The sequence below is a fragment of the Enterococcus sp. AZ156 genome (genome assembly GCF_051714165.1).
Classification (GTDB): domain Bacteria; phylum Bacillota; class Bacilli; order Lactobacillales; family Enterococcaceae; genus Enterococcus_B; species Enterococcus_B pernyi.
This window is the reverse complement of the sequence record NZ_JBIORI010000001.1, coordinates 229,784-285,626: the sequence shown is the minus strand read 5'-3', so window position 1 is coordinate 285,626 and position 55,843 is coordinate 229,784. Positions and strand designations below refer to the sequence as shown.

The following is a 55,843-nucleotide window of genomic DNA, read 5'->3' as shown; positions in this document are numbered from 1 at the left end:
TTACAATTGTTGGCATGTTTTGTGCGATCACTTGTGCAAAATTCAAAATGATATTTAATGCCTGTTGCGTGACTTGGCCTATATTATTGGCAATACCTTGTAAAAAATTAATTAATAAAGAAAAACCAGCTTGTAATACCATTGGTAAATACGAATTTAATGAAGCTAACCACGTGGCAATTAAAACCGCCATATTCCGCACAAGAACTGGTGATTGTTGCGTAATACCTTGGAGTAAAACATTAATCAAATTAGCTCCTGCAACTACAACTTGAGGAAGTGCTATCGTCAATGCTCCTAAAAATGCTGTAATAATTGAGGTAGCGGATTGAACAATTGTTGGTATTAATAGTAATAGTGAACTAGTGAAAGTCATTATTAATTGAGCTACGGATAACGAAAGCTGTGGTAGACCTTGCACAATTCCTGTGATAAATCCACCAATTACCGCCAATCCACCAGAAATAATACTTGGCAAAGTTGCACCTATGGCTGTTAGAATGCCATTTAAAGCTGTACCGAATACATAACCTAGTTTGGGAGTATTTTGAGCAATACCAGAAGCCAATTCTTCAAATGATTGAGAAATCTGACTCATTCCACCTTTTATCCCTTTGTTTTGAAATGCATCAGCAATCATACCCACTACTTTTAACACTAGCCCTGCTGGACCTAGCAACGCACTAAAAGATATTTGAAGAATTTTCAAACCGGTTGCTGGCAAATCAATTTTTGAACTTAGATTTGAAAAAGTATCCCCTAATTCATCAAATCCTTTAAATGAACCCGTAATCTTTTCCCCAATATCCTGAAATGGCTCTAAAACTGATCCTAATAGATTTCTTATTCCTTCTTTCATATATGGAATGGCCGCTTTGATAAATGTGACAATCGCTCCAGGAAGAGCCTTTAAAATATTGCCGACCATCGGAATAAAGTTTCCAAAAAGAAATGTTGAGGTGGTTTCTGCCAACTGATTTAGTGAAGGTTTGATATCTTGCCCTAATGCCATTTTCCCTAAGACATTAGAAAGCGACGACTTCATCGCAGCAAATGAACCACTAAACGTTTCAGCAGCTTCTTTTGCGGTTGTGCCAGTAATATCTAGATTTTCTTGAATAGCATGAATGGCATTATATACATCGCTTAAATTACTGATATCATACTTCACACCAGTAAGTTTTTCTGCATCAGCTAGAAGACGTTGCATTTCTTCTTTAGTTCCGCCGTACCCTAGTTTTAAGTTATCTAACCATTTACACCCCCGTTTTCACGGTATTTAAAAAGGCTTATGATTTCTCATAAACCTTAAGGGATTAGACTATATCTTCAACTTTTTAAAAGAGCCAACCTTTCCATAGGTTTTCATTCTCCTTTAAAGTTGGTGTGCGCTTCCCATATCGTACTAATAGATACAGTACTGAGTAACAAACTCATAGTCGTTTAACTTTCTTTATACTGTTATTTTTCTCAACTGTCATTTATCAGTCTATATAATTTGGATAAATCGTATAAAGCTTAGCACAGGATAATCATGACGTAAGCTATAATCGTTTTAGACTTCCCCTGTTAGCAAAGTTATCTCAATAGCCATTTCCTGCTATATTCTAACTTCACACCCTTAGTAAGGTTCACACACTTTCATCTGCATAGTCACCTAAGCAGCGGACATCAATTCTATCGTGTAATTTTGTTTGGCAAAACCTTGATAGGCATTTTGGATATCACCCATGTTCGTACCCATTTTGTTCGCGTTATCAGACATATCGATCATGGCCATGTTTGCGACATCCGCAGCTTTTTCAGTATCTCCACTAACCGATTGCAATAGACTAGCGCTAAAACTGGTAACATTTTCCATGTAGGCATTCGCGGACAATCCAGAAGTTTTATACGCCTCATCGGCATATTTTTTTACTTTATCTGCACTGCCTTTGAACAAAGTTTCGATCCCACCAAGCGATTGTTGGAGATTGGCGCCTTCGGTTAAAGTAGCACCAATCGTTTTCCCAATGGCGGCAGCAGCAATAATACCTTTCACAACACCAACAAGCTTGCTTCCTAAACTATTACCAGCACTGATACCTGCTGATGAAGCTTCTGGATCAAGTTGGCTTTTTATTGCTCCACTAATACCTTTTGCTGATGGAATGATCTGTACATAAGCTTGACCTAGTTCTGTTGCCACTACATACCACCTCCATCAAATTGCTTAATTAGTTCATTTCTTCTTCGCTCAAAATCCTCACTAGAATCAAATATAGATGTATCTGCTGTACTCATTTCCTTCTTGTAAGGAAGAAGCCCATCCATAATCATTTTTGGTAAATTTTTACCTTTCTCTGCATCTTTCGTTTTAGTCCAAAGAAGAACACTTAATTTATCTGAGATACCTGCTAATAAAAGTGTTTCAAACGATACAGTTTGATTACTCATTTTCATTTTGATTCTGGAATCTTCTCTTAAACCACAAGAAAAAACAGCTACCTTTAAAAGTGGTAACTGTTTATAGTCATATATTTGATAAGTCTCAGCTAAATCGCAAATTAATGCTTCTTCATCTATATAAATCATCCTAGCAAGGACTAAGAGTTTTTTGTATTTGAATGACTTTGGAAAATTTCAGTAATTTCTTCTGACATTTTTTCTGCCGGAACAATACCAGCCTTTGTCCGTAAATGATCTTTTAATTTTTCAGTTTGTTCTTTACCTAAAAGCATAATAACTACTTTAGAAAGAGTTAATGGATTGGTTTCTAGCTCAATGATAGCTTCTAATAATTCATAGTTATCTAAACGTTCTTTCGAAATTTTATACTCAAATCCTGATTTAGTTTTCCCCTTCATTATTTTACAACTCCTTCATTTAATATATTAGTTGAATTGGTAGGTTTTTGGATATATTCGGTATGAGTATCACCATTTTCATCTGGCATAGCCGTTAAAGTAGTTTCGTATCCAATGGCATCTTCATCTGCATAGTTAATTTCTCCAATCTCTGAAATCGTAGCATTTGGGATAACAATACGTTTTAATATACCCGCTTTTAAAACCATATCTACAACTAAACTATGTGCTTCTAATGGTGTAGAATTTGCCTTAATAGTAATCATTGTTTCTAGACTACCTGAAACATTATTTCCCCCATATACTTCCTTTAATACATCGACATTCAACGCTTCAATCAATGTATAACTAAAAGTATCTGCTTTTTCATTTTGCACAACATCAACTGTATCACCACCCCACGCTTTGATTGCGTCTGTTTCAGGTGTATTATTATTCTTTAACCCATCTTCTGAGATATATCCCAAACTTTTGAATGCTTCATTTAATTCTGCAATAGCATTAGTAGGTAAAGTAGTTCCCAATGGCGCAGAATAAATTGCGCCACCAATTTTGGGTTTTGCCGTAGATACATTTTCTGTTTTTGACATCTGTTTCCCTCCTAATAATGATTGATATCAAAGACTGCTTGATATCGATATTTTTTCGTTGTCGTATCTGTAAAAGGGTAATCGCTGTTTAATTGAACATTGCTGATTTCATCAAGTTCAATCATGTTTTCAACTACTTCTTTCAGTTCTTCATTTAATTTTGCGGCATTATACATCGATTCCGCATAACTTTGAAAAGCAAATGTAGACGAAGGAAGATAATTACGTTTTGAGCTTCCTGTTTTCTCGAATAAAACATAACTATCTGGCATTTTCCCTGTTTGTTCTAAAAAAGACGGTACAGATAAATGACTATCGAGATATTGCTTAATAACGATCTCAATCATTTAACGCACCGCCTTCAGTAACGTATTATTTTTCATGTTGTCTCTTTTTGCTTTGTAAGAATCAGCATAGACCATCGCATTTGCACGAGTTTTCCCGACATATACATCTTGTGCGTATCCTTCTCCCGCACGATTCTTAATGGCGGTTGCCTTTTCAGTCAATACACCTTGCATTTCAGCCGATTTCAATAATTGACCGACTCCGGAATAATTGAGCTTGAATTTATTTTTAGCCATAACGCTCCACCATCACTTTCTTGTTCCAATCAAGCGGAATGAGTTCTTCAATCCCTTCGAGCGGTATTCCAAATACACGCCATCGTTTACCAAAGAATTTGACTTCCTTGTCTTCCCATTCGTGTGTATCTCCTTTAGGAATAGCTAACGTATAAACGGCTTTTTTACCGGTTAGTGTCAATTGGTTAACAATATCATCAGACGAAGTAGGACTGACTAGGACATTTTCAATTTCGATTTCTCGGTCCTCATAAACAGGATTGCCAAATGGATCTGTTCCTGTTTCAGTTTTATCGACAAGAATAATAGTCATCCCTTTAATCTTGGACATAAAAATCAACCACCCCATATCGCTGGCGTCGCAAGCCTAAACGGCTTAGTTCTGTGTTCTTGATAAACAAGCCACCACCAGGTACTAAATAAGAGCCAGACCAGGAATAGCCCAATGCACTTTCTGTCGTTTGGGTCATCGGTTCCTGGTCAGTTGACGTCATAAGTGTTCGCGCAACGATGTCAACCGTCACTGACTTCACTACATTGGTGAAATAAGGTGGCTTTTCATTGATCATCGTGTCTAATTCTTTACCCACTCGTCCGGCTTCTTCACGTAGCGAGTCAGAAACAATGACAAGTAGTTGCTTGGCACGTTCGATTTCATCAGGCTTTAATACACGCCATAGATTTTCTAGATCCTCAATTGTTGCAAAAGGTTGCATTTGATCACTTCCCTTGCGCCATCATTAAGTCATACAACTCTTGTTTTTTAGCAGTGGCACTGTACTTAATACCAAAAGCATCTAGTTCTTGCTTGATTTGAGGAACAGTGATTGAGTCAAAAGCTGGATCGCCTGTTTTGTCTTCTTCGACTTGCTTTTCAGCAACTTCTCTCACTTTGTCTTCTGGTGGATCTTGCTTTTCTTGTTTTTCCATTTCTTTTTTAGACTGTTCTGTCTTTTTGCTATCTTCAACAAGAACCCAGTCGCCACCAGAAATGACACAAGGGCTACTGAACGTAGCCCCTGTTTTCGTATTCTTATATTCCATTATTCTCCGCCTCCACTTTCGACTGGTTTAATAACACGAGCAAAGCTATTACCATCCATAATCCCCCAACCTAAGTAAGTTTCAGAACGTAAGTATACTTGGTTATAATTTTTCAAGTCTTTTCCACTACCGTCAGGATCGCCATATTTGATAACTTCCAGCGGAATTTCTTTTGCATATCCCCATTGGAACATTGAAGCAAAGTCACCAATTACTACTAAATCATCTTTACCATTTGATACAGTCCGATTGATATCAGTAGGAATACCACGTACAGTTCCTGGGTTTGCTCCCCATGCTAATTCTGGGAATTGTTTGACGCCATTCACTTTATAAGCCGCTAAAGCAGATGAAAATTGAGGGTCCATCGCCATACCAGAGATCACACCTTCTGCACCTTGAATTAATGAAGCAGCAGCCTCAACATTTGCATCTGGATCCGCAGCATTAAAATCAACGGTTTGAGTTACTTTGCTATCAAAATGATTGTCGCCAATAATAGCTGATGCCGTACCGGAACGAGGGTTAATTCCATGAAATGCCATTAAATCTAGCCCACGTGCAAGCTTGCGAGCATACCCATCATTGAATGCTTTGACAATATCAATTTGTTCTTCTTCTGAAGCATAAATAAATTCATCAGAAATACGAGCGCCATATTCAACTTTGATTGGAACAATAGTTACTGGTGCAAGCGAAACACCACCATGGCTTTTTTGTCCATTTTCTGCCACGATATCAATTTCAGAATCCATCGTAAAAGTGAATTCTTTTTGACCATTAAATGGGATTGGTTTTTGTTGAGAAAGCGTAGCTAACGAGCTCTTTCCTTTTACTTTGTTGATTAAGTCTGATACTAATTCTGGATCAAATAAACTTCCTTTTGATAAAGTTGCCATAATATTATTCTCCTTCTAAATTAAGATTTTCAATTAAGTTTTTGTATGATACATCTTTTCCTTCTTCCAAAGGTTTTTCAGTGCTTTTCATAGGTGGAGGTGTTTGTTGCTTTTTGCCGACAAATCCAGCCAAACGTTCTGCATCAGCTTTGATACTTTCTTCATCATCTCCGACCAATCGATCCGCTAAATCAATGGGCAATCCGTTTTGCAATGCGATTCTAGTTCGCAAGCTTGCCGTTTCATATTCAGCAATTTTTTTATTTAGATCAGCCACTGTTTGCTCATGAGTCTTTGTAGCAGCGTTTGTTTCTTCGATGGTTGATTTCAAAGTACCGATTTCATTTTCTAATTCCGCATTGTGTGTCTTAATTGCATCGTAATCTGCAAATTTCTCTTTCTCACGATTCAATCGCTCCTGGATAATTCGGTCCAGTTCCTCTTGTGTTTCAATTATTTTAAATGTCATGATAAAAATCCTTTCTCCTGCTTGCCCGGCAGTTCGGTAATTTTGTGTATTAAAAAAACGACTATCAAAATTGATAATCGTTTAATACCTAATTTGTTGTTTTTTCTTAGGTTTGTTGATACTACAAGCCCAATGTGCTAAAAGCGCACTATCCATAAGACTGATATCCATATCTTCAAATTGCGATTTATAACCAAACCCACCGTTTGAACCAATATTTCTTTTCTCACTGTTCGTAACGACTTGTGTCAGCGATGGTTGATCGCAGTGACAGATTCCTTTTTGAAAAATCCCCTGCTCCCAAAGTGAATTGGCAGTGATGATTTCTGATACTTTTGGTAAAATGGGCTCTTTTAGTTTGAAATCCTTCATTTCTTCAGCAAGGATATTTTGACTACCTGCTCCATCGATCACCACTTTCTCTACATTGGCTTTTTTAAGAAAATTGATGATCCATTGATTTCCATTTCTGACTGATTGACAGTCGATAGCTTCAACGAATATTTTTCCGGACAAAGTTCGCACAGCAATACTCATCGAGACATTCGCTCCATCGTTTCCGTATTTAATTCCAACGTATAACGGACCTTTCAATACAGGCAAAGCATTCACTTTTAGTGCTTGCCAGTCAGCTTCTGATATGGCTGATTTTTGGTTGTATTTTGGCCAGTATCCAAGTCGCTGAACATTATGATCTAACTTATCTTCACCGAGTTCGGCTTCAATTTTTCGTTCATTCAAATGATATCCCATTGAAGGGTTGGAATTATACCAAGCTTCCACGTCATGAATATCTTTGATTTCATCAACCGACCATTCTGCCCAGCCTGAATACTTTGATTTCCCAAATAACGTGTTCTCGCGATAATTAGTGAACACTGTACCACTTGAAACGGGTGTTGGCGGAGTTCCGCACATAATAGTCAACGGGTTTTCGCTGTCAGTAACGGTATATTTCAAGGCTGACTCTTGTTCAGTTGTGTATTCTTGGGCTTCGTCAATAACCAGAAAATCAAAGCCTTCACCAAGCCCACCGCTAGATGTTCTAGTCCGAAATTGGATCACACCACCTGTTTCATATAACTCTAGCCGTTCCTGTCCTTTAGCTTTAATCGAATTGAAATCTGTTCCTTCCACATAACCACATTCTTCAAGATATTTTTTGAGTTTTTCAAATGAAGAATGAGACGTGCTGATTCGATGAGCCGTGTGCAAGACGTTTAGTCCATTTTCCAACGCCCATATTTCGAGATCGTAAACAATTTCCGTTTTACCATTCCGACGAGGTATAGAAAATCCAAATTTTTGGTGAACCCATAATCCATCATCATCAATAGCCATGATCGCCTTTAGCATATTTACTTGCCATTCGTAGCATTTACGACCCGTCCGCTGATAATAATCAACCGCTTCTTGATATAGAGATTTGTCATATGGCAATATTACCGATTGAGTAGGATGCTGATTACCAAGTCGTGCTTTAGTAGTCATAAATATCCCCCTTCAATCTCAATCATGCATGATAACCCTGTCGCTGGGATGATAAAAAGCCTAGTAATTATGCCTAATATTGCATATCTGTCAATATTTGTTGTTTTCCAACTTCTAACATTCCAACCAACGATAAACTTTCTTCTTGACTAAAAAAGGTTTCTATCGAACCAGAAGGATATTCAACTGTGATAGAGATTTGTTCAAAATCTTTTACTTCTTCGAACACCCATTTCAAGAATTCTTCATTAGTTTGACCACGTTCTTTTTTTCGTTTTGCTTGTTGAAAATCCAATGCTTATCCCTCTTTTCTTATATTCAACATTTTTCGTACACTAATTTTCTCTTGTTTTTTAGGGTCTTTCCATCGTTTAGACCAAACATCTTGCTGCCTTCCGTCCCCTGGTTTGTAATCTACTGTGCACCTACAACGCTCGTGTCGTCTGTAAATATCGTCTGGCACTTCATAATAATCATAAGTCCCAGATAAGTTCTGACACCACTCACAAGCATGTCCTGAAACTCTACGAGTAATTTGAGGTTGTAGGCCTGCTTTTGCATGAAACCCCGCATTGGTTTTGATTCCGTCATCTACAATGCTTTGACTAAAATTTATAATCGGCTCATCTAAAAGCCATTTGATTGATTCAAAATCTTCCTCGTTTGAAATTCGATTGATTATCCCATCAATACGATCTTGATTAAATTCTGGAATTTGTCCTTTTAATCTTAGTTTCGCCGTACGATTCAGTTCTGTTTGTACATCAACGATAAAATTAGAAATCAAATCGTAATTTTTTTTCATTGTTGGATTTAAAATTCTATCAGCGATATTGAAGTACATTTTGCCATCTGGAAGAACTTCCGTAGTGATTTTGGTTCTTAAAACATCGGACAAAATTTCACCTATTTCTATTGCAAAATGGTTCGCATCCAGATAGGTAGCTCTTTTGTTCTTTAAACGCTTCACTATTTTTTTCAATTTCTTACTTGCATAAGTACGCTCATTAAACGCCTCCTGAATGTCTTCAAGTAAAGCTGGTACAATATCACTATCCATTGCTTTCAGCTCCCTTAATTCCCGTCAAATCTCTTAGAACTTCACTATCCACATATCCTTCAATCGCTTGATTTAATTTAATTACCCCATCACCAATCAATGAAAGTGAATTGGCATCCGCTTCAAACAGCGGTTCCCATTTAGGAATAGTTTTATTAAATTGATAGCGATAATAAGGATACTCATCACGTAAACAAGCAGCGACATAAGCAACATTCAACAAGCCTGAGCCAAGCGAACGCTGTGCTTTTCGACCAGCCAAACGTAAATTTTCATGACTCGCTTTAATTGCTTCCACACTAGATGGATTATCAGAAACAAACCCTAAATCATCCATCGTCAGACCCATTTCCCCAGCAAAGCCAGCAGCTGCTGTTTTCAGTTGTTCGGTGAAAGGTGTCATGCTTGATGTCGTGAATTGCCCAAGCGTTGGTTTCTCGCCGTCTTCACCTTTTGTAAATTCAAGCATCGCTGATACAGTGGCTTTCCAACTATCAAGCGGTTCAGAATCAGGATCTGTACCCACAACATATTTTTGTGGAAACGAATAAAATTCAGCAGTCACATCAGCTCGTTCAAGTGTTCGTTTAGCATAGCGCTGATAATACATTCCTGAACGAGTAATGCGTGAACGCCCAAAGGGACGAACAGGATCCGGTCGATGAATAACCGGAACCAATAACGGATAGTTAAAATTATGTTCAATTCGATTATCTTCAATACTGCTATCAGCATAATAATAATCTGTATATCCGGGACCAAAATACGCCTCGATGGTCGGGCTATTGTACTTATCTCTTTCAAGCACCGCATATCCTTCTATCAACAAACCAGTAATCGGATCAATGACACCAGTTGCATTGATCGCCTCAATAACTTGTAAACGTGGCATATCATCCTCACCTTTTGAGACATAAACAAAAGCGCAAGATGCAATCAAAGCTGAAAGCACTGCGCTATCGAAAAACACATCTGGGTTATTGGCTTGAAAAATTTCATTTACTTCAAAATCATCATTAGCAAATTCACGAAAAACTAGACGATCAGCGAGGGCATCCACGCCTTTTGAACACCACCCCAAAACTGATCGATATTTTGATCTGATAGCTGGCGGAATTGTTATTCCAATAGGTGGATCATAATGTTTCATCGCATATTGCTTATAACGCATATCCACACGACTTTTGTGCGTGTTTAACTTATTTCGCAAGTATTCAATGCCTTGCAATTCCATTTAATCAACTCCTTTCAAAGTTCGCGCGAGAAAAAATGTACAGTGACTGCGTGAAGTACGAATCAACCACCGGAGGGGGTGGTATGCCCCCATATTCTCTCACTCACGGCTTTTGATTTTGTTTTTAATAACTTTTATACATATTTGCTTTTAATCTCTATATAAAGCCCAATCAAGGCTTTGAGGAAGGTTCCTGTTCCCTATTACTTTTTGTTCTTCTTTTTTATTATTGAATAGTTTGTCTGACTTCTGTCTGTTACAAGTCCAATGCGCCAGCTGTAAGTTTTCAATCGCTGAAGGATGACCGCCTTTGCTTATAGGAATAATATGATCAATAACTGGACTCATTGGATCAGGAGCTTTCAAATTCTTATTGATTGGTTTTCCACAAATCCCACAAACATTCTCAGTCTTAAGCAGTCTCTTTCTATTCTTATCGAATGCAACACGGTGAGCGCCATGTTTATCAGCTCTAAGAGTCATAGAACAATTCTCCTAACCATTACTAGCATTAAATGATGAAAATAAATGTCCATAATATAATTTTTTTATCAGCAAGTGATCCGCTGAAATAATTATACAAAGGTGAATAATATGCAGTTTTATTTTTTCAACGATAATGTTGATGAACACAATCGTCATGAAGTCCATACAGATGATTGTAAATTTCTTCCCGATATTTATAATCGGACATATATTGGATTAGAAGATAGTTGTAGAGATGCTATCGCTACAGCTAAACAAGAATACCCCGAAAAGTCCTTTGATGGTTGCTATTATTGCTGTAGGCCATGCCACAAAGGTTAATTGCCATGAGGAGCAGTTTTATCTGCTTCTCTATTTTTTTGTACAACTGATCTATAATGTTCTACTGAGCGACACTCAATCACTTTCTCTAAATGATTTTGATAAACTTTTAAAGTCTCTTTCAAATGTTTATTTTCCTCTAACAAAAATTGTTTTTCTTTTTCTAAATCCATATGATTACCTCCGATACATCAATTAAACAGACAGCAACCAGTTGAAACAAATAGAGAAACACATAGTAAGGAGCGTTTCCACTTCCTTTACTGTATTTTTGTTTGGTTGCTGTCTGTCAAAGCTTAATTACAACGATGAGGGAGATTTCCTCCCTTCAAATTGTTTTTGTCGAAGTCCTGTTTCCTAATCTTTCGACACTATCATAATATCACGTTAAATCGTTCAAAAACCCTACACTTTCCCTACAAAATCCCTATAAAAATCCTACAAAATTATAGATAAGCAATCAACGATCCTTTTTTATACGCTTCTGCAAATTCAATTAGTGCATTGGATTTTAATTTCTCTACATTTTTCTCTCCGTAACCGCAAATCAATTGACCGATTTCATAATTTGAATGCTTTTCAACGTCGCAGAAACTATAATAAAGTATCTGTCGGCTAATCAAACTAAGTGCCATTAAAGCTCCTAGAATCGCATTTCGTTCTGTTTCAGCATCTGCTAATTGGATCATGGCATCTTCTGCTCTGTTTCCATGACTAGGAACTTTGGGCATATCTGTTATAACTGGTGATTTAATATCTACCAAAGAGCGACCTGCTATGCGCTCTAAACGTCTAAAATTCTTTAAAACACTTCTAGCATTATCCCTTGTTTGTTTGAAATTGACTTCTCGTAATAAATTCATCAAGCAAAAACGCTCCTTTTGTGTTATAATTAGAGAAGCTTCTAAACAATTACCCTTTTATGTAATGACAGCCAATTACTGGCTGTCTATTTTTATGTTCTTTTTAGGAAACGTTATCCCATAAATCCATTTGGGGATAATGTCCTTCATCTTTCAATAAATTGTAAATAAATAATCTACCTTTTTGTGTCCACTTCGTACTCATAACTATTTTAACCGTACCGTCAGATTGCTTGATTTCGCTTGTATGTGATTTTGTATAACCGCAATTCATATGCTTTTTATAAAGTAACCATTGACCACTAACTTTTCGTTGTACGCTTAATTGATGTAATAGTTTATTTAATTGGATGGCAGACATACCATAATCTGCCGCAATCTGAGTGGTACTTACGGTATCTTTTGAAGCTAGAATTGTATCAAGGTAAGTGATTTTAGGCTCATACTCCGCTACTTTTTGTTCGGCTATCAATCGCTTAGTTCGTTCTTCTTTTAGCTTAGTTGCTACCTCAATCAATAAATCAGGATTGTCTAGTAGTTCGTCTGTGGCATACATACCGTGTTTTCTAATTTGTGGTAGGACTTCTGTTGCTAACCAGTCTTGGAATTTTTGAGCTAAAGCATTATTTGCTTTGAATGCTAGTTTATACACCATTGGTTCACTGATAAAGTCGTTTTTCCCAACTTCTTGGGAAAGATATTTCCTCAAATATTTATTTACTGTTTCCCATCGGATATATTCTTTTCTGCTTTTTATTTGAGTAAATCCCAAACTTCTTGCGACTGTTTCTACATCAAATAATGTTTCTCCATTTTCAGTTTTAACTGCTAATTTAAATAAGTTATTTTCAAATTTTTGTAGATTCACTCTGTTTTTCTCCCTTCTTCAAATGCTTTGCATTAGCCATCCCATTCTGAATGGCCTTTTGTTCCAAACGGCGCTTTTTCTTTTTGATCTTTGATTTTGTTTTACCCATTAATTTTTATTCTCCTCTTGGATAATTACTAACATGACAATGAAAAGTACAATAAAGATAAAAGGATAAATTATTCTGCTTCCTCTTCCACCGGCACGGCAAATGCCCAGTATCTTTCATCGATTGCTTTGATTTCGCGTTCTGTAAACTTCATATCGTCGAAGTCATTATTATCGGCTAATTCAACTCCATTACGAGTTTTCATTAGATAAGCTTCTTCAATGCCTGCTGACACAGTTATCTCTGGAAAATAAACATAATACAACGGCTCTTTCTGGACCTCGTAGCCGTCTTTCATACGGATATAGCCATGGTGTCTCACGCTTTGAATCACAACAAAAGCATTCGACTTCTTGATCAACTTCTGGAATAAATTTCTTTTTTTTACTCATTTTTTATTTACCTATTTTTCATCCAAGCTTGATTAGCTTTACTTCTTTTTGTTTTGATAATCTTCTTTTGATTATTTGGGGGAGTAATCACCTCAACTACTTCACCACCGCAAACATATGCTGCTAGTTCAGCTAATTCCTTTGTTTCATAGCGCTTAGCATGCGACAATCTAGTTTTCCCATTATTCTCTTCATCCATGTAACACATGGCTTTTACGACGTATGTCATAGCTCTCTCTCCTTCACTTTGTTTACTTCACGCCATTTTGACCAGGTTGTGTTTCCAATTCCTCCGAGCGCTTCACGGATAGCTTTGACAGAGTAACCAACTTCTCTTAGGCTTCGATAGTCCTCGTAAGTAAAGCAATCAAAATCCATTTTTGGTAATGGTTTGGATTCGTCCATTGTGTCTGCACCAATCGTTTCAGCAATTTCTTGTACTAATTTCAATTCTTGATCAGATAATTCTTCAACAGAACGACTGCCAATGATTTCTAGCATCCGTTTTCTTCGCTCTCGTTTTTCTTGCCTTGTAAGAACCATATCACTACTCCATTTGCTAATTTCTAAATGCCCTACGCACTGTGTACGCTTCGTTAATGATTTTCTTCAACGTATCCGATGGATAGATTCGATATTTTGCCTTTTTAGCATCTTGCTCATACATCAAAGTAAATTGTTCTATCATTTCATCATCAAGCGAAAATCTCGGCCTTTTCTTAGGTGTCCCACCTGTTTGTTTTGGCTGTCCCACCTACACGACCACTCCTTTTTGTTGGATTTCCAAATGTTTCTGTAACCCTCGGTAACACTCATCGAATGTTAAAAGGGAATACTTCCTCTTTTGTGTATGAAGTCCATCTTCTCGCTTCTCAAGGACACGTTCTAGCTTTGTAGGATCTACGTATAGCGCATAGTAAACACGCAATTTGCTCCAGCTCGAAGGATCATTTTTTATTTGGTCTTCGGTTAAATCTTTTAGCTGTCTATAAACTTCTTGCAAACATTGACGTTCATCACCTTGTTTACATTCCCCCAGTTTTTTTAACAGCTTGAGATAGTTATATTCTTTCAAAGTATCACCTCACATCTAGAAAGGAACATCGTCATATCGATGCGCTTCTCTTTCTTGTCTGAGCCTTTCTTGTTCTTCATAGTCTGCTAACCATTTGGGGATAGGCTCTTTCCTAACAGGATTCCTTTTGAACGATTTAGGCGAATTTTCAGCCTTCCACGCTTCGTCTGCTAACTTCGCATCGTCTACCGTTTTGACACCACGTCTTTGCCAATCATTCAGCTTTTTAACCACATACCCAGCCGTATGTCCGCCATCTCTTGCTGAAATCTCAATGGCGTATAGAATAACCTCAAGGGCGACACCGTCTTCTAGAAAGCTCTGCACTCGATCGATGTTTTGAGGACTATCCATTGGTTTAATTTTTTGTTGGTAAAGTTGTGAGATCTGAGCCATCGCTGCTAGCATGCTTGTAGTCTCTGTGGTAGTCTCTGGGAAGTCTATGGTATTGGTGAGGTCATTTTGACCTGATCCATTGGTGCAATTTGACCCATCCGTCGGGTCATTTTGACCCAATCGTTGGGTCACCTCTTTGAGCTTGTCATAATCAATGGAATACCAAATCGTTTTATCAAATCCTGCTTTGTTATAATTTTCTTTAATTATTAGATTCTGCTTACTTAAAGAAGTCAAAGTGCGTTTAACTGTTGCTATGCTCCAAAATGGAAATTGTCCTTGCCATTCTTCATAAGTATTATGAATCCATCTCCTATTTTTAATCATTTTTGCACTTTTGCTATTCAACCAATAATGGAGCTGTTGCAAAATAATTGCTTCGTTCAGCCCAATGACTGTCGCTAATTTAGGCAATACTTGAATAGGATAATCATCAATTAGTAACTTACTCATGAGTACCTCTTTCTTGCTTATATCTATCATCAAAGCTTCTTATTTGATTCATATTCATCACACCAATTCGTATCAAATCTGCGCTATTCAAATAAATAGGATGAATTTGATACTTATTCATAAATTGAGTAACACCCATATTGTGCGCCTCGTTATGATGTTTCCGACATAATGCTGTCAACGGAAACTTGCGATGATCAACTTGTGATCTCTTTCTATTGCCTACCGCTTCTAAATGGTGAATATCTGCTCCAGATTGTCCGCATATGACACATTTGCGGTGTTTACAGCATTGATAGTGATAAAACTGTTCATGCTTTGGTAAAATTTCATAAGATCGTGGAAAAGGAACATTCCATTCAAACATGAAATCAAGTACCATTTCAATTAAGTTATTCACCTCTGCCACACTTGCATCTGATTTATCTGCGACACTTATTTCTGTAAAATACTGGATCACATACTCTTCTTTGAAATAATCATTTAACTGACTTGTTGAAGTACCAGACCATCTATGGATATCTCCTAGCAAAGCCCAATATAAAAGCCTTTGGGCTTCGCTAAACCTTCGAGGATCTGGTAGCTTCAGAACACCTAAAACTGCACGTAAATCATTCGAATACATCGTTTTTAATCGCTCAATATTTAAGTCTTCTTTTAACTGTACAGTTAACAATCGTTTTTCTTTGTTGTAGTTTGTTATAACGAATGATTGTTGCATCTAATCACTTCACATTGGTGGATTTGTAGGATCAAATAAAGAATCCTGTTGATCGTTTATTATTTCATCATGTTCAGTTGATGCTGATGACTCTTCTTTCTGTTGCTCTTCCTTTACTTTTGCTTTCATTTTTACTAGCGCATCGGAAGCTGTTTGTATCAATACCTCACAAGTTTCTACATCAATATCTTCAAATTTCCCAGCATATTGTATATTCGTTAAGAATCTCGTCATCGCTTTTTGTTGTGTCATCTTAGCAAGCCTTGCATTTTCAGCAACTAGTTTCTTAGCCTCATCTCGTTGCTCCTTCGTTGCCTTTGGCAACATTGGTAAATCTTCACCAGCATAGATATAAAGACCCAATCCAAACATCGCTAGATTTTTTACTAAACAACGCATAATCGTCTTATTGACATCAAACATTGAAGCTTTTTCAACTGTTATACCCTTTTTGTTTCTTGTGTCGTACGTATAAGACTCTGATTTCATTGCTTTGTTTGAGTTATCCATGACTGGCAACCACATTTCATGCGTGATCCCATCTATTGTGACCTCGGTAAAAACCATATATCCTGTGTTCTCATCAAACACATAGGGCAAGTTATTCTCAAATTTCAAAATTCGATAGGTAGCGTCTGGATAACGTTCTTTAACAGCTTTCCATGCCCACGCCCATGAAAGATAGGACAATTCAGTACTTCCTGTTTTCTTTTTTTCAACGTATGGATTTACGTTAACAGCATTTAGATTTAGAAATATATTCTCTTTTTCTTCACTCACCAAATATCAACTCCATTTCTCGAATAAAGTCTTTTCCTTTACCTGCAGGTAAAATTTCTATCCAGTAACCATCGTATTCATCTAATACATCTAACAAACCATCACGAGTAACTATTACCCATTCTGGACGATTCGTTTGTTTGGTTAGATGTATCAAATGCATTTGGTCATATTTGTATACGAAGTTTCCGAAGTCATCTTGGTCATTATCTAGATGTTCACTAGTTAGCACATTTTTTCTAGGTTCTAATTTCAAACCATAATTATCTTCTTTGGTAGGATTCCCAAAATTCGGATTGGTAATATAATTGTCTAGTGACTGTACAAAATTATTCATGCTCAGTCACTTCCTTGAGTGTAGAATTAGCAAAATAAGTCAAAACTAAAGTAATGAAGTAAATCCAACCATATCGAATGTTAATAGTGGCGAAGCACATACCCACACCAACGAGGACATATGCTCCCTTCACATTAATTCGTGTTTTTTTCATTGAAATTCCCCCTTAACTGATAAAAGAACTGGAACGTCTTGTTTGTTGCATTCTTCGATTAATTCATCAATAAGATTTTCAATTTTTTTATTCATGTGATATAATTCTCCCGATATAATTTTTGGTTTGTGACTCATTGCTTTTGACGGCTGAGTCACTTTTTTATTTCTTGCCACTTCTTCTGGCGTTCACGCCATTGTTCCCCTAGTAATCTAGGTTTCATTTCTTTGTGGTATTTCTGATTTAGTGCTCGCATCAAGTATTGATGCTCTTGTAAGGTCATTTAATACCTCCTTCGTTTATTGAATTTCTCCATTTCTATTTGATAAAATATTTTTATAGAAATGGAGGTAAAAACATATGAGTATTTCTGATTGGATTCAGATAATAGCAATAGTAGTATCTTTAGTAATTTCAGTGATTTCTATTCTTCAGACAAGAAAATCATTGAAAATTACTGAAGAAAATATAAAAGCTGAAAGTAGACCCTATCTATCTTTTTATGTGGAGTACTCGCAAAAAAATCCAGAACATAAGTTTTTTGTAATAAAAAATTTTGGAAAGACTGCTGCTAAAGTAAATAGAATTTCTTTTGACAAAAACTTAGACAAATATACGGACCGATTTAAATTTTCTTCACTTATCGGTGGAACTATAGCCCCAGGACAAAAATTCACTTCGTTTATCGAACCAAATTACAAAGAAACACTTACTGTAATACTTTCTTACGAAGACGTTAATAAACAAGAATACGAAGAAACATTCGTTGTTAAAACTGATATTGCTTCAAGCTTACTTTGGGTTAAAGAAGATACTCCAGAAAAAGCAATTCGTGAAACTGGAAAAATATTGATAAAAACAATTAAAAATTCTAGTAAAAAATAGAATAGTATTCTTTTATCTATTTTCTTTTTTTGTATTTTTCTATTCTTTTTATTATTCGATAATTGTCTATTAACAGAGGTATTGCAACGATCAAATAAATAGCTAATGCTATCATTAATATTAATTCCTTCATCTTTTCCCTCTTTCATTAGTAATTTTTTAAGAGCTCTGCAATGGCTGCAACCATTGCGGAGTTTTCTTCTTTTACAGCATCTTCCATAGCTTTTTCAGCCATCTTTAAAATGTTTAACTTGATATCTAATATTTCCTTTTGCTTTTCTGCATATTCTTCCATTTTTCTCACCTCCTTTGTCTCTCACCGTCACCACCTCCAAGAAGAGGAGTTGCTCATGCAAGTAGGTATATGTGCGAATTTAGTTTTTTTTTTTGTAGTTTTTGAAGGAAATCGCAACTCCTCTTTTCGGAAGTGATGAGTGTAGAACAATATACATGTTTAATACTTACAACACTCTGTCCGGGAGTCTCATCTAATTAATTTATGCTTGTGTAAATATTCGAATACTTCTTTTTTATTCCAACATTCAGTGTTTCCTTTTATGTGATAAGGAAATCCTTCAAGGTAACGAAACGATTTGTCAAAAGTATCTGGGTCACAGCCGATAGCGGCTGAAATTTCTTTTCTATTGAGAAGGAATTTTTCCTCGTCGTTTATTTCATCTAAAATTTCACGAATAGCTTTCCTTAATACAGACTTCAACATTTCTTTGAATGACTCGACAAAATCAGTTGCAAATAGGTTCATCGTTGTCCACTCCTAAATTAATATCTAAAAGTTCTTCGATTTGTTTCAAACGTTCCTTTGGTTTTCTTTTTTCAGTGAAGATATCTCGTAAATAAGTAACTGATATACCCATTTGGCGAGCTAATTCTCGTTGACTCCAACCTTTCTTGACTAATGCAATTAATACTTGTTGTTTTAAAGTCATTAAATATCATCTCCTTTTTGAAACGAAAATTTTACATTGTTTTTTTACTTTAAGATTGACACTCGATGTAATATATTGCATAATGTAAGCATAGGAAATACAGCGCACAAAATGTGAGCTTTACTTATGTCTGGGGAGACTATTAAGTGATTACTTATTTGCTTTTTGTGCGTCTTAAATATCTTGCTTACAAATAAAGTATAATGCAATATTTTACATAAGTCAACTTAAAAATGTAAAATTTTACTTTTTTGTAGTCTAGGAGGAATAAAACAATGCTTTTAGATAGAGTTGACAATCTTATTAAAGAAAAAAAAATGACCAGAGCAGAATTAGAAAGAAAGCTAGATTTTAGCGCTGGAAGTTTAAGAAATTGGAATAAAAGTACTCCATCTGGAGATAAAATACAAAAAGTAGCAGATTTTTTTGATGTTAGTACTGATTACTTATTGGGAAGAACTGATAAACGTCGCTACTACGACCTCACTGAAAAAGATGAAAGAGATATTCAAAGAGAATTAGAACTGATTATCGAAGATATGAAAAATTCCGATGCAATTGCTTTTTCTAAAGATACGGAAGAACTTTCCCCTGAAGCACGTGCCGCAATTCTTTCTTCGATTGAAGAATCATTACGTATCGGAAAAGCTCTCGCAAAGAAGAAATATACTCCTAAAAAATATCGTGGTAATCAACAGTAACAAACTGGGGGAATTGTCATATGCTTTTATCAGACGTGCCGTATAAAATAAAGAAATTGAAAAAGCATTATGGGACCAATGATCCATTCAAAATAGCTGAAAAGAAAGGTATCACTGTTCTATATGGCTATTTTGGTGAGGAAGTATATGGATTTTATACAAAAAATCGACGATGTAAATTTATCCATTTAAACGCAGAATTGCCTTATCAAAAAATGCTTTTTGTTTGCGGTCATGAATTGACTCACGCTATTTTTCATCCAGATGATAACACAGCACAAATGACCGCAAGCAGTCTTTCTTCTACATCTAAAATAGAAGCTCAAGCCAATTGCGGTGCAACCCATTTATTGATAGATGGTTCACATATAGACGAACTCTACTGTCCAACGAAACAAGACATCCTTAGATTTTATGGAATTCCTCTAGAAATGGAGTGTTTTTTATAATTAAGCATCTTGGCCATGCCGTTTAGGAGGTGGTGCCAAATTCTCTAAAGCATTCTGTCCGGGAGCAAAAGGAGAATACTATGGCAAAATATAGAAAAACAAAATATCCAAATATACTTATTTATGAAATAAAAGCAGGTACTCGTTATCGTATACGTAAAAAAGTGCGTATAGCCGGTAAAGAAAATATTATTGATGAATCTGGTTTTAAAACTATTGCACATGCAAAAGCCCGACTAAGAGAAATTGAAGAAAGCATCGATAAATCCGAAATAGATTACATTCGGTCTCACAAATTAACTGTAACAGAATATTATAAAGAATATGCAAATCGTAAAACTATGTCTCACGTTTGGTCTATTGAATCTAGGTGTAGTAATGATTCTCTTTTCAAAAAACATATTGAACCTATATTTGGTAATATGCCATTAAGTAAAATAAAACGAGATACTTACGAGATTTTCATTAACCAAAAACTTGAAAAATTGAGACGACGATCTGTTCAATCTATCCATATCATGTTTATGGCTTTGTTGAATGATGCTGTTTACAACGGTATTCTTGAACGTAATCGATTGCAACGAGTAATTATTGGAAGTGGTACTCTTCCTGAAAAGAATAAACGTATATCTCTTCAAGAATATCAACAATGGATGAAGATGGCAGAAAAAATATTGACAAAATACGAATTTTCTATGATTTATCTTTGTGTTTTTGGTTTACGTCGAGGTGAAGTATGCGGATTACGTTTATCTTCAATTCGTTACAGTGACCATCCAGAATTAGCAACACTACACATTGCGGATAGTCGCACACAGCGAACTCAAAAATATGGTAAAGGCGGGCTCAAAACCTCAAGTAGTAATAGATACATCGTTTTAGACAAAAAAGGTACAGAAGCAATCGAGTGTATTATTCATGAAGCGAAAGAAATAAAAAAAGACTATGGACAAATTTTACACCAAGAAGATTTTCTCTTGCTAAATCCCACAACATGTAATCCATTTTTTCCTAGTCAATTAAATCGGCTCTTTGATAAGGTTTCAAAGAGTTGTAATATAAAAATCTCTCCGCACATGTTAAGGCACTTTTTTGCAACTCAAGCAGCAATTGCTGGTGTCCCTAAAGAACATGCCGCAGCTTATTTGGGCCATAAAAATAAAACTATGACAGAATACTATACACATATTCAAAACGAGACTGCTACGGATGTTATTAATATCGTATCAGACAGGTTAAACAGTAGTAATTCTGGGAAATAAAAAAGCGGTGTGATTTTTGGCGATATTTCAAAAAATATCACACCAAAATCACACCACCATTTCTATTTTCAACTTTTTCAAGCATCTTTTAAAAATTTACTTTATTGATTTTAGGCTTATTTCAACGATCGAAAAAAATAAAAAACGACTAAATTATTTATCTAACGTGCCAAACGGTAGATGGCATCTGCATAAATCGCTGTAGCACGGAATAAGTCATCTAGACTCATAAATTCATTTGCTTGGTGCATTGTATCTGTGTAGCCTGGAAACATTGCGCCATACGCAACACCGCGTTTTAATAAGCGTCCGTATGTGCCGCCACCGATGATTTGTTCGTAGCCTTTTTCGCCGGTATGATCTTCGTAGACTTGTAATAATGTTTCAACCAACGGATCATCCATTGGTACATAATGTGGTTCCATTACACGGGCACCACGAGTAACTGACGCACCTTCGTCTGCTACTGTTTTGTTCAGTTTGCTTTCTAATTCATCTGTGGTTGTGCCCTTAGGAAAACGGAAGTTCATGTTGATATAGTTATCGTCTTCTGAACCATTTTCTTTAAACGCAAACAACCCAGCGTTCATTGTTAGTTTACCCATTTTTTCGTCTTCGTGGGCAACGCCTAATTTCTCACCATAAAAGTCTTCATGGACGTAAGTAGCTGCCACATGGATGAATTGTTTAGCTGCACCAATAAATTCATAATCATCAAGGAAGCTCGCTAAGAAAGAGCCGGCATTGATCCCAGATTGTGGGCTTGCGCCATGTGCTCCTTTTCCGACTACGTTGATCGTAACAAATGTATGCTCTGCTTCGATCGAACCGTTGATTGGGTTTGCTTCAACAAATTCATAAAATGCCTTTTCTAAAGCAACTGCTGCATCTGCGCTTGGTACTTCGATTTTTGCAATCGCTGTTCCTGGCACCATGTTTTCACGTAAACCTGACGTAAATGATTTCAATACATAGTCACCGGCATTATCGCCTTTAAAACGGAATGCGAAAGAAACATTGCCTTTTTCTCCGTTGATGATCGGAAATTCCGCATCTGGTGAGAAACCGAAATCAGGTTCTTCTTCATGTTCAAAGTAGTAAGCCATATCTGCCCAACCACTTTCTTCGTCACTACCTACGACAAAGCGAACTTTTTTCGATAATTCTAAATCTAGGTCTTTGATGATTTTCATCGCATAATAGGCAGCCATACTTGGTCCTTTGTCATCACTTGACCCACGAGCAAAGATTTTTCCGTCTTTGATCACTGGTTCGTAAGGATCAGTATCCCAACCATCGCCAGCAGGCACAACATCCATATGCCCAAAAATCCCTAAGGTTTCGTCTCCTTCACCTAGATCGATGTGTCCTGCGTAATTGTCCACGTTTTTTACAACGAAGCCATCACGTTCACCATAAGCAAGCATGTGTTTCAATGCGTCACGAGGCCCAGGTCCAAATGGTGCATCTGCAGTTGCTTTTGAATCATCACGTTCACTGCTTACGCGTAAAAGATTTTTTAAGTCTTCAAGCAAGTCTTCTTTACGTGCTTCGACTTCTTTTTGCCAATTGATTGTCATAAAGTTACTCCTCCACTCATTCAGTCTACGAGTTCATCATAACATAAATCAGACAAATTGTTTAAAAAATCAGACAACGGATAAACGAAACAGTTTTTTCCCTAAATATTATGGGCTATAATGAAAAAAAGGAGGTTTTCTCATGGAATTAAATGAACGATTACTCCAACAAGTGATTACTCCTCGTCCTGTGGAATCCCATAAAGGTACGTTTGGAAAAGTCGTACTGATTGGCGGAAATGAACAGTTTGGCGGTGCGATCATCATGAGCGCTTTAGCAGCTGTCCATAGTGGGGCTGGCTTGACAACTGTTGTAACAGATCCTAATAATCACGTGACCGTCCATAGTCATTTACCAGAGGCAATGGTAGGGGATTGGACAAATAAAGAAACATGGCATTCGGCTTTTGAAGATGCCGATGTCTTACTGATTGGTCCGGGATTAGGGACCAACCAACAAAGCCTTGAACTTCTGCAATTTGTCCTGACAAATCAAACAGAAAAACAATGGTTAGTCATTGATGGTTCTGCTTTGACACTGCTCGCTACGTATTCGCTGGAGCTTCCTTATCCAGAGCATACCGTTCTCACACCCCATCAAATGGAATGGCAACGCGTCAGTGGATTGCGTTTAGATGAGCAATCTGAAGAGAATAATCAGCAGAAGCAACAAGAATTAGGGGCATCTCTGGTTTTAAAAAGTCATCAAACAACGATCTATGGGCAAAATGGCATCTATTACAATACAGCAGGTACACCAGCTATGGCAACAGGTGGTATGGGGGATACGTTAGCTGGCATGATTGCTGGTTTTTTAGCTCAGTTTCCAAAAAATGACCAAACGATCAGTGCCGCTGTCTATTTGCATAGCTTTATCGGCGATCAATTAGCAAAAGAGCAGTATGTCGTTTTACCGACTCAAATCAGTCAGTACATCCCAAAATGGATGCATTATTTTAGTCAAAGATAAGAAGGAGCATAACAATGGAAAAATATACCGGCTACCTTAGAGAGCCTTTTTATTATGAAACCGATCAAATGGGTATCATTCACCACAGCAACTATATCCGCTGGTTCGAAGAAGCACGTGTTGCCTTGTTAGAACACTTGGATTTTAGTTACAAGAAAATCGAAGAACAAGGCATCATCATCCCTGTACTAGGCGTAAGTTGCGAATACAAAGAGATGATCCGTTATGGGGACAAAATCTTGATCCAACCGATTATCGAAAGCTACACAGGCACACGCTTGAATTTCCGTTATGAGATCTACGACACAGAAGATCAGCGTTTACGGACGACCGGTACAAGCCAGCACTGTTTCTTACTTGCAGAAAATCAACGTTTAGTCAAACTAAGCCGTGTCAACCCTAGCTTGGATAGTCTGTTTAAAACTTATGCAAACATCGACGCAGCCCCTGATTCTGCAACAGAAATAAAATAAAATAAAATAAAATAAAAAATAAGTGTTTATTCTTGCCTTTTAACCCCCGATTTGTATAATGGAAAGAAAAAAAGCAGGTGATTATGATGTATGTCGTGAAAGTACTACACGGTTATATTGATAAAACTGGCTGTCGCACACGTGAAAAAAACCCGGAAAACTTGCTTGTCTTCAAAGACAAAAAAGAATCAGAAACCTTTGCCAATCAAATCGGTGGTCGTGTCAAACAACTGCAGGAAGTTCGCCCAGATTGACTGTTGCTTTCGTGAAAGGATGAGATGTTCGCACTATGGATATGTATTGAAAAGAGTCGACAAACCAATTGTTTGCGGCTCTATTTTTGTGTTTCCGTTCGCTGTTCCTATTGCTTCCTCCCTTATTCTGTTCCTAGTAAAGGATATGCTATACTGGATATAACTTTTTGAAAGGGGTGTTCTATGGGGAACAATTTGCAACAACAAGCATACGAAGCTATCAGACAACAAATCATCTATTCTGAATTAGCTCCAGGGAGTAAGATTTCCGACAGAATCTTAGAAGAACAACTAACGATTGGACGCACGCCAATTCGAGAAGCATTGATCCAACTTAGAAATCAGGAATTGATCAAAACAATTCCTCAATCCGGTACATATATCTCAAAAATCGACATACGTTCCGCAGACTTGGCACGTTACATGCGAGAAAAATTAGAACAACCGATTTTACAAGAGTGCAGTGCTAAAATGAACGATACCGCTCATCAACGCTTGGAGATGATTTTAGAACAGACGGATCAAGCCATCTTGGCACAAGACAAAAAAACCTTCTTTCTTTTGGATAAAGCCTTTCACCAAATGTGTTACAAAGTTGCGGGGAAAGAAGAAATATGGACTTGGCTTGAAATCTATAGCACTCGCTTAGATCGTTTCCGTTGGTTGCGTTTGACGATTTCTGAATTAGATTGGGGCCGTGTATTAGATGAACATCAAATCTTATTGAGAGCCATGAAAGAACACGCACTTGATGAAGTGGGATTTCTTTGTAACCTCCACCTCCATATGATCATTGAGGAACAAGAACAAGTGATCCTTCATTATCCGAATTATTTTGAAGCATCCTCTGAAGGATGATTCAAAAGAGGCGTAACGCTCCGCAATTTTTAGGAACGTTTGCGCCTTCTTTTGCCTTATTCAAATAGATTTACAATGACTGAACAAGTCGCTCACAGAGTAGAGGATCATACGGCCAAATCATAGCGACTTCTAACACATATGGTGAAAATCCTACGTTATTCAACTTCTCCGAAAAGCTCATCGCTGCAATCTCACTCAATGTTCGGATCTTAGACTGATGGCGATACCCAAAAAATCGCCATAGTTCTACAGTTTTCTGTTGGGTATACAATGTAGGATCGCATGTTTCAAGATGATGATACAATTCATGTGCTAAAATCAAAGAAGTCACTTGTTCCAGTGGGAGAGCAGTGATCTTTTCCTGTTCAAACTTCTGGATTGGTTCTGTCATTAAACAGATCCCCGTTGTTTCATCGTAAGTGGCGAGTGTCAAACGATCATTCCGCCATGCTGTTTCTCCATAGGAGATAGCGACATTTAATGTACGACAAAGCGCATGAATATTTCTTGTATGGTACTTTCGATAAATCAGTTCTGCTAACCTTTCTCCACATTGTCTCGCCAGTTCTCCCCATGCTCGTTGCTCAGAAAGTGAGAGTTTCCCTACTAAAATCTCTCGTTTAAATTGATAATCACACCACTGTTTATCAGAAATCGTCATTAATTTTGAAATCAACTCATCTAGTTTACTTTTGCTTGATATTTCCCGCAATCACGATCACTTCTTCCGCTGGTTCCAACATCGCGATTTCTAACTCCATCAAGAGTTGTAGTTGTTCAAATTCTGTCGCTGAAAAATCTGCGACACGCGCGCCGATACATAGATAAAATTCCGGTCGAGCAATCAGCTCCGTCTGATAGACCGCAAGTTCTTCCCATAATTGTTGGACAGCGGAGAGATACTGTTCAGCTGTAGTTTTCAGACATTTTGCATACCCTCTTTGAACTTTGATGAATCCTTTTTGGTCGATGATCCGTAATGCGCCGATTGAATGTTCTGGACTATTTTCCCCAACCACATAGAAGTAGTCAGTATTCGCTAATAAACGAACATCTTTGAGGGACATCCGTAAATCTTCTGCAGCTAATGTCAACGCCTCTGTTTCACTGATCTGCTTTGTTAAATCAGTCGCTTTGACTTCCGTTGAACCTGTAGCAATTGCCGTCACTTTCGATGTCTGTGGATCAATTTCAACATGGACCTCAATCGATTCTGGTGTAGCGCCAGATTCGATTGCTTTATTCATCGCTTCATTTTTCAATCCTCGAATATCTTCTTTACTTGGAGAAGGAATGATTCGTTCAACCACATCTCTCACCATCGCTAATGCCACACCGATAGATGAGATCACTTCCGCATTTTCTGGTATTGAATACTTAACACCCATTTTCTGACTAAAATAAGTAATCAAGGACGCTGCTCCACCGCCTACCCCAACCAAGGAGATTTGCTCTTTTTCCAATTGATATTTTTCTGCCAGTTCCAAAATCACTGGTTCGATTTTGGCATAAGCTTTTGCCATGATCTGCTCAGCGATATCTTCCACAGAAGTCTGACAATAAGCTGCTAAAGCTTCCATGGCTTTTCTTGCGGCTTGTGGATCACCATAAGAAAAGTGTTCTTCTTGGACAAGCCCAAGAACATTCGCTGCACATGTATTGGTAATAGTGACCTCTTTTCCGTCTGCCAAAATCACTTTGACATAATCAGCCGGATCTCCCTCAATGGGTGAGAAAAAAACGATTTTCGGTTGATCGATTTTTTCAATCGGTGTGAATACAGCATAATCCAATCCAGCAATATGGGCTGAACGTGGTCCCACATCAAGGATCCCTGTGCGATCTGCCCGAACCATTGAACCACCGGCCACACCTAAGACACGAACATCTAACGATGAAATATAGGTCGCATGACCGCCGACCACTGAGTAATCGATGGCTGGACGCCCATTCCTGATAACACCAATATTAGTCGTTGTCCCTCCAACTTCAAAATACACACCATTCGAGGCACGTAAATACATCAAAGAACCCATGACAGAGGCAGCTGGACCTGAAAGCATCGTTAATACTGGTCGCTTCTTCATTTCAGCAATTTCCATTACACCACCATCACCACGCATGATCATCAAAGAAACATTGACACCGGCAGTTCGAACGGAACGTTCAGTTGATGTCGCTGTTTCTAACATTTTAGGTAAAATCGAGGCATTGATCGCTGCCGTTCGTGTTCGTCTCGTCAAACCATAAAGCTTTGTGATTTCAGAAGCCATCGTTGTTGGTATCCCTTGTTCCGAAGCAAGTGAATAGATGACTTGTTCTGGTTCACTATTATCTACGCCAAAAGCCATGGAAGAAACTAAAACTTCCGCCTGTTCTTTTTTAAGTGTAGCAATCGTCTCTAACACTCGTTCATTTGTCAATTGTTTGATTGGCAAGAACACATTTGCAATGTCTATTTTTCGATTATTCCCTAAATCAATCGGTGCTAATCGAGTTTGTCTTTTTGCCAAAAAACCTTCGAACCCGCCCTTTGCCATTCCGATCACTCCTACTTTTGCCACATCTCCTTCAATCAAGGCATTCGTTGCTTGAGTTGTAGAATGCGCGACAAAAACAACATCCTCGGGGCTGATCTGATTTTCTTGCAAACAATTTTGGAACGATTGTACGACCCCTGCAGCTACACCCTCTGGATGGTGATGCGTTGTTTTAACAGATGATTTACCGATGACTTCATGTGTCGCATTGTCGATTGCGACTGCTTTTGTATGGGTACCGCCTACATCAATGCCCATTCTTACTGCACGCTTCATTTTGCATCCTCCAAATTTTTTACTTTCTATACCTATCAAAAATTACCATAAAGGATCAACGTCAAGATACAGACGATCACACCGATCGCCCACCCTGTCGGAATCGATTTTTTCATGAATTCACGAGAGGAAACCTTTGTATACCCTAATCCCCATGCAATCCAGGATTGAGTGATATCTAAATGCTGTGGCGCAATGGTCGTCGTCGCAAATAACGGAAATAAGAAGGCCACAGGCATTGTCGGATTGACTGCTAAAACTACTGCTAAAATCGCTGATCCCGAACCGACTAGACTCAACGGACCACGGAAAAAACCTAGAGGCGTCAACAATGCAAAGGCAAGTGCCAACACAAAAGGTGTCTGGGGAATAAAGTCTCCCAAAATCGCAGAGAAATAAGAAGAAGCATATACCGCCGAATTATTGAACATCGCTAAAGTCATCAAAAAGCCAACCATCGGTGCTACATCTGTTGCTCCATCTGTAAATAATTTAGCGAATTGCCGACAGATCTCCTTGTATCCACCACGTAATTTCCCAGTAAATAGCAACGCCCAGATCCCTGCCAACATGAAACCAAGAATAATCGGAATTTCTAATAACACCACTCCCAACACAGGAATAACGACTGCCAACCAAGAAATCATTGGCGCTTCCCCACCTTCTCGTGGAAGTTCAGCTGCCATTGCATAGCGTTTCTTCGGGTTCATTGATATATTAGCTACAAGCAAAACGATTACTAAACTTACGATCATGCCAATCATTCCGATTTGAAAGTAATCATTGTATGTATAATTTTCAGCCGCAGAATTAAACCCTGCATAGATCGTTTGGTATTGCTTGAAATTGACAATATTTGCAAAGATCCCTGCCATAATCGAACCCATGAATGCAAATAGAGCAACAGGTGCAGCAATTCCTAACGACATCAAAATCGGTAAAACGATCACGGCAATTGAAATCACTGGGCCGATCCCGGTCATCGACATAAAAATAATTGACGTTACAAGACATAAAAGGCTCATCGTGATCCGCGGTTTATCACCGCCAAGCTCTACGACTTTTCGAATCAATGTAGCCGCTATCCCACTATCTACCAATACTCGACCAAAAAAAGCACCAAAGAATACATTCACTAAAATCGATTTCGCATATTCCGCTGGACCAGTAGCATATACATGGGTCAACACATCAATGACTGACTGTCCTTCCATTGCGGCATTCGGTGAGAAAAAATTACCAATCAGCGCCAATCCCATCCAAATCGTCGCCATGATCGCTAAACCAACCATCAAATTAAGTCCTTTGACACAATACCAAACCATAAAAAAGAACGACAAAATCAACAACATGCCAATAATCATTTCGCTCATAGACTCACTCCATTCTATTTCATCCCACTGATATATCAGTTGCTTCATTTTACCCTACAAAGAAACCGCTTTCATTAAATATCAACGACAGAATAAGTACATATGATTAAAAAAGATTCATTACGAGCTACTGAAATGTTTTTTGAAAAAACATTTCAGTCAGATAACTATATACAAAGATTCATTATCTAAGACAAAAAATGAGCTATGGTCACCTTTCTTTTCAAAAAAATATCATGTACTTTATCTATTTGGTTATTTCAATTTATTTGTACATAACAGAAATTTTATTGAAGTTTGTTAGATATAAAAAAACACATCCAGAAAACCTGGATGTGTTTAGCTATTCTAGCGCTTATTTAGCTAAAGCATCTTTTGCTTGGTCAGCTAATGCAGTAAATGCTGCTGCATCATGGACAGCCAAGTCAGCTAACATTTTGCGGTTGATGTCGATTTCAGCTAATTTCAAACCGTGCATCAATTTTGAGTAGCTTAAGCCATTCATACGAGCCGCTGCATTGATACGAGCGATCCACAATTTGCGGAAGTCGCGTTTCTTTTGACGACGATCGCGATATGCGTAGTTGTATGAATTCATTACTTGTTCTTTTGCTGTTTTAAATAAAGTGTGTTTTGAACCGTAGTAACCTTTTGCTAATTTCAGCATTTTTTTGCGACGTTTACGAGTTACTGTTCCACCTTTTACACGTGCCATGTATAATTCCTCCTAATAAAAATAAATCTTTAAATTTCAATTATTTTACGTTCTTATTTCATTTTTGCTAGTTGTTGACGAATACGTTTGAAATCGCCACTAGAAACCATGCGCGCTTTACGTAATTGACGGCGTTGTTTTTTAGTTTTGCCGTGGAAACGGTGACTTGTAAACGCACGGAAGCGTTTCAATCCGCCTTTACCAGTACGTTTGAAACGTTTTGCTGATCCGCGGTGTGTTTTTTGTTTTGGCATGACTATATTTCCTCCTCAAAATCTTTCGTTATCCGACTATTGACTGTCCAACAATCAGTTAGTCATTCAAATTACTTACTGTCGTTTTTCGGTGCCAGCGTCAAGAACATGCTGCGTCCGTCCATTTTCGCTTTTTGTTCCACTGTTGCAATATCAGCAGTTTCTTCAGCTAAGCGATCCAAGACTTTTTGACCAATTTCTTTGTGGGTAATGGCACGGCCTTTGAAACGGATAGAAGCTTTCACTTTATCGCCTTTCTCTAAGAACTTACGTGCATTACGAAGTTTTGTATTGAAGTCATTCAAATCAATCGTTGGACTTAAACGAACTTCTTTTACATTGATCACTTTTTGTTTTTTACGCGCTTCGCGGTCTTTCTTTTGTTGCTCGAAACGGTATTTTCCGTAGTCCATGATTCGCGCTACTGGTGGTTTCGCACCTGGAGCAACTAACACAAGATCCAAGTTTGATTGTTCTGCAATTTGCAATGCTTCTGCTTTTGACTTAACTCCTAATTGCTCACCATCTGAACCGATCAATCGTAATTCACGTGCACGAATGCCGTCGTTAACCATCATATCCTTTGCTATGGTCATTCACCTCCAAATATTATGAGAGAAAGAAAAGCTTACCGAATGAACGGCAATAAAAAAACGAGTTCTTTTGATAGAACCCGCACGTACTCCACCTATACTACATATAGATGAAAACTATCTAGCCCAGTGACTGTATCAACTAAGGCGAGAAGCGGGTGCTTCTGCTTTTATTTCTCAACTTAATTATCATACCAAATCTATTTCTTTTTGTCAATCATTTCTTCACTTTTTTCTATTTAATCGTAGCAGTTCTTCTTCTCATACAGCTCAGCAATTAGATATTTTTGTTACTTCCCTTATCACCAATCGAATCTGTCACCCTTCTGCTACTACCTCATTTACGTTTTATATAATTTCACTTCTTTTATTTTAAGATAACTAAAATAGAATCTGAACAAAATCATTCAATTCTTAATCCCAAGAAATATTTTTTTATAAAAAAATGTTCTCATTTTCCAAATATGGTACCTAAACCCTTAAAAAATCAACGTTATAACAAATCATACTATTTATGTTTCTATCATTTTTTTACCTACACATCGGTATAAACTGATTCGTAACTATTCATTTTATTTGATAATCTTAATTCAAGATAACGCAAAAGAGAGATAATTACGAAATTCATTTTTTATTATGTGTTATCTAAATCTTATTTACATATGGAGGAAAAAATGAAAAAACAAATTTTTGGTACAGTTTTATGCTCGGGGATTTTATTTGGAGCAAGCTTAACGATTGGGGAACAAGACGCTTCTGCTCACGGTTATGTCGAATCACCGATCAGTCGTGCGTATCAAGGACACTTAGACCGTAATGTTAATTTATCCGCTGCAGCAGCAAAATATGGTCCAGTGATTTATGAACCACAATCATTAGAAACTGCTAAAGGCTTCCCAGCAGCTGGCCCTGCTGACGGACGCATCGCTTCTGCAAATGGTGCAGTTGGAGGAAGCTTCTTACTAGATAACCAAACAGAAACGATGTGGACAAAACAAAACTTAGATACTGGTGTGAATACATTCAGATGGCGTTATACACAATCTCACCGTACCACTAAATGGCATTATTATATTACTAAAGTAGGTTGGAACCCAAATGAGCCCTTAAAACGTAGCGATTTGGAATTATTAGCAACTATCGATCATCACGGGGCACAAGCTTCGACTAATCCATCGCATTCAGTGAATATACCAAAGGATCGGCTTGGTTACCATGTCGTTCTAGCTGTTTGGGATATCCATGATACAGGCGCTGCATTCTATCAAGTAGTCGACGTCAACTTGAAAGGTGATTCAGCAATTCCAGTAGCACCAACAGCACCACAAAACGTTCGTGCGACGAATGTGACTTCTTCAACTGTCCAATTAGCTTGGAACAGCCAAGCGAATACTGCCTCTTACAACGTTTACCGTGATGGCGTATTGCTTGGAAACACAACAACACCAGATTTCAGTGATACAAACTTAACTGCGGATACATCTTATAATTATGAAATCGAAGCAGTTGGACAAACTGGCTTAGTCTCTGCTAAAACAGCTTTGACAGTAAAAACTACAACAGAAAATACACAAGAAAAACCAACTACACCAACTCACTTACACTCGATGGGTCAAACAAGTTCAAGTGTTTCATTGATGTGGGGCGCTTCTACTCATTCAAAAGGAATCAAACAATACAACATCTACCGTAACAATCAATTGATTGGTTCAACAAAAGAAACAGAATACGAAGTGTCTGGATTAGCTGCAAACACTGCCTACTCATTCGTGGTTCGCGCAGTCAGCAATACGGATGAACTATCTGATGCAAGCAATGCGTTATCTATTACGACAGATCGCGATGACAATGGCGGCGACGGTGGCGGTGAAGTCACTCCAGGACGTCAATGGACAGTAGGAAGCTTATTCGCACCGGTTTCTTATACAGCAGGTGAAGAAGTTGTTCACAACGGTGTGACATATATTACTTGGCAATCTCACTTGAACTATGGTGATACAAACTGGGCGCCAGGAATTGCTCATGCTTTATTCTATCCTAAATAAAATAAACCTTATCAACGTAATTAAAACGATAATATAGAAAACATTCCACGTAAACAAAACCCTATAAAAATGAGGCTAGAACAACTTTCTTTGCCTCAAAAATAAGCCAGCACCTGTAACATTCGAGACGAATATTACAGGTGCTATTTTTTTCACAGCGCTTATCCATTATCACAGATTGCAAAATACATTCCCTCCCACTTCGTATCCCGTTCCTTCTATAAATAGATAAAATAGATAGAATTGCTTGAGAGGTGGTATTTAGTCCTCTCGAAACTCTTGAATCCAAATAAACGATATTCTAATTTGACTTTTTTCGATAATAAGACCGAACGCTCCTATCACAATCTCAGACCAAAAAATTGATGGTCAAATCCATAAAAAAGGAATAAAACAGCCAATAAAAAGATATATTTTAAAAATAAGCAAACGTTAAAAATAACTATAAACACTATTTCAACCTTTCTCAATTAGAATCAAATTTTATCTTTTTATTTTTTCTCTGTTATTTATTATGCAAAATAAATAACTAATAACAAATAAAAAAGACAACAAAAACGCCTTTAAAACAATATTTATTCATGTTTTGGATAAAAATACCATCATTTGAAGTCAAGACCCAATTTTACCTAATGTTCGGTATAAACAGATTATTCAATAGTGCAATTCTCTGATAATATTAAATACAGATAACAACGAGGCACATCGAACGAGTCATACTCATCGACCTTATTAGTTATCTAAAATATCATTTTATCTATGGAGGGAAACATGAAAAAACAAATTTTAGCAACAGTTCTATGCTCTAGCGTTTTATTAGGAGTAGGTTTATCTATCGGAGGACAAGACGCTTCAGCTCACGGTTATGTGCAGTCACCGATCAGTCGTTCATACCAAGGTTCCTTAGACCGTAATGTGAACCATAATGCAGCATTAGCAAAATACGGTCCAGTGATTTATGAACCACAATCATTAGAAGCATTAAAAGGTTTTCCGCAAGCTGGCCCTGCTGACGGACGCATCGCTTCTGCAAACGGTGCTGTTGGAAACAACTTCAACTTAGACCGTCAAACTTCGACCATGTGGACAAAACAAGATTTGAACACAGGTCCTAATACATTTACTTGGCGTTATACCGCGACTCACCCTACAACTAAATGGCATTACTATATCACAAAAGCAGATTGGAATCCAAACGATCAATTAGATCGTAGCGATTTTGAATTGTTAACAACGATCAACCATGGTGGGGCTCAAGCTTCAACAAATCCATCACACTTAGTGAACATCCCTAATGACCGTCTTGGTTACCATGTTGTTCTAGCTGTTTGGGATGTAGATGATACAGCAATGGCATTCTACCAAGTAATCGATGTGAACTTGAAAGGTGATTCAGCAATTCCAGTAGCACCAACAGCACCACGTAACGTTCGTACTACTAATGTAACTTCTTCAACAACTCAATTGACTTGGGATGGACAAGCAAATGCTTCATCATTCAACGTTTACCGTGATGGTCAATTATTAGGAAACACAGCTTCACCAGATTTCAGCGATCAAAACCTAACTGCAGAAACTACATATAAATATGAAATCGAAGCAGTTGGACAAACAGGGCTAGTTTCTGAAAGAACAGCTTTATCTGTTACAACTTTATCTGAAACTACAGAAGAAAAACCAACTGCACCTAGCCACTTACACTCAATGGGTCAGACAAGTTCTAGCGTTTCATTGATGTGGGGAGCTTCTACTCACTCAAAAGGAATCAAAGAATACGAAATCTTGCGTGATGGCCAAGTAATTGGTTCAACAACTGAAACTGTTTTTGAAGTAGAAGGCTTAAAAGCTGAGACACAATACTCATTTGTAGTACGCGCAATCAGCAATGAAGGCGATGTTTCAGATGCAAGTAACACATTAACAATCACAACTGATCGCGATGAAAATGGCGGCGGTGACGAAAATGGTGGCGATGGCGGAAACGGCGGCGGTGAAGTCGTTACTGGACGTCAATGGACAGTAGGTAGCTTCTTCTCACCTGTTTCTTATACAGCCGGTGAAGAAGTTGTCCACAATGGTGTGACTTATATTACTTGGCAGTCTCACTTGAACTACGGTGATACAAACTGGGCACCAGGCATTGCTCACTCATTATTCTACCCTAAATAAATCAACTCACTACCCTTTATTCTACTAAACAACGATTCAAATAAGCAAGAGGCAATCACTCATTTGTGGTTGCCTCTTTTTTGTGATTTTTTATTCGGACAATTCAAAGTTCCACTTAAGTCAGAACATTTTTATATGCTGATTTCTTCACGGATCTCCATTAGTTTTTCTTCAATCATTTGTAACACTTGTACTCTAGCTGCTTCATCTTCCACAAAGTTCAAACAGTCACCGTCGATTTGGATCTTAGGACTTTCATCGTAAGCTTCATACCATTCATCATAACGGCGATTCAATTCTTGATAATACTCATAGAGACTAGGGTCAAAAGAAAGTTGTTCATATGCCCGCCCTCTTTTTTCGATCCGTTCTAACATGGTTGAAAAAGATACGCGAATATGAACCAATAGATCGGGATGTTTTTTCGATGCCGCATAGGGCAATTCTTCCATCATGTTCGCCAATAATTCATCGTAGACTTGGACTTCTGTCGCTGTCGCTCGACCAAGATCTGCATTTAAATGAAATAATAATGAATCTTCATAGATCGAACGATCTAACACATTGTTATCCTCTTGCATCGCTTGCTTGATACTTGCAAATCGCTTATTCAAAAAATAAATTTGCAATAAAAACGCATATTGTTCAGGGTTTGCATAAAACAAAGGCAATACTTCGTTGTCATCGATTGATTCGTAAAATGCCTGACTCTTAAAATGATCAGCAATCATTTTTGTTAAGCTTGATTTCCCTGCTCCTATCGTTCCTGCTAAAACAATCACACTCATTTCCCTCCAACTCACTTCTCCCACTAAATACAGTGTTTTTTTCTCATGTTTCTAAATATAACCCCAATATCTTGTGGTGTCAAACGAAATCGACAAGATTCTTTCCTATGAAAAATCAAAATTTTATTAAGAAAATCACGTTTTTTGTCGAGAAATCGTATTCTTTATTTTACTTCTTGACTGGTTTTAGTAAAATAAAGAAGGACTGTTTTTTTGGACAAACATTGCGCACATAGTAATAGGCGCTTTATTTTTTGTTAAAAAGCTACTCTTAGAGGAAAAGAAGGAGTTGTATTATGGCAATTCATGGCCAAGGGGAATCGAGTGGAAAACTGATTTTAATGGGTGAGCATGCTGTCGTTTACGGCGAGCCTGCCATTGCCTTTCCGTTTTATGCAACAAAAGTAACAGCTACACTTGAAGCACTCCAATCATTCAATAAAGATCAACTTATTTCTTCCTACTATATAGGAAATTTACATGATGCACCACATGCGTTGAATAATATCAAACAGCTGATTGCTGGTCTGAAAACTCACTACCATGTGCAAGACACCTTGCGTTTAACGATTGAAAGCACCATCCCTGCAGAACGTGGAATGGGTTCCAGTGCAGCCGTAGCTACTGCGATCACACGAGCTTTTTATTCCGCCTATGAGTTGCCATTATCACGAGAACAATTATTGGCGCATGTGCAAGTTTCTGAAAAAATCGCACATGGAAACCCCAGTGGAATCGATGCTGCCGCAACAAGTGGATTCGAACCGATTTATTTTACAAAAGGCCATCCTTTTGATTATTTTGCGTTGAATATCGATGCTTTCTTGATTGTCGCTGATACGGGAATCAAAGGACAAACACGTGCAGCAGTGAAAGATGTCGCACACCTTTTTGAGAAAGATGCGCAGAAAACTGGACAAAAAATCCAACAACTAGGATACTTGACGAAACAAGCTAAAAAAGCAATTATCGACAATTCGCCAGAAAAGTTAGCTGAAGCAATGAATGATGCCCAGCGCATTCTAAAAAGTTTGACGATCAGTAATGACTTTTTAGATACTCTGATTGCTACCGCACGTGCTGCTGGCGCTTTAGGAGCAAAATTGACCGGTGGCGGACGTGGTGGATGTATGATTGCCTTAGCACAAACAAAAACAGAAGCTCAAGAAATCAGCCACGCACTAATACAAGCAGGCGCAGCTGAAACTTGGATTCAAGGATTAGGAGTACATACCTATGCTTAGTGGTAAAGCCCGTGCTTATACAAATATCGCCTTGATCAAATATTGGGGCAAAAAAAATGAAGAATTGATTCTTCCGATGAACAACAGTTTATCTCTCACTCTCGATGCTTTCTACACGGAAACCGAAGTGATTTTTTCAGATTCGTTCACAGACGATCTGTTCTATTTAGATCATGAATTACAAACAGAAGCAGCCACCAAAAAAGTCAGTCGCTTCCTTGATCTTGTACGCATACAAGCGAATACAAATAAACGCGCAAAAGTGATCAGCCATAACTTTGTTCCAACAGCCGCAGGGTTAGCTTCCTCTGCAAGCGGTCTAGCTGCGTTAGCCGGCGCCTGTAATGAAGCCCTAGGACTAGAATTGGATAAACAATCCCTGTCCAGACTAGCTCGTCGCGGCTCTGGCTCTGCTTGTCGTAGTATTTTTGGTGGCTTCGTGGAATGGGAAAAAGGGCATGATGACCAAACTTCATATGCGCAACAAATCCCTTCTAATGGATTTGAAGACGAACTCGCCATGGTATTTGTATTGATCAATGATCAACAAAAAGATGTATCTAGTCGTGATGGAATGCGCCGAACAGTGAAAACTTCACATTTTTATCAAGGGTGGCTTGATTCAGTCGAAACAGATCTACGGGAGCTGAAACAAGCAATCGCTGAAAAATCGTTCCAAAAAATGGGCGAAATCATGGAGCGAAATGGGTTAAAAATGCACGGCACCACGTTAGCGGCTAATCCACCCTTCACCTACTGGTCTCCAGATAGTCTGAAGGCGATGCAAACGGTTCGTGAACTACGTGCTTCAGGCATTCCTTGCTATTTCACGATGGATGCAGGCCCAAACATCAAAGTATTAGTTGAAAAGAAAAATCAAACGGCTGTTCAAGCAAAATTCATTGAATTATTTAGTCGTCAACAAGTGATTCTTGCTCATGCTGGGCAAGGAATCACGATTATTGAATAAAGGGAGATTGTTATGGTTGAAGTATCTGCACCTGGAAAACTTTATATCGCTGGAGAATACGCAGTTGTCGAAACGGGGCATCCTGCAATCATCGTGGCAATCGATCAATTCGTCACAGTAACAGTGAAAGCTGCTCGGAAAGTCGGGAGTATCCAATCTGCACAATATAGCGAAATGCCTGTGCGTTGGACAAGACGAAAAGGCGAACTCATTCTAGATATCCGTGAAAACCCGTTCCATTATATCCTTGCTGCTATACGTTTAACTGAGAAATATGCACAGGAAAAAAACATTCTTCTTTCATTTTATGACTTGAAGGTAACCAGTGAATTAGATAGCTCAAATGGTAGGAAGTATGGACTAGGTTCTAGTGGCGCAGTAGCGGTAGCGACTGTACGAGCATTGAACCAATTTTATGCACTGAATTTATCTCAGCTTGAGATTTTTAAAATTGCAGCCTTAGCTAATCTAGCTGTCCAAGACAATGGTTCTTGTGGTGATATTGCGGCTAGCTGTTATGGTGGTTGGATCGCCTTCTCCACTTTTGACCACCAATGGCTCAAAGAACAAGAATCAAGTAAAACGATCAGTGAATTATTAGCGCTCGATTGGCCTGGTTTATCTATTGAATCCTTACACACTCCGGAAGATCTCCGTTTATTGATTGGTTGGACTGGTAGTCCTGCCTCTACTTCCGACTTAGTGGACCAAGTACATCGCTCTCGTGAAGATAAAATGGCGACGTATCAACAATTCCTTGAAGATAGTACGCTTTGCGTCAACACGATGATCCAAGGTTTTAAAGAAAACGACGTTGCTTTGATCCAAGAAATGATTCGTAAAAATCGTGAATTATTGCGTGATCTGTCTGCCATCACTGGCGTGTTGATTGAAACACCAGCATTAAATAAACTGTGTTGTTTAGCTGAACAATTTGAAGGCGCGGCGAAATCTTCTGGCGCTGGCGGTGGGGATTGTGGCATCGTGATCGTGGACCAAAAATCAGGTATCCTTCCACTGATGAGTGCTTGGGAAGAAGCTGAAATCACCCCGCTTCCATTACATGTCTACCATCAACAGAAAGAGGACAAGTTATGAATCGAAAAGATGAACATGTATCATTAGCTAAAGCATTTCACAACAAACAAATAAATGAATTTGACTTCGTTCGACTTGTCCATCATCCACTTCCACAAAGCAAGGTCGATGAAGTGTCTTTGAAGACAGAAGTTGCAGGTTTTACGCTTTCTAGTCCTTTCTATATCAATGCCATGACTGGCGGTAGTGAAAAAACAAAAAAGATCAATCATGACCTTGCACAGATTGCTAAAAGTGCTGGGTTGATGATTGCTACCGGTTCTGTCAGCGCCGCCTTGAAAGATCCTTCCTTGGCAGATTCTTATACGGTGATGCGAGATGTCTATCCTGAAGGGAAGATTTTAGCGAATGTCGGTGCTGGTACTTCTGTCGCACGTGCCCAAGAAGCTGTAGCACTCTTCCAAGCGGATGCGTTACAGATCCATTTAAATGCACCACAAGAATTAGTCATGCCTGAAGGGGATCGCGATTTTTCGCAGTGGAAAGAACTGATCTCAGAAATCCAACAAACTCTTGATGTGCCAGTGATCGTAAAAGAAGTGGGCTTTGGGATGACGAGGGAGACCATCATTGAACTGTCTGAACTAGGTATCAAGACGATTGACGTCAGTGGACGCAGCGGAACAAGCTTCACACAAATCGAAAATGCTCGTCGTAAAAAACGTGAATTGGCTTATTTGACGGATTGGGGGCAATCTACTGTGTCCTCCTTACTTGAAGCGAACGAAGCAAATACAGCCGCCGAAATCATTGCTTCGGGTGGCATACGAAATGCTTATGATATCTTTAAAGCATTGTGTCTTGGTGCGAACGCTGTAGGGATTTCCGGAACGATCTTGACGCACTACATGACACACGGGATCGAGGAGACGATTGCTCTTATGGCACAGTGGCAAGAAGAACTACGAATGCTCTATGCTATGGTCGGTGCAACAAAAACAAGTGATTTAACCAAACAATCCTTGATTTTTTCTGGCCCGGTCAAAGAATGGTGCGAAGCCAGAGACATCCCATTATCAAAATATGGTCGGCGCAAATAAAAATGACGAGTGCATACGATGCACTCGTCATTCTTTGTTTATTATGGTTGTTTTCCGATATAAGCTAAGATACCGCCATCTACATACAAGATATGTCCGTTAACAAAATCAGACGCACTTGATGCTAAGAAGACAGATGGTCCAGCTAAGTCGATTGGATCACCCCAACGAGCGGCTGGTGTACGGCCAACGATAAATTGGTCAAATGGATGACGCTCCCCGTTTTCTTGTGTTTCTCTTAATGGCGCTGTTTGCGGCGTCGCGATATAGCCAGGTCCGATCCCATTACATTGAATGTTGTACTGACCATATTCTGAAGCAATGTTTTTCGTCAACATTTTTAATCCGCCTTTAGCAGCAGCATAGGCACTTACTGTCTCACGGCCAAGTTCACTCATCATTGAACAAATATTGATGATTTTCCCGCCACCTTTTTCAATCATATCTGGGATGACTGCTTTCGACATGATAAATGGTGCGTTCAAGTCTACGTCGATGACTTGACGGAAATCCGCCACATCCATTTCGATCATTGGTGTACGTTTGATGATGCCTGCATTGTTGACCAAAATATCGATTGGACCAACTTCTGATTTGATTTGTTTGACCATTGCTTGTACTGCTGACTCATCCGTCACATCACAAACATAGCCTTTTGCTTCAATACCAATTTCTTTGTAGTTGGCAATCCCTTCATCTACTGATTCCTGAGTTAAATTATTGAAGACGATCGTTGCTCCAGCTTCTGCTAATGAGCGAGCAATCTCAAAACCGATTCCGTATACCGCACCGGTGATTAAAGCGACTTTATTGTCTAAGCGAAACATATCCATATTGAATGACATTTTTATCTTCCTTTCCTATTTCAATTGATCCATTGATACCATATCCATATCTGTATAGGTGATATTTTCACCACACATTGCCCAGATAAACGAATAATTGCTTGTGCCAACACCTGAGTGGATCGACCAACTTGGCGAAATCACGGCTTGTTCATTATCTACGACTAAATGTTTGGTTTCATCTGGTTTACCCATCATATGGAACACACGTGTATCTTCATTTGCATAATCAAAGTAAACATAAGCTTCCATGCGACGTTCATGTGTGTGACAAGGCATCGTGTTCCATGAACTACCCGGTTCTAAAATGGTATAACCCATCTGTAATTGACAGCTTTCACAAACGTTTGGATGGATATATTGGTAGATTTTGCGCTCATTCAATGTGACGCCTTCGCCTGTTTCCATGGGTTTCACTTGATCGATGCTGATTTTTACATTTGGATATTTGTGATGTGCTGGCACAGAACTGATGTAAAATTTTGCAGGGTTTTCTGGATCTACCGAGGAGAAAACTACATGCTCCGTTTCTTTACCGATGTAATACCCATCTTGTTTCTTCATTTCTTCTTTTTCACCGTCGATTCCAATGAATCCGGGTCCGCCGATGTTGATCACACCAAGCTCGCGACGTTCTAGGAAATAAGTAACACCTAGTTCTTTATCTAGTTTGATTTCTAATGGATGAGTTGTTGGTGTTACACCGCCGAAGATCATACGATCATTGTGCGTATAAGTAAGACTGATTTTCCCTGGAACAAATACTTTCTCTACCAAAAATTCATTTCTCAATTGTTCTGTTGAATAATGACGGATATCCTCTGGGCTATGTGTATAACGTGTTTCCATTTCTTGCATGTTGATAGACTCTCCTTTATCGAATGATTTTTCCAGAACCGCTAGTGATAAAACTAGCAACTTCTGCTTGATTGAATTGGTTGCAATCTCCATGAATCGTGTGTTTCAACGCAGAGGCTGCTGTCGCAAAATCAATAATTGCTTGTGGTTGCATCTCTTCTAAAATTCCATGAAGCAATCCCCCAGCAAACGCATCTCCTCCACCCACACGATCAACGATCGAAGTGACTTGATGAAGCGGCGATTCGAAATAGCTATCCTTCATCCACAAGGTACCTTGTAGATCATTTTCACTCGCTGAATGCACCGTACGTTTGGTTGAGTAAAACGTTTGGATGTTGGGAAATCTTTCTTGCATTTTTTCGTAATAATAAATAAGTGGATTTACTGTCGTTTCAGGTGCTTTTGCTATCCCTAACAAATAAAGCGCATCCATCTCACCCGCTGAACAAATATCAACGAGTGGTAATAATTGTTCTAACACTTTACCCGCTTCTTGTTGTGTCCACAGCTTGCCCCGATAATTGATATCAAAACTGATTTGACAACCTGCTTGTTTGGCTGCTTCCATAAGTTCTTTTGTCAGCCATCGCCAATTTTCTGATAATGCCGGTGTGATTCCTGAAACATGGAATAGATCGACTCCCTTAAAACAGTCCTCTAGTGACCATTCCAAGCGATCCATCACCGCGAAACTGGAACCAGCACGATCATAAATGACTGAAGCCGCACGTTCACCGATCCCTGTTTCCATATAATATGTGCCAAGCCGAGGTCCGCCTTTCAGCAGTAGGCTAGTATCTACCCCATAGCTTCGTAAGTGTTTTTCGACTGCCAGACCCAGTGAATGTTCTGGGACTTTTGACATGAACGAAACCGTATGTCCATAATTTGCTAATGAGATCGCGACATTCGCTTCCCCACCGCCATAATGCGCACAAAAATGATCACTGTCTTGTAACCGTTGTCCCTGTTCTGTCGACAAGCGTAGCATGATTTCTCCGAGTGTCACGACTCTTCCCATCAGCGGTTACCTCGTAATTTCTTTCATTTTTGCCGCATATTGTTGTGCGACTTTTGTCACTTCCTCAAAATCTCCATGAGCTGCTGGAGCCAACAAGTTCCCACCAACACCAACAGTGATCACGCCTGCCTCAAACCATTCTTGCATGTTTTCTAAACTGACCCCACCAGTAGGCATGATATTGACATGGGGCATCGGCGCTTTGAATGCAGAGATGATACTTGGACCGAAAGCACTTCCAGGAAATAGTTTGACGATGTCTACGCCACTTTTTAGCGCTGTTTTGATTTCATCGATCGTCATACATCCTGGTAAATAAGGGATTTGGTATAAATTGCATAGTTCTGCGGTTTCCTGATCAAAACAGGGGCTGACGATATACTCAGCACCTGCTAAAATCGCTAAACGCGCAGTAATAGCATCCAACACTGTCCCTGCACCGATCACCACATCCTGTTGGTCTTTGTAGGTTTCTACTAGTTCTTTAATTACTCGATCTGCTTGTGGCACGGTGAAAGTCAACTCAATGCCAGTTAGTCCGCCTTTGATAATCGCGTGACAAGCATTCAGTGCTTCTTCATTTGTTGCTCCTCGTACGACTGCAATAACTCCCGCTTGTTTCAAACGAGATAAGATATCCATTTTTTTCATCTTCCCACCCATTTCTTATTTGGAAATTATAGTTTACAATAAAGAAATTTACATCTCCATTATACGGCAGGAATAAAAAAATGCAAACGCTTTTTAGCTTTTTTCAAAAGTTTTTTCGATTTCTTCTTTCGTTTGCAGGATCGTTTGAATGATTTGAGCCTTGCTTTCTTCACTTAATCGGTATTTCGGCATACTGACACTAAACGCTCCAACCACCTGGTTCTCATGAACTAAAGAGGTACCGATGCAAAAAATGTCTTTTTCGACTTCTTCATCATCGAAGGCGATTTTTGTTTGTTTAACTTGCTGGATCTCTTTTTTTAGTTTTAAAGAATTGGTAATTGTATATTCAGTGAAGGGGACCAGAGGACATTGTTCGATATACTGTTGATATTGCTCTTCCGTAAAATGCGCCAAGACGGCTTTCCCCATTGCTGAACTATATAAAGGTCTCGTGATACCGATTTTTGAAGACATGCGGATCGTTTGATTTTTAGGGTCCAACTTATTGACATAGAGAATCTCGTTGTTGTCTAAAATACCTAGATGAATGGTTTCATCAATTGTTTGTTGTAGTTTTTCCAAAAATGGCAAAGTACGTTCAACTAGATCGATTTGATCGATATTTTTGTTTGCATATCGGACCAGTTTCCCACCTAAACGATAATTTTTTTCTTGATTTTTATTTACATAACCAATCATGGATAACGTATCTAAAATTTTTAATGCAGTAGATGACGTCATGTCGATACCTTTTGCAATTTCTTGTAATGAAGCATCTGGATGCTCTGCTAGATAATCTAAAATATGCGAAGCTTTGATTAAAACGGTCCCATAAGGTTTTTTATTTTCCATATTCCACTCTCCTATTTCTATATAGGAAATTATATCGGAAAGAACGATAATTTAAAAGGGATCTTTGTTTTCTTCTTCATAATGCGTATAATGAACAAACGCTCCTGCCAGATCTTTTTTCAAAAATTCTTTGGGAGTTACGCCAAATTCGGTTTTGAATGCGCGTAAATAGTGAGGATAAGAAGCGAAACCACATTTACTATAAACGGAACTTGAGTTGCCGTACTCTCTTAATAGTTGTTTTGAATAAAGTAGTTTTTTCTTCATCACGTATTGATGAAAGGTAAAACCAGTATGTTTTTTGAATTCGCGAGTCACGTGATATTTACTGATGAAAAATTCTTTTTCCATTTGTTTGAGTGAGAGGGGTTCACTCAAATTCTCTGCGACAAATTGGAGCATTTTTTCTAACCGTTCATTTGGTACAGTGAAATTTTCTTCCGAAATATGTTCTTCGATCTGTACCATACGGTTGAGAAAAATCAAATATTCGACTAGCGCTTGTTCATAACGAATATCTGCACCATAATCTTTTCGATCCAACGTTTGGTCGATAAAAGAAAGTTTTTCTTTTAGTACTTGTGGTTCAATATGTAATATCCGGCTTCGGCGTTCACCAATCGGCCAAAAACAGGCGGATAGATTGGACCACTTGGTGGAACGACTCTCTAAGAATGCAGGGGTGATAAACATGTAGACACGCTCGAATACATCAGTTGATTGACGAACGATCCGATGCAGATCTCTTGAATGGATCAATAAAACATTTCCTGATTGGATCGTAAACTGACGACCATCTAAATAAAAAATGGCTTCTCCTTCCAAAGTGGCATGGATCTCATAGAAATCATGATGATGATAGACCGTTTTATTTTGACTAACGATATCTTTCACGTGATAAATCTCATATTGATCAGAAATCATCGTATTGACTTCTTTTCCATTGATGTGTTTTTTCTCCATGCCTATCTCCCCTTTCGCATTGCTCAATAATGAGCAAATGCACATTCCTGCGTTTTCTTATCCAGTAACGTGACTCAGTATCGAGACAGCGTGCTTTAGCGCATCGTCTTTTGTTTCTTCTAAAACGATATAAAGATACGGACGATGCTCCTGCGCGATTGTTACGATGGCTTCGTAATCAATCAGTCCCGTACCTAAATCAGCCGGGATAATCTTCCCTTCATCAGAAACGAGGTAGTCTTTTAGATGTAATCCGCAAATTTTTTCTCCAAAACGTTCAAAGGCTTCTTCAACTAATCCAACTTGTTGGTGATGATTTTCTGCAGTGATCAAATTCGTTGGATCTAAAATGATACCCAGATAATCCGAATCGATTGTTTCAATTAACTCTGCTACGCGATCAAGCGAATACAAAGGATGATTCAACCCTGGTTCGATACCGACCATCATTCGATATTTTTCGCCAGCTCGCACTAACTGGCGAATCGCTTCAACGATTTGTGAAAAGGCCTCCTCCGAAAAGTTCTTCTCTGTATAACCTGCTTCACTCACGCTCCCCGTCTCGGTTGCGACCATCGTCGCCCCGAAGCTTGCAGCATATTGGAGATATCTTTCAAATTGACGAAGCACCGTTTCACGAACAAATAGATCAGGATGGATCATGTTGATATAACAGCTTAAGATACCGACACTTATGCCTTCTTTTGCGAGAATATTTTTCATATATTGCCCCATTCCAGCATTGATGGCTTGTCCATCTGATGGAAGTGTAGGAAATGAACGACTTAATGCCAATTGTAGCGTAGAAATTTTTTGTTGACTCACTTTTTTTGCTAAATCATCCACGGTTTGTACATGGCTCAAGTCATGCCCTCTGGCGACTAGGTTTAATTTCATCATGGTTTCTCCTTTATCCTAATAGATCCGGTAACCACATCACGATTTTGGGGAAATACGTAATCAACAATAAAACTGTTAATATGACACCGTAAAATGGTAACAGCGGCTTCAACATCGCTTCTGCTTTAACTCCACCAACACTCGCTCCTACATATAGTCCGGTACCTACTGGTGGGGTAATGGAACCGACACAAAGATTCATGATCGAAAATAAGCCATAGTGGACTGGATCGACACCAACACTTGTCGCGATCGGCAAGAAAATCGGCGTAAAAATCAAAATCGCTGGCGCGACATCCATAAACATCCCAACAAGTAACAAAATGATATTGATCAATAATAAAATAATGAAGCGATTATCAGTGACTCCAATGATCAGACTGCTGATTGCTTGAGGTATCCCAGTAAATGCCATAGCGAATGACATCATGGAAGACGTCGCTAATAAAAACATGATCGTTCCCGACATCGCCACGGATTGTACCAACATCTTTGGTATATCTTGTAGTTTCACTGTCTTGTAGAAGAACATGGAGATCAATAAAGAATACAATACCGCAATCGCAGATGCTTCGATAGCTGTGAAGAATCCTGTTAAAATACCACCAATGATGATAACGATCAAAGCTAAACTTGGGATTGCTTCTTTTAACACTTTTCCGACTTGCTTCCCTTGTCCTTTTGGTACTGTCGGATATTTATTTTTCTTCGCCACTACAAATGCAACGAGCATGATTCCTAACGACCACAAAGCTCCCGCTAAATAGCCACCCATAAATAGAGCTGAGATCGAAGCGCCTCCGGCAACTAAAGAATACATGATAAATGCTGTACTTGGTGGGATCACCATCCCTGTAGGTGCCGAAGCAATATTGACTGCTGTCGCAAATTTACGATCGTACCCTTCTTCGACTTGTTGCGGAATCAGCACGCCCCCAATCGCTGTCGAAGCAGCAATCGCCGAACTGGAGATTGAGCCGAACAATGCGTTTCCTAAAACATTCGTATGGGCCAAAGACCCAGGGATCCGACCAACAAACAACATAGCAAAATCAACTAATTTTTTAGCAATCCCACCATGGTTCATAATGATTCCTGAAAAAACGAAAAATGGAATGGCAATCAATGAGAAACTATTGATACTCCCGACCATTTTTTGCGCAGAACTAAACGCTGCGACATCAAAGGGAATCACTAATAACAACGTGAGCATCGATGAAAAAGCGATACTGATTGCAATGGGCATTCCAACAATCAATAAAAAGACAAAAACAAAAAATAAAATTGCACCTGCTTCTAAAGCCATCAAATTCCTCCTATCCCTTTTCCTGAACGACAGACTTCCTATTCATTGCTTCAATCAAATTGATCAAACTGTAGATAATGATCAAAACACCTGATACCGGCACCGATAAATAGACATAGCCCATCGGAATCCCTAATGAAGGGGAAATTTGCCCCATCGTCAATGTCACAGCATTCCAACCACCATAAACCATGATCGTGATTGCAAAAGCCAGAAAAAGACACTGAACGACGATCTCCAATACATTCGCTTTCTTACCAGTCAGTTTCTCACTTAACAGTGTAACTGCTAAGTGCCCTTTTTGACCCACTACATAAGCGGAAGATAGCATCGCAAACCAGACTAATCCAAAACGCACTAATTCTTCTGTTACAGTATTTGGATTACCCAAAATCGTTCGCGAGAATACTTGCCACAAGACAATGATGATCATACCGATCAACAGACATGCTCCTAGAAATTCTAACAGCCGACTGATTCCTTTTTTCATCGATTACACCCCTTCTTCTTGGATCATTCGGTAAAGCGTCTGAAAATCCGGATGATTTTTGAATTCGTCATGCAACGGTGCGACTGCTTCACGAAATGGCGTATTGTCCACTTCATTGAACTGGACGCCATATTCTTCCGTTGCCACTCTTTTTTCTTCTTCGATTGCTTGAGCGAATGCTTCGATTTCAAAAATCGTTGATGCTTTCGCCGCTTCTTCGATTGCTTGTTGTTGCTCAGCAGTCAAACGTTCTTTGATCGCATCGTTCATGATGATGATATCCGGTACTCGTGTATGCTCATCATAGGAATAATACTTGGCTACACCACCATGCCCGGCTGTATACAAAACAAATTCATTGTTCTCTGATCCGTTGATCAAGTTTGACTGTAGCGAAGTATATACTTCGTCACTGCCCATCGGCACAGGTGATCCACCTAGTAGTTCCACCATTCTAATGGCCGTTTCACTTTGCATCACGCGGATTTTTTTCCCTTTTAGATCATCCGGTGTGTGGATCGGGCCATCGACCATATAAAAACTACGTTGCCCTGAATCATAATAGGTGAGACCAGAAAAACCTAAATCTGTCGTTGATTGATAAATGGGTGGCATGATCTCTTCGTTCTCCATGACATTGAAGAAATGTTGCTCATCATTGAACAAGTAAGGAACTGAAAAAATCGAATAGACTTTAGAGAAACTTTCTAACGCAGAAGCACTGACTTTCGTAAAATCAATCGCACCTGATTGAGTCAGTTCGATCAATTCACGTTCTCCCCCCAATTGACCATCAGGAAAATATTTTACTTTGACTGAGCCAGCTGTTTTTTCTTCTACTAACTCTCCGAATTTATTCATTGCATCAATGACTGGCTGACTATTACTGGCATAAGCAAAACGTAAAGTGATCGTTGCTTCTTCCTCTGCATTTGCGACAACACCAACACTTGACTGACTACTACAACCACTCAAACCGATGATTCCCAGTAAACAAAAAGCAAAAGCAAGTGTTTTTTTCATTTTTTTCTCCTTTCTATCAAAAATACGACACAAGTAATTCTGTCAGACATAATACAAGTAACGATTGGCCATAAGGCATCGCTGTCTTGCCAATCGTACGGTAAAACTCTAAATCATCGCCCATCCCTGTACCTACCGAAACATTTTGAACTTCGCCAGTTTCATCTACTTGCTCAAGCAACCCTTGGATCGCACGATAGGCGGTTTCTAAATATTTCTTTGGCAAGTAGCGCTCATGCACTGCTTTTAAAATACCGTAAGCAAAACCTGCTGTCGCAGATGATTCTAAGTATGAGGTTGGATCATCGATCAAGGTATGCCATAAGCCACTTTCTGATTGCTGATCTGCTAAGGTTTGCACTTGGGCTTCTAGCGTTTCTATTAATAATTTACGGAAAGCATCTCCTTCTTTCAGTTCCAGAATCGCGATGATTTCAGGAATCGCAATCGTCAACCAACAATTTCCCCTTCCCCAAAATGCTTCCGCATAATTATGATTACCTTCAAAGGTCCACCCGTGGTACCAAAGACCTGTACGTTTATCCATCAAATATTTGATGTGGATCATAAATTGGTATCTGGCTTCCTCTAGGTATTCTGGACGATCTAGGAGCTTACCGATTTTGGCTAATGGCAAAACCGTCATCATCAAGGTGTCATCCCACAATTGATTCTTATTTTCCGGTCCATATGTAGCGTGCTGTAATCCGTCTTCCTCTGTCCGAGGCATATCATTCATGACCCATTCCGTCCATTGCTTCAAGTAAGGCAAGTAGCGTGTATCACCTGTCTCCTCATATAAATACGCCATCGTGAGGATTGGTGCCATCGTATTGACGTTCTTCGGCGGTGCGCCTTCTTGCATCCGTGCTTCAAACCATTCCTTCACCACTTCCGCCGCACGAGGATTTTTAGTCAACTGATAATTTTTGTAGATACCGTATAGCCCTACACCTTGTGGCCAGTTCCAAATAGACCAACTTTTGTCATCCACCTTTAACCCATCAAAATCCAATAAAAATTCACCTGAATCATCGTTGATCGTCGTCAAATTCTCCACTAATCGGTCAATCGTTCCTTCTACAACTTCTTTCTGTACAAATAGTTCCTCTTTAATAATCAATTTCCCCTCTCCTTTTTAAACGCTTTCATTCTATGCTGTTAATATATCAGTAAACGCTTTCTCAATAAATAGCATCATTTGAACAAAAACTATCTAAAATTGACATAACGAGATTATTAATGGGTTTTCTGTAAAAAAGAGCCCTATCAAAAGAAAAACCATGACGCCTACCGCTCGTCATGGCTTCAAAATCAACCGTTTATAAAAATGTATACACCATAAAAAATGGCAAACATGCAAGTAAAGGAAACCAAAAGTAGTTCTTACGAAAACCCAACTCGCTATTTTCCTGATTCGCTCGCATGCGATCCCCTGAAACTGCTGTGCCAGAAAGTGCAATTCCGATCAAAAGTAACCCAATGCCAATGTTACGTAAGATTTCTCGTTCCAAAAGAAAGGATAGTCCAAGAGAAACGACACACGCAATCAACAAAGTAACAATATATTTCTTCAAGATCTCATCTCCTTTTTTATAGAAAAATAGTAGCATAGCATATTCATCAAAATACCTATTATTCGAGTTATCTAATACTTCTTTTTTTAGATATTAGAAAAAAAAGCTACGACATTTTTCTCTTCTAACAACATATTGAGCGATTCTACAAAAATTATTTCCGGAAATTCTTCTGGTGTATCGCTTGATAGACATTATCTTAAAAAGAAAAAACAACGAACCAAGTGAGAAGATTCTCTCATGCTTGATTCGTTGTTGGGACAACTTTTAGTTATGAATTACGCATTATATGCGTCGATAATGATTTGTTTCAACTCACTGATCAATGGTTCTTTTGGATTGGCTGTTGTACATTGATCTTCATACGCTAATTCAGCCATGCGATCAACTGTTGTGTCTAATGTTTCTTGCGTCACGCCTTGCGCTCTCAAGCTCATGTCGATACCAACAGATTTTCCTAAGTCGCTAACAGCTGTTGCCAATGCTTCTACAAGCTCTGCTGTTGTTTTCCCTTTCAAACCTAAGAACTTCGCGATATCCGCGTAGTCTGTATCCGCACGGAAGTAGTCATATTTAGGGAACATCGCATGTTTTTGTGGATCTTTCGCATTATAGCGTATGATATGCGGCAATAGGATCGCATTTGTACGTCCATGAGGGATACCGTATTCTCCACCGATTTTATGCGCAACTGAGTGACAAATTCCTAAGAAGGCATTGGCAAAGGCCATACCAGCCATTGTTGACGCATTATGCATTTTTTCGCGTGATTCCATATCTGGTGTTTTCACTGATTTTTCCAAGTAGTCAAAGACTAATTTGATTGCTTGTAAACTCAACCCACGAGTGTAATCAGAAGCCATCACAGAGACATAAGATTCGATAGCATGTGTCAATACATCCATACCTGTATCCGCTGTAACAGAAGCGGGAACTGACATCACAAATTGTGGATCAACGATTGCCACATCTGGTGTCAATGCGTAGTCAGCTAATGGATATTTCACATGTGTTTCGCTATCTGTGATTACTGCGAATGGTGTCACTTCTGAACCAGTTCCTGATGTTGTTGGGATACATACAAACTGTGTTTTTTCAGGTTTGTCGATTTTATACGTACGTTTACGGATATCTAAGAATTTTTGTTTTGCGCCAAAGAATGAAGTATCTGGGTGCTCATAGAACATCCACATGCCTTTCGCCGCATCCATTGCTGATCCGCCCCCAAGAGCGATCACTGTATCTGGTTTGAAGTCCGCCATCATTTTTGTACCAGCGTAAACTGTATTTGTTGAAGGGTTTGGTTCAACATCTGAAAAGATCTCGATTTTCACATCATTTTTACGACGTGCTAATACTTCTCTTACAGTGTCACAGTAGCCGAATTGGACCATACCTGGGTCACAAACGATCATGACACGTTCAACGTTTTCCATTTTTTCCAAGTAAAGCAAAGAATTCTTTTCAAAAAAGATTTTTGGTGGTAATTTGAACCATTGCATGTTATTTCTCCGTTTCGCTACAGTTTTGACGTTGATTAAGTTGACTGCTGATACGTTTCTTGAAACAGAATTCTTTCCGTATGAACCACAACCTAGTGTCAATGATGGAATCATTTCGTTGTAGATATTTCCGATTCCGCCTTCTGCTGATGGTGTGTTGACTAAGATACGGCAAGCTTTCATGCGTAGTCCAAATTGAACATGCAACTCTTCGTTTTCTGAATGGATGACAGCTGTATGCCCTAATCCACCAAGGTTCAACATTCCTTCACATAATTCGAAAGCATGTTCTGTACTGTTTGATTTGACCATTGCTAAAACCGGTGAAAGTTTCTCACGTGAAAGTGGATAATCAGGCCCTACGCCTTCTAATTCTGCCACTAATAATTTGGTTCCTTCTGGTACATTGATCCCTGCTAATTTTGCAATATCCATTGCTGAATGTCCCACGATTGCAGGATTTACAGCGTATTTACCTTCATTCATGACAGCATCTTCTAATTTTGAAAGCTCTGCTGGTTTGACGAAGTACACTTGGTGAGCTTGGAATTCTGCTTTTACGGCTGCATAGATTTCTTTATCTACGATGACTGCTTGCTCAGAAGCACAAATCATGCCGTTATCGAATGTTTTTGATACGATCAAGTCATTCACTGCACGTTTTACTTTTGCTGTTTTTTCGATATATGCAGGAACGTTACCCGGTCCAACACCTAAAGCTGGTTTACCAGTTGAATAAGCGGATTTTACCATGCCTGCGCCACCAGTTGCTAATACGATTGCAATTCCTGGGTGGTTCATCAACATTGAAGTCGCATCGATCGATGGATGCTCGATCCATTGGATACAGTTTTCTGGCGCACCTGCTGCGATGGCTGCATCACGAACGACTCTTGCTGCCTCAGCGGAACATTTTTGAGCGCTTGGATGGAAAGCAAAAACGATTGGGTTTCTGGTTTTCAAAGCGATCATTGATTTAAAGATTGTTGTTGAAGTTGGGTTTGTTGTTGGTGTTACGCCACAAACGACGCCGACTGGTTCAGCAATCTCAATCAATCCTTTTTGAGTGTCTTCATTGATTACTCCGACAGTTTTGTCATATTTGATACTGTTCCAAATATATTCTGAAGCATACATATTTTTGATTGCTTTATCTTCATAGATGCCACGGCCAGTTTCTTCGACAGCCATTTTTGCTAGAGGCATGTGCTGATCTAATGCAGCCATTGCCATTTCATGCACAATGTGATCTACTTTTTCTTGATCAAAACTTTCCATTTCTTTCAACGCAACATTTGCTTTTGTCGCTAAATCGTCGATCATCGCTTGTACATCAACAGTTTTTGTCTCTTCTTTTTCCATTATTTTAGCCATTATGTTCCTCCTACTGAGTCATGGTTATTTGTTAATTATTTCACATACACATCATACAACACTTTTTTTTCGATGTAAATACTTTTTTGTGATTTTTTTCACAGTTATATTTTTCTTTAGAAACAGTCCGTTCCACAAGAGAGATTATCGAGTGACCGCTCCATAATGGCAGATGTGATTTATTTAGCAAAGTCACACAAAAAAGACTGATCGCCTTCTTATCTCTATACGAGATAGGAATGACGACAGTCTTTTTGATAAAGAATGATCGAACTCCGTATACATTTAGCCCACGCGTGGCAAACAACCGGTGTCTATAATTCTTTTTCTTCTTTTTTCTCTTCAGGTGTTTCTGGAACTTCAACAGTTTCAATTACTTCTGGTTCTGTCGGTTCTTCTACTGGTGCGATTGGTGTACTTGTCATCGCGCCTGTACCTGGTTTTACCGTTTTGATGGCTGCTCGATCGTATTCTAAAAAGATCCCTTCGCAGTCTAAAACAACTGTACGATTTGTCTCGTCGATTTCTGAGACTACGCCATGAAGTCCACCGATCGTGACTACTTCATCGCCAGCTTTCATACTATCAAGCAAGTTTTGACGTTCTTGTTGTTGTTTCTTTTGTGTACGTGACATAAAGAACCACATCCCTAATAGGGCAACGAACATCACTAACATTGGTAATGAACCCATTTTTTTCACCTCACTAACTAAATATCTACACTAAACACTTTAGCAGAAAAAGGCGCTAGAAACTAGTTTTTTAACTAAATTTCACAAATCCTGCTAGAAACTTTTTGCGTTTTCTTTATTGAACCCATACTCTTCGAAAAAGGCTGCACGAAACTCTAATAAGTTATCATCCATAATCGCTTGTCGAACTTGTTTCATCAAGTTTAATAAGAAGTATAGATTGTGATAAGACGTTAAACGGATGCCAAATGTTTCATCACATTTGATCAAGTGACGAATATATGCTCTCGTATAATTTTTACAAGTATAGCAATCACATTTTTCATCGATTGGACGGAAGTCCCGGGCATATTGCGCATTTTTTACGACTAATCGTCCTTGCGATGTCATACATGTTCCGTTACGAGCGATTCGGGTTGGTAGAACACAGTCGAACATATCGACTCCACGAATCACGCCATCAATCAATGAATCCGCAGCTCCTACCCCCATCAAATAACGTGGCTTATGATCTGGGATCAATGGCGTCGTAAATTCTAAGACACGGTTCATCTCAGCTTTTGGTTCACCGACAGATAAACCTCCGATGGAATACCCAGGGAAATCCATACTGATTAAGTCTTTCGCACTTTGTTTACGTAAATCTTCAAAACCAGCTCCTTGGATGATACCAAATAATCCTTGACGATCTGGATTCGCATGAGCTTTCAATCCACGTTCTGCCCAACGAGAAGTTCGTTCAACTGATTTTTTCACATAATCATAGCTCTCATCAAATGGAGGACATTCATCAAAACTCATCATGATATCAGAACCTAATTTATTTTGGATGTTGATGGCTTTTTCAGGAGACAAGAACATTTTTGAGCCGTTCAAGTGGTTTTTGAAATGCACACCTTCTTCAACGATGTTACGCATATCACTTAATGAGAAGACTTGAAATCCACCAGAATCAGTTAAAATCGGCTGGTCCCAATTCATAAATTTATGCAAGCCACCTGCTTCTTCGACCAAATCTTCTCCAGGACGAAGCCATAAATGATAGGTATTACTCAAAATCACGCCTGCACCCATTTCTTTTAGTTCTTCAGGCGACATAGTTTTAACGGTAGCTAGTGTACCCA

71 protein-coding genes, 1 pseudogene and 1 other annotated feature (2 of these 73 cut by a window edge) are annotated in these 55,843 nt (G+C 38.7%); of the genes and pseudogenes, 14 read left to right on the top strand and 58 right to left on the bottom strand.

The genetic code is table 11. The features are described 5' to 3' along the window. The 32 genes and pseudogenes from IGJ95_RS01475 to IGJ95_RS01320 all read right to left on the bottom strand — a co-directional run. A protein-coding gene (locus IGJ95_RS01475; protein ID WP_438761330.1) for a phage tail protein crosses the window boundary here: on the bottom strand, positions 1–1,210 show its 5' portion. 911 nt of this gene lie to the left of the window's left edge; only the first 1,210 of its 2,121 coding nucleotides appear in the window; it begins with the start codon at positions 1,208–1,210; its stop codon lies off the left edge, out of view. A gap of 468 nt (positions 1,211–1,678) precedes the next feature. After that, positions 1,679–2,188, bottom strand: a pseudogene (locus IGJ95_RS01470) (hypothetical protein); the annotation flags it as partial. Continuing rightward, positions 2,188–2,574, bottom strand: a complete 387-nt coding sequence (locus IGJ95_RS01465; RefSeq protein WP_438761328.1) for a DUF5361 domain-containing protein — start codon at positions 2,572–2,574, stop codon at positions 2,188–2,190. The pseudogene IGJ95_RS01470 and the gene IGJ95_RS01465, both read right to left, overlap by 1 nt. Positions 2,575–2,585: 11 nt before the next feature. Continuing rightward, a complete protein-coding gene (locus tag IGJ95_RS01460) occupies positions 2,586–2,846 on the bottom strand; it encodes a hypothetical protein (RefSeq protein ID WP_438761326.1) in 261 nt (86 codons plus the stop codon). Then, positions 2,846–3,436: a phage tail protein gene (locus IGJ95_RS01455; protein WP_438761324.1), complete on the bottom strand. Its 591-nt coding sequence runs from the start codon at positions 3,434–3,436 to the stop codon at positions 2,846–2,848. The genes IGJ95_RS01460 and IGJ95_RS01455 overlap by 1 nt, the downstream gene beginning before the upstream one ends. Before the next feature lie 11 nt (positions 3,437–3,447). Further along, positions 3,448–3,783 carry a hypothetical protein gene (locus IGJ95_RS01450; protein WP_151026712.1) on the bottom strand — a complete coding sequence of 112 codons (336 nt, stop codon included), beginning with the start codon at positions 3,781–3,783 and terminating at the stop codon, positions 3,448–3,450. After that, on the bottom strand, positions 3,784–4,020 hold the full coding sequence (locus IGJ95_RS01445; protein ID WP_010732375.1) for a hypothetical protein: 237 nt from the start codon (positions 4,018–4,020) through the stop codon (positions 3,784–3,786). After that, a complete protein-coding gene (locus IGJ95_RS01440) occupies positions 4,013–4,351 on the bottom strand; it encodes a hypothetical protein (RefSeq protein ID WP_104660554.1) in 339 nt (112 codons plus the stop codon). The genes IGJ95_RS01445 and IGJ95_RS01440 overlap by 8 nt, the downstream gene beginning before the upstream one ends. Further along, positions 4,338–4,736: a phage Gp19/Gp15/Gp42 family protein gene (locus tag IGJ95_RS01435; protein WP_438761321.1), complete on the bottom strand. Its 399-nt coding sequence runs from the start codon at positions 4,734–4,736 to the stop codon at positions 4,338–4,340. Before IGJ95_RS01435 ends, IGJ95_RS01440 begins: the two co-directional genes overlap by 14 nt. Before the next feature lie 4 nt (positions 4,737–4,740). Beyond that, a complete protein-coding gene (locus IGJ95_RS01430) occupies positions 4,741–5,064 on the bottom strand; it encodes a hypothetical protein (RefSeq protein WP_438761319.1) in 324 nt (107 codons plus the stop codon). Beyond that, entirely contained in the window at positions 5,064–5,963 is a 900-nt protein-coding gene (locus IGJ95_RS01425; protein ID WP_438761317.1) for a phage major capsid protein, read from the bottom strand. The genes IGJ95_RS01430 and IGJ95_RS01425 overlap by 1 nt, the downstream gene beginning before the upstream one ends. 4 nt (positions 5,964–5,967) lie before the next feature. Then, positions 5,968–6,432, bottom strand: a complete 465-nt coding sequence (locus tag IGJ95_RS01420) for a capsid assembly scaffolding protein Gp46 family protein (RefSeq protein WP_438761315.1) — start codon at positions 6,430–6,432, stop codon at positions 5,968–5,970. Positions 6,433–6,513: 81 nt separating this feature from the next. Continuing rightward, a complete protein-coding gene (locus tag IGJ95_RS01415) occupies positions 6,514–7,923 on the bottom strand; it encodes a DEAD/DEAH box helicase family protein (RefSeq protein ID WP_438761313.1) in 1,410 nt (469 codons plus the stop codon). Positions 7,924–7,996: 73 nt separating this feature from the next. After that, a complete protein-coding gene (locus IGJ95_RS01410) occupies positions 7,997–8,218 on the bottom strand; it encodes a hypothetical protein (RefSeq protein ID WP_137239531.1) in 222 nt (73 codons plus the stop codon). A 3-nt stretch (positions 8,219–8,221) separates the two neighbouring features. Beyond that, on the bottom strand, positions 8,222–8,983 hold the full coding sequence (locus IGJ95_RS01405) for a hypothetical protein (RefSeq protein WP_438761311.1): 762 nt from the start codon (positions 8,981–8,983) through the stop codon (positions 8,222–8,224). Continuing rightward, positions 8,976–10,217 carry a hypothetical protein gene (locus tag IGJ95_RS01400; RefSeq protein WP_438761309.1) on the bottom strand — a complete coding sequence of 414 codons (1,242 nt, stop codon included), beginning with the start codon at positions 10,215–10,217 and terminating at the stop codon, positions 8,976–8,978. Before IGJ95_RS01400 ends, IGJ95_RS01405 begins: the two co-directional genes overlap by 8 nt. Before the next feature lie 150 nt (positions 10,218–10,367). After that, complete coding sequence (locus IGJ95_RS01395; protein ID WP_438761307.1) at positions 10,368–10,700, bottom strand: HNH endonuclease; 333 nt, start codon at positions 10,698–10,700, stop codon at positions 10,368–10,370. 320 nt (positions 10,701–11,020) lie between these two features. Continuing rightward, on the bottom strand, positions 11,021–11,197 hold the full coding sequence (locus IGJ95_RS01390; protein ID WP_438761305.1) for a hypothetical protein: 177 nt from the start codon (positions 11,195–11,197) through the stop codon (positions 11,021–11,023). A 273-nt stretch (positions 11,198–11,470) separates the two neighbouring features. Continuing rightward, positions 11,471–11,887, bottom strand: a complete 417-nt coding sequence (locus tag IGJ95_RS01385; protein ID WP_438761303.1) for an ArpU family phage packaging/lysis transcriptional regulator — start codon at positions 11,885–11,887, stop codon at positions 11,471–11,473. 103 nt (positions 11,888–11,990) lie between these two features. Then, a complete protein-coding gene (locus IGJ95_RS01380) occupies positions 11,991–12,755 on the bottom strand; it encodes a phage antirepressor (protein WP_438761301.1) in 765 nt (254 codons plus the stop codon). Continuing rightward, entirely contained in the window at positions 12,736–12,864 is a 129-nt protein-coding gene (locus IGJ95_RS01375; protein WP_438761299.1) for a hypothetical protein, read from the bottom strand. Before IGJ95_RS01375 ends, IGJ95_RS01380 begins: the two co-directional genes overlap by 20 nt. A gap of 70 nt (positions 12,865–12,934) precedes the next feature. Then, positions 12,935–13,198 (bottom strand): DUF1642 domain-containing protein, encoded by a 264-nt coding sequence (locus IGJ95_RS01370; RefSeq protein ID WP_438761297.1) that lies wholly within the window; start codon positions 13,196–13,198, stop codon positions 12,935–12,937. A gap of 65 nt (positions 13,199–13,263) precedes the next feature. After that, positions 13,264–13,485 (bottom strand): hypothetical protein, encoded by a 222-nt coding sequence (locus tag IGJ95_RS01365; RefSeq protein WP_438761295.1) that lies wholly within the window; start codon positions 13,483–13,485, stop codon positions 13,264–13,266. Next, entirely contained in the window at positions 13,482–13,799 is a 318-nt protein-coding gene (locus IGJ95_RS01360) for a hypothetical protein (protein ID WP_438761293.1), read from the bottom strand. Before IGJ95_RS01360 ends, IGJ95_RS01365 begins: the two co-directional genes overlap by 4 nt. Positions 13,800–13,815: 16 nt before the next feature. After that, positions 13,816–14,010, bottom strand: a complete 195-nt coding sequence (locus IGJ95_RS01355) for a hypothetical protein (RefSeq protein ID WP_438761291.1) — start codon at positions 14,008–14,010, stop codon at positions 13,816–13,818. Then, on the bottom strand, positions 14,011–14,331 hold the full coding sequence (locus IGJ95_RS01350; RefSeq protein WP_438761289.1) for a hypothetical protein: 321 nt from the start codon (positions 14,329–14,331) through the stop codon (positions 14,011–14,013). A 15-nt stretch (positions 14,332–14,346) separates the two neighbouring features. Further along, complete coding sequence (locus IGJ95_RS01345) at positions 14,347–15,180, bottom strand: DnaD domain protein (protein WP_438761287.1); 834 nt, start codon at positions 15,178–15,180, stop codon at positions 14,347–14,349. Continuing rightward, the gene (locus IGJ95_RS01340) at positions 15,173–15,901 is read right to left on the bottom strand and encodes a putative HNHc nuclease (protein ID WP_438761285.1); all 729 of its coding nucleotides are present in this window, start codon (positions 15,899–15,901) and stop codon (positions 15,173–15,175) included. The genes IGJ95_RS01345 and IGJ95_RS01340 overlap by 8 nt, the downstream gene beginning before the upstream one ends. Positions 15,902–15,910: 9 nt before the next feature. After that, positions 15,911–16,681, bottom strand: coding sequence for a DUF1071 domain-containing protein (locus IGJ95_RS01335; RefSeq protein WP_438761283.1), 771 nt, complete (start codon positions 16,679–16,681; stop codon positions 15,911–15,913). Beyond that, positions 16,674–17,018: a hypothetical protein gene (locus IGJ95_RS01330; RefSeq protein WP_438761281.1), complete on the bottom strand. Its 345-nt coding sequence runs from the start codon at positions 17,016–17,018 to the stop codon at positions 16,674–16,676. Before IGJ95_RS01330 ends, IGJ95_RS01335 begins: the two co-directional genes overlap by 8 nt. After that, entirely contained in the window at positions 17,011–17,172 is a 162-nt protein-coding gene (locus IGJ95_RS01325) for a hypothetical protein (RefSeq protein WP_438761279.1), read from the bottom strand. The genes IGJ95_RS01330 and IGJ95_RS01325 overlap by 8 nt, the downstream gene beginning before the upstream one ends. 154 nt (positions 17,173–17,326) lie before the next feature. Further along, on the bottom strand, positions 17,327–17,455 hold the full coding sequence (locus IGJ95_RS01320) for a hypothetical protein (RefSeq protein WP_438761277.1): 129 nt from the start codon (positions 17,453–17,455) through the stop codon (positions 17,327–17,329). A 77-nt stretch (positions 17,456–17,532) separates the two neighbouring features. Here IGJ95_RS01320 and IGJ95_RS01315 point away from each other — a divergent pair, with 77 nt between their 5' ends. Beyond that, complete coding sequence (locus IGJ95_RS01315) at positions 17,533–18,057, top strand: hypothetical protein (protein ID WP_438761275.1); 525 nt, start codon at positions 17,533–17,535, stop codon at positions 18,055–18,057. Positions 18,058–18,205: 148 nt separating this feature from the next. Here IGJ95_RS01315 and IGJ95_RS01310 read toward each other — a convergent pair whose 3' ends face one another. The 3 genes from IGJ95_RS01310 to IGJ95_RS01300 form a co-directional block, all read right to left on the bottom strand. After that, positions 18,206–18,352, bottom strand: a complete 147-nt coding sequence (locus tag IGJ95_RS01310; RefSeq protein ID WP_438761273.1) for a hypothetical protein — start codon at positions 18,350–18,352, stop codon at positions 18,206–18,208. A 189-nt stretch (positions 18,353–18,541) separates the two neighbouring features. Next, positions 18,542–18,820: a hypothetical protein gene (locus tag IGJ95_RS01305; RefSeq protein ID WP_438761271.1), complete on the bottom strand. Its 279-nt coding sequence runs from the start codon at positions 18,818–18,820 to the stop codon at positions 18,542–18,544. Continuing rightward, positions 18,801–19,004 carry a helix-turn-helix domain-containing protein gene (locus IGJ95_RS01300; protein WP_438761269.1) on the bottom strand — a complete coding sequence of 68 codons (204 nt, stop codon included), beginning with the start codon at positions 19,002–19,004 and terminating at the stop codon, positions 18,801–18,803. Before IGJ95_RS01300 ends, IGJ95_RS01305 begins: the two co-directional genes overlap by 20 nt. Before the next feature lie 275 nt (positions 19,005–19,279). Here IGJ95_RS01300 and IGJ95_RS01295 point away from each other — a divergent pair, with 275 nt between their 5' ends. The 3 genes from IGJ95_RS01295 to IGJ95_RS01285 all read left to right on the top strand — a co-directional run bounded on the left by IGJ95_RS01295 (position 19,280) and on the right by IGJ95_RS01285 (position 21,416). After that, positions 19,280–19,705 carry a helix-turn-helix domain-containing protein gene (locus IGJ95_RS01295; protein WP_438761267.1) on the top strand — a complete coding sequence of 142 codons (426 nt, stop codon included), beginning with the start codon at positions 19,280–19,282 and terminating at the stop codon, positions 19,703–19,705. A gap of 20 nt (positions 19,706–19,725) precedes the next feature. Next, the gene (locus tag IGJ95_RS01290; protein ID WP_438761265.1) at positions 19,726–20,154 is read left to right on the top strand and encodes an ImmA/IrrE family metallo-endopeptidase; all 429 of its coding nucleotides are present in this window, start codon (positions 19,726–19,728) and stop codon (positions 20,152–20,154) included. 80 nt (positions 20,155–20,234) lie between these two features. Continuing rightward, complete coding sequence (locus IGJ95_RS01285; RefSeq protein ID WP_438761263.1) at positions 20,235–21,416, top strand: tyrosine-type recombinase/integrase; 1,182 nt, start codon at positions 20,235–20,237, stop codon at positions 21,414–21,416. Positions 21,417–21,577: 161 nt separating this feature from the next. On the opposite strand, the gene pepV is transcribed toward IGJ95_RS01285, so the two are convergent. After that, positions 21,578–22,996, bottom strand: coding sequence for a dipeptidase PepV (gene pepV, locus IGJ95_RS01280; RefSeq protein ID WP_438761261.1), 1,419 nt, complete (start codon positions 22,994–22,996; stop codon positions 21,578–21,580). Positions 22,997–23,138: 142 nt separating this feature from the next. Between pepV and IGJ95_RS01275 the strand changes: the two genes are divergently transcribed. The 4 genes from IGJ95_RS01275 to IGJ95_RS01260 all read left to right on the top strand — a co-directional run bounded on the left by IGJ95_RS01275 (position 23,139) and on the right by IGJ95_RS01260 (position 25,551). Further along, positions 23,139–23,966: an NAD(P)H-hydrate dehydratase gene (locus IGJ95_RS01275; RefSeq protein WP_023518972.1), complete on the top strand. Its 828-nt coding sequence runs from the start codon at positions 23,139–23,141 to the stop codon at positions 23,964–23,966. Between the two features lie 14 nt (positions 23,967–23,980). Beyond that, the gene (locus IGJ95_RS01270) at positions 23,981–24,439 is read left to right on the top strand and encodes an acyl-CoA thioesterase (protein WP_010736541.1); all 459 of its coding nucleotides are present in this window, start codon (positions 23,981–23,983) and stop codon (positions 24,437–24,439) included. Between the two features lie 83 nt (positions 24,440–24,522). Beyond that, complete coding sequence (locus IGJ95_RS01265; RefSeq protein WP_010736542.1) at positions 24,523–24,693, top strand: hypothetical protein; 171 nt, start codon at positions 24,523–24,525, stop codon at positions 24,691–24,693. Positions 24,694–24,876: 183 nt separating this feature from the next. Further along, positions 24,877–25,551: a GntR family transcriptional regulator gene (locus IGJ95_RS01260; RefSeq protein ID WP_438761259.1), complete on the top strand. Its 675-nt coding sequence runs from the start codon at positions 24,877–24,879 to the stop codon at positions 25,549–25,551. Between the two features lie 70 nt (positions 25,552–25,621). On the opposite strand, the gene IGJ95_RS01255 is transcribed toward IGJ95_RS01260, so the two are convergent. The 6 genes from IGJ95_RS01255 to infC all read right to left on the bottom strand — a co-directional run bounded on the left by IGJ95_RS01255 (position 25,622) and on the right by infC (position 31,308). Continuing rightward, entirely contained in the window at positions 25,622–26,266 is a 645-nt protein-coding gene (locus tag IGJ95_RS01255; RefSeq protein ID WP_023518970.1) for a hypothetical protein, read from the bottom strand. Beyond that, positions 26,241–28,370 carry a hydantoinase/oxoprolinase family protein gene (locus tag IGJ95_RS01250; RefSeq protein WP_010736545.1) on the bottom strand — a complete coding sequence of 710 codons (2,130 nt, stop codon included), beginning with the start codon at positions 28,368–28,370 and terminating at the stop codon, positions 26,241–26,243. The genes IGJ95_RS01255 and IGJ95_RS01250 overlap by 26 nt, the downstream gene beginning before the upstream one ends. Positions 28,371–28,405: 35 nt before the next feature. After that, on the bottom strand, positions 28,406–29,743 hold the full coding sequence (locus IGJ95_RS01245; RefSeq protein ID WP_142432881.1) for a citrate transporter: 1,338 nt from the start codon (positions 29,741–29,743) through the stop codon (positions 28,406–28,408). A gap of 355 nt (positions 29,744–30,098) precedes the next feature. Further along, positions 30,099–30,458 carry a 50S ribosomal protein L20 gene (gene rplT, locus IGJ95_RS01240; protein ID WP_019723984.1) on the bottom strand — a complete coding sequence of 120 codons (360 nt, stop codon included), beginning with the start codon at positions 30,456–30,458 and terminating at the stop codon, positions 30,099–30,101. A gap of 53 nt (positions 30,459–30,511) precedes the next feature. Beyond that, a complete protein-coding gene (gene rpmI / locus IGJ95_RS01235; protein ID WP_010736566.1) occupies positions 30,512–30,712 on the bottom strand; it encodes a 50S ribosomal protein L35 in 201 nt (66 codons plus the stop codon). A gap of 71 nt (positions 30,713–30,783) precedes the next feature. Then, entirely contained in the window at positions 30,784–31,308 is a 525-nt protein-coding gene (infC, locus tag IGJ95_RS01230; protein WP_010736567.1) for a translation initiation factor IF-3, read from the bottom strand. A 43-nt stretch (positions 31,309–31,351) separates the two neighbouring features. Next, positions 31,352–31,481: a sequence feature (ribosomal protein L20 leader region), on the bottom strand. Between the two features lie 498 nt (positions 31,482–31,979). On the opposite strand from infC, the gene IGJ95_RS01225 reads away from it, so the two are divergent. Continuing rightward, on the top strand, positions 31,980–33,350 hold the full coding sequence (locus IGJ95_RS01225; RefSeq protein WP_153829959.1) for a lytic polysaccharide monooxygenase: 1,371 nt from the start codon (positions 31,980–31,982) through the stop codon (positions 33,348–33,350). Between the two features lie 771 nt (positions 33,351–34,121). After that, on the top strand, positions 34,122–35,519 hold the full coding sequence (locus tag IGJ95_RS01220) for a lytic polysaccharide monooxygenase (RefSeq protein ID WP_023518967.1): 1,398 nt from the start codon (positions 34,122–34,124) through the stop codon (positions 35,517–35,519). A 131-nt stretch (positions 35,520–35,650) separates the two neighbouring features. Here IGJ95_RS01220 and IGJ95_RS01215 read toward each other — a convergent pair whose 3' ends face one another. Further along, positions 35,651–36,307, bottom strand: a complete 657-nt coding sequence (locus tag IGJ95_RS01215; RefSeq protein ID WP_153829960.1) for a deoxynucleoside kinase — start codon at positions 36,305–36,307, stop codon at positions 35,651–35,653. A 296-nt stretch (positions 36,308–36,603) separates the two neighbouring features. On the opposite strand from IGJ95_RS01215, the gene mvk reads away from it, so the two are divergent. The 4 genes from mvk to fni are packed head-to-tail and all read left to right on the top strand — an operon-like array spanning position 36,604 to position 40,659. Further along, a complete protein-coding gene (gene mvk, locus IGJ95_RS01210) occupies positions 36,604–37,551 on the top strand; it encodes a mevalonate kinase (RefSeq protein ID WP_010736572.1) in 948 nt (315 codons plus the stop codon). Further along, positions 37,544–38,521 carry a diphosphomevalonate decarboxylase gene (gene mvaD / locus IGJ95_RS01205; protein WP_438761256.1) on the top strand — a complete coding sequence of 326 codons (978 nt, stop codon included), beginning with the start codon at positions 37,544–37,546 and terminating at the stop codon, positions 38,519–38,521. Before mvk ends, mvaD begins: the two co-directional genes overlap by 8 nt. Positions 38,522–38,533: 12 nt before the next feature. Continuing rightward, positions 38,534–39,619, top strand: coding sequence for a phosphomevalonate kinase (locus tag IGJ95_RS01200; RefSeq protein WP_438761254.1), 1,086 nt, complete (start codon positions 38,534–38,536; stop codon positions 39,617–39,619). Further along, positions 39,616–40,659 carry a type 2 isopentenyl-diphosphate Delta-isomerase gene (gene fni / locus IGJ95_RS01195; protein WP_114543023.1) on the top strand — a complete coding sequence of 348 codons (1,044 nt, stop codon included), beginning with the start codon at positions 39,616–39,618 and terminating at the stop codon, positions 40,657–40,659. Before IGJ95_RS01200 ends, fni begins: the two co-directional genes overlap by 4 nt. A gap of 41 nt (positions 40,660–40,700) precedes the next feature. On the opposite strand, the gene IGJ95_RS01190 is transcribed toward fni, so the two are convergent. The 15 genes from IGJ95_RS01190 to tgt all read right to left on the bottom strand — a co-directional run. Beyond that, a complete protein-coding gene (locus IGJ95_RS01190) occupies positions 40,701–41,504 on the bottom strand; it encodes a gluconate 5-dehydrogenase (protein WP_010736576.1) in 804 nt (267 codons plus the stop codon). Between the two features lie 15 nt (positions 41,505–41,519). Then, the gene (kduI, locus tag IGJ95_RS01185) at positions 41,520–42,362 is read right to left on the bottom strand and encodes a 5-dehydro-4-deoxy-D-glucuronate isomerase (protein ID WP_010736577.1); all 843 of its coding nucleotides are present in this window, start codon (positions 42,360–42,362) and stop codon (positions 41,520–41,522) included. A 16-nt stretch (positions 42,363–42,378) separates the two neighbouring features. Beyond that, positions 42,379–43,386, bottom strand: a complete 1,008-nt coding sequence (locus tag IGJ95_RS01180) for a sugar kinase (RefSeq protein ID WP_153829961.1) — start codon at positions 43,384–43,386, stop codon at positions 42,379–42,381. Between the two features lie 6 nt (positions 43,387–43,392). Continuing rightward, positions 43,393–44,037 carry a bifunctional 4-hydroxy-2-oxoglutarate aldolase/2-dehydro-3-deoxy-phosphogluconate aldolase gene (locus IGJ95_RS01175; protein ID WP_041684164.1) on the bottom strand — a complete coding sequence of 215 codons (645 nt, stop codon included), beginning with the start codon at positions 44,035–44,037 and terminating at the stop codon, positions 43,393–43,395. A 93-nt stretch (positions 44,038–44,130) separates the two neighbouring features. After that, positions 44,131–44,892, bottom strand: coding sequence for an IclR family transcriptional regulator (locus tag IGJ95_RS01170; protein ID WP_010736580.1), 762 nt, complete (start codon positions 44,890–44,892; stop codon positions 44,131–44,133). A 51-nt stretch (positions 44,893–44,943) separates the two neighbouring features. Continuing rightward, positions 44,944–45,855, bottom strand: a complete 912-nt coding sequence (locus IGJ95_RS01165; protein WP_023518961.1) for an AraC family transcriptional regulator — start codon at positions 45,853–45,855, stop codon at positions 44,944–44,946. A gap of 57 nt (positions 45,856–45,912) precedes the next feature. Beyond that, positions 45,913–46,755 (bottom strand): sugar phosphate isomerase/epimerase family protein, encoded by an 843-nt coding sequence (locus IGJ95_RS01160; RefSeq protein ID WP_114543705.1) that lies wholly within the window; start codon positions 46,753–46,755, stop codon positions 45,913–45,915. A gap of 10 nt (positions 46,756–46,765) precedes the next feature. After that, positions 46,766–48,061: a TRAP transporter large permease gene (locus IGJ95_RS01155; protein WP_438761251.1), complete on the bottom strand. Its 1,296-nt coding sequence runs from the start codon at positions 48,059–48,061 to the stop codon at positions 46,766–46,768. A gap of 10 nt (positions 48,062–48,071) precedes the next feature. After that, positions 48,072–48,551 (bottom strand): TRAP transporter small permease, encoded by a 480-nt coding sequence (locus IGJ95_RS01150; protein WP_010736585.1) that lies wholly within the window; start codon positions 48,549–48,551, stop codon positions 48,072–48,074. 3 nt (positions 48,552–48,554) lie between these two features. Next, positions 48,555–49,574 (bottom strand): TRAP transporter substrate-binding protein, encoded by a 1,020-nt coding sequence (locus tag IGJ95_RS01145; protein ID WP_010736586.1) that lies wholly within the window; start codon positions 49,572–49,574, stop codon positions 48,555–48,557. A gap of 16 nt (positions 49,575–49,590) precedes the next feature. Next, complete coding sequence (gene bglB / locus IGJ95_RS01140; RefSeq protein ID WP_438761249.1) at positions 49,591–50,697, bottom strand: beta-galactosidase BglB; 1,107 nt, start codon at positions 50,695–50,697, stop codon at positions 49,591–49,593. Positions 50,698–50,896: 199 nt separating this feature from the next. Further along, the gene (locus IGJ95_RS01135) at positions 50,897–51,151 is read right to left on the bottom strand and encodes a hypothetical protein (protein WP_010736588.1); all 255 of its coding nucleotides are present in this window, start codon (positions 51,149–51,151) and stop codon (positions 50,897–50,899) included. Positions 51,152–51,429: 278 nt separating this feature from the next. Beyond that, positions 51,430–54,027 (bottom strand): bifunctional acetaldehyde-CoA/alcohol dehydrogenase, encoded by a 2,598-nt coding sequence (gene adhE / locus IGJ95_RS01130; RefSeq protein WP_019722420.1) that lies wholly within the window; start codon positions 54,025–54,027, stop codon positions 51,430–51,432. 314 nt (positions 54,028–54,341) lie between these two features. Next, the gene (gene yajC / locus IGJ95_RS01125) at positions 54,342–54,719 is read right to left on the bottom strand and encodes a preprotein translocase subunit YajC (protein ID WP_010736590.1); all 378 of its coding nucleotides are present in this window, start codon (positions 54,717–54,719) and stop codon (positions 54,342–54,344) included. Between the two features lie 93 nt (positions 54,720–54,812). After that, positions 54,813–55,843, bottom strand: the 3' portion of a protein-coding gene (gene tgt, locus IGJ95_RS01120) for a tRNA guanosine(34) transglycosylase Tgt (RefSeq protein WP_153829964.1). It continues 115 nt past the right edge of the window; 1,031 of the gene's 1,146 nt are visible here — the last part of the coding sequence; its start codon lies beyond the right edge, outside the window — the gene reads right to left on this strand; the stop codon is at positions 54,813–54,815.

Excerpts from the sequence above, each read along its gene's own strand:
- IGJ95_RS01465 (WP_438761328.1), bottom strand. The coding sequence starts at position 2,574 with ATGATTTATATAGATGAAGAAGCATTAATTTGCGATTTAGCTGAGACT.
- IGJ95_RS01460 (WP_438761326.1), bottom strand. The coding sequence starts at position 2,846 with ATGAAGGGGAAAACTAAATCAGGATTTGAGTATAAAATTTCGAAAGAA.
- IGJ95_RS01455 (WP_438761324.1), bottom strand. The coding sequence starts at position 3,436 with ATGTCAAAAACAGAAAATGTATCTACGGCAAAACCCAAAATTGGTGGC.
- IGJ95_RS01450 (WP_151026712.1), bottom strand. The coding sequence starts at position 3,783 with ATGATTGAGATCGTTATTAAGCAATATCTCGATAGTCATTTATCTGTA.
- IGJ95_RS01445 (WP_010732375.1), bottom strand. The coding sequence starts at position 4,020 with ATGGCTAAAAATAAATTCAAGCTCAATTATTCCGGAGTCGGTCAATTA.
- IGJ95_RS01440 (WP_104660554.1), bottom strand. The coding sequence starts at position 4,351 with ATGTCCAAGATTAAAGGGATGACTATTATTCTTGTCGATAAAACTGAA.
- IGJ95_RS01435 (WP_438761321.1), bottom strand. The coding sequence starts at position 4,736 with ATGCAACCTTTTGCAACAATTGAGGATCTAGAAAATCTATGGCGTGTA.
- IGJ95_RS01430 (WP_438761319.1), bottom strand. The coding sequence starts at position 5,064 with ATGGAATATAAGAATACGAAAACAGGGGCTACGTTCAGTAGCCCTTGT.
- IGJ95_RS01425 (WP_438761317.1), bottom strand. The coding sequence starts at position 5,963 with ATGGCAACTTTATCAAAAGGAAGTTTATTTGATCCAGAATTAGTATCA.
- IGJ95_RS01420 (WP_438761315.1), bottom strand. The coding sequence starts at position 6,432 with ATGACATTTAAAATAATTGAAACACAAGAGGAACTGGACCGAATTATC.
- IGJ95_RS01415 (WP_438761313.1), bottom strand. The coding sequence starts at position 7,923 with ATGACTACTAAAGCACGACTTGGTAATCAGCATCCTACTCAATCGGTA.
- IGJ95_RS01405 (WP_438761311.1), bottom strand. The coding sequence starts at position 8,983 with ATGGATAGTGATATTGTACCAGCTTTACTTGAAGACATTCAGGAGGCG.
- IGJ95_RS01400 (WP_438761309.1), bottom strand. The coding sequence starts at position 10,217 with ATGGAATTGCAAGGCATTGAATACTTGCGAAATAAGTTAAACACGCAC.
- IGJ95_RS01395 (WP_438761307.1), bottom strand. The coding sequence starts at position 10,700 with ATGACTCTTAGAGCTGATAAACATGGCGCTCACCGTGTTGCATTCGAT.
- IGJ95_RS01390 (WP_438761305.1), bottom strand. The coding sequence starts at position 11,197 with ATGGATTTAGAAAAAGAAAAACAATTTTTGTTAGAGGAAAATAAACAT.
- IGJ95_RS01385 (WP_438761303.1), bottom strand. The coding sequence starts at position 11,887 with ATGAATTTATTACGAGAAGTCAATTTCAAACAAACAAGGGATAATGCT.
- IGJ95_RS01375 (WP_438761299.1), bottom strand. The coding sequence starts at position 12,864 with ATGGGTAAAACAAAATCAAAGATCAAAAAGAAAAAGCGCCGTTTGGAA.
- IGJ95_RS01365 (WP_438761295.1), bottom strand. The coding sequence starts at position 13,485 with ATGACATACGTCGTAAAAGCCATGTGTTACATGGATGAAGAGAATAAT.
- IGJ95_RS01360 (WP_438761293.1), bottom strand. The coding sequence starts at position 13,799 with ATGGTTCTTACAAGGCAAGAAAAACGAGAGCGAAGAAAACGGATGCTA.
- IGJ95_RS01345 (WP_438761287.1), bottom strand. The coding sequence starts at position 15,180 with ATGAGTAAGTTACTAATTGATGATTATCCTATTCAAGTATTGCCTAAA.
- IGJ95_RS01340 (WP_438761285.1), bottom strand. The coding sequence starts at position 15,901 with ATGCAACAATCATTCGTTATAACAAACTACAACAAAGAAAAACGATTG.
- IGJ95_RS01330 (WP_438761281.1), bottom strand. The coding sequence starts at position 17,018 with ATGAATAATTTTGTACAGTCACTAGACAATTATATTACCAATCCGAAT.
- IGJ95_RS01325 (WP_438761279.1), bottom strand. The coding sequence starts at position 17,172 with ATGAAAAAAACACGAATTAATGTGAAGGGAGCATATGTCCTCGTTGGT.
- IGJ95_RS01320 (WP_438761277.1), bottom strand. The coding sequence starts at position 17,455 with ATGACCTTACAAGAGCATCAATACTTGATGCGAGCACTAAATCAGAAA.
- IGJ95_RS01315 (WP_438761275.1), top strand. The coding sequence starts at position 17,533 with ATGAGTATTTCTGATTGGATTCAGATAATAGCAATAGTAGTATCTTTA.
- IGJ95_RS01310 (WP_438761273.1), bottom strand. The coding sequence starts at position 18,352 with ATGGAAGAATATGCAGAAAAGCAAAAGGAAATATTAGATATCAAGTTA.
- IGJ95_RS01305 (WP_438761271.1), bottom strand. The coding sequence starts at position 18,820 with ATGAACCTATTTGCAACTGATTTTGTCGAGTCATTCAAAGAAATGTTG.
- IGJ95_RS01300 (WP_438761269.1), bottom strand. The coding sequence starts at position 19,004 with ATGACTTTAAAACAACAAGTATTAATTGCATTAGTCAAGAAAGGTTGG.
- IGJ95_RS01295 (WP_438761267.1), top strand. The coding sequence starts at position 19,280 with ATGCTTTTAGATAGAGTTGACAATCTTATTAAAGAAAAAAAAATGACC.
- IGJ95_RS01290 (WP_438761265.1), top strand. The coding sequence starts at position 19,726 with ATGCTTTTATCAGACGTGCCGTATAAAATAAAGAAATTGAAAAAGCAT.
- IGJ95_RS01285 (WP_438761263.1), top strand. The coding sequence starts at position 20,235 with ATGGCAAAATATAGAAAAACAAAATATCCAAATATACTTATTTATGAA.
- pepV (WP_438761261.1), bottom strand. The coding sequence starts at position 22,996 with ATGACAATCAATTGGCAAAAAGAAGTCGAAGCACGTAAAGAAGACTTG.
- IGJ95_RS01275 (WP_023518972.1), top strand. The coding sequence starts at position 23,139 with ATGGAATTAAATGAACGATTACTCCAACAAGTGATTACTCCTCGTCCT.
- IGJ95_RS01270 (WP_010736541.1), top strand. The coding sequence starts at position 23,981 with ATGGAAAAATATACCGGCTACCTTAGAGAGCCTTTTTATTATGAAACC.
- IGJ95_RS01265 (WP_010736542.1), top strand. The coding sequence starts at position 24,523 with ATGATGTATGTCGTGAAAGTACTACACGGTTATATTGATAAAACTGGC.
- IGJ95_RS01260 (WP_438761259.1), top strand. The coding sequence starts at position 24,877 with ATGGGGAACAATTTGCAACAACAAGCATACGAAGCTATCAGACAACAA.
- IGJ95_RS01250 (WP_010736545.1), bottom strand. The coding sequence starts at position 28,370 with ATGAAGCGTGCAGTAAGAATGGGCATTGATGTAGGCGGTACCCATACA.
- IGJ95_RS01245 (WP_142432881.1), bottom strand. The coding sequence starts at position 29,743 with ATGAGCGAAATGATTATTGGCATGTTGTTGATTTTGTCGTTCTTTTTT.
- rplT (WP_019723984.1), bottom strand. The coding sequence starts at position 30,458 with ATGGCACGTGTAAAAGGTGGAACAGTAACTCGTAAACGTCGCAAAAAA.
- rpmI (WP_010736566.1), bottom strand. The coding sequence starts at position 30,712 with ATGCCAAAACAAAAAACACACCGCGGATCAGCAAAACGTTTCAAACGT.
- infC (WP_010736567.1), bottom strand. The coding sequence starts at position 31,308 with ATGACCATAGCAAAGGATATGATGGTTAACGACGGCATTCGTGCACGT.
- IGJ95_RS01225 (WP_153829959.1), top strand. The coding sequence starts at position 31,980 with ATGAAAAAACAAATTTTTGGTACAGTTTTATGCTCGGGGATTTTATTT.
- IGJ95_RS01220 (WP_023518967.1), top strand. The coding sequence starts at position 34,122 with ATGAAAAAACAAATTTTAGCAACAGTTCTATGCTCTAGCGTTTTATTA.
- IGJ95_RS01215 (WP_153829960.1), bottom strand. The coding sequence starts at position 36,307 with ATGAGTGTGATTGTTTTAGCAGGAACGATAGGAGCAGGGAAATCAAGC.
- mvk (WP_010736572.1), top strand. The coding sequence starts at position 36,604 with ATGGCAATTCATGGCCAAGGGGAATCGAGTGGAAAACTGATTTTAATG.
- mvaD (WP_438761256.1), top strand. The coding sequence starts at position 37,544 with ATGCTTAGTGGTAAAGCCCGTGCTTATACAAATATCGCCTTGATCAAA.
- IGJ95_RS01200 (WP_438761254.1), top strand. The coding sequence starts at position 38,534 with ATGGTTGAAGTATCTGCACCTGGAAAACTTTATATCGCTGGAGAATAC.
- fni (WP_114543023.1), top strand. The coding sequence starts at position 39,616 with ATGAATCGAAAAGATGAACATGTATCATTAGCTAAAGCATTTCACAAC.
- IGJ95_RS01190 (WP_010736576.1), bottom strand. The coding sequence starts at position 41,504 with ATGTCATTCAATATGGATATGTTTCGCTTAGACAATAAAGTCGCTTTA.
- kduI (WP_010736577.1), bottom strand. The coding sequence starts at position 42,362 with ATGCAAGAAATGGAAACACGTTATACACATAGCCCAGAGGATATCCGT.
- IGJ95_RS01180 (WP_153829961.1), bottom strand. The coding sequence starts at position 43,386 with ATGGGAAGAGTCGTGACACTCGGAGAAATCATGCTACGCTTGTCGACA.
- IGJ95_RS01175 (WP_041684164.1), bottom strand. The coding sequence starts at position 44,037 with ATGAAAAAAATGGATATCTTATCTCGTTTGAAACAAGCGGGAGTTATT.
- IGJ95_RS01170 (WP_010736580.1), bottom strand. The coding sequence starts at position 44,892 with ATGGAAAATAAAAAACCTTATGGGACCGTTTTAATCAAAGCTTCGCAT.
- IGJ95_RS01165 (WP_023518961.1), bottom strand. The coding sequence starts at position 45,855 with ATGGAGAAAAAACACATCAATGGAAAAGAAGTCAATACGATGATTTCT.
- IGJ95_RS01160 (WP_114543705.1), bottom strand. The coding sequence starts at position 46,755 with ATGATGAAATTAAACCTAGTCGCCAGAGGGCATGACTTGAGCCATGTA.
- IGJ95_RS01155 (WP_438761251.1), bottom strand. The coding sequence starts at position 48,061 with ATGGCTTTAGAAGCAGGTGCAATTTTATTTTTTGTTTTTGTCTTTTTA.
- IGJ95_RS01150 (WP_010736585.1), bottom strand. The coding sequence starts at position 48,551 with ATGAAAAAAGGAATCAGTCGGCTGTTAGAATTTCTAGGAGCATGTCTG.
- IGJ95_RS01145 (WP_010736586.1), bottom strand. The coding sequence starts at position 49,574 with ATGAAAAAAACACTTGCTTTTGCTTTTTGTTTACTGGGAATCATCGGT.
- adhE (WP_019722420.1), bottom strand. The coding sequence starts at position 54,027 with ATGGCTAAAATAATGGAAAAAGAAGAGACAAAAACTGTTGATGTACAA.
- yajC (WP_010736590.1), bottom strand. The coding sequence starts at position 54,719 with ATGGGTTCATTACCAATGTTAGTGATGTTCGTTGCCCTATTAGGGATG.